The following is a 57,671-nucleotide window of genomic DNA, read 5'->3' as shown; positions in this document are numbered from 1 at the left end:
GCTCGTGCTCTTTACGCGTTTTAGCTAACCACCACAAAAACGTGTATGGAAGCTTATCGTCGTTATATTGCGAAACAAAATTTCTTTCAGGCTCGTCTGGAACTACCGTTTCGATTTCTGGAGCGACTGTAACCACATCTGTGCTTAATTTCTGCTCAAAGGCAAAGAAATCAGTAGCGGCAACACTTTCGATAAAAGAATCATCATCCGCAGGTAAGTCCATTAAATGGCTATCAATACCTGGCAGGTGATTTGGTGTTTCTACGTTTACAGCTTGATTTGTAGATGAATGGACATCATGCGGAAACTCACTTATTTCTTCAAAAACTTCCGGCTCTTCCTGTGTATATTCCGTAACGGCTACACTAATTTCAGCTTCATCTTCCTGTTTTGCCTCGTCAACTGGAACCATATTTAACACATGAAACAATACATGCCCCTGGCTATATAAAGCAGCCTTTGGAATAAATGAAGCATTGGCTTTAGCCAAAAGTAGATGGATAGGTTGTGAATATGGAAATTGCTGAACCATTTCCTGCAACATGGATGCATGCTCTGGCTTAACCTTTCCAGGTTGCACAAGTAAATCTGCCAGTAGCTTTTTGTTATCCATTATCGAGGTTTGCCGCTAAGTTAAAAAAATGTAGACGGGTTTTGAAAATTTTGTCTTTTAGAATCCTGCTTTTTACCACTGTGCAAATGCACGGTTAAAAATATCTTCCGATAATTGCTTGTTAATATTTTCGATAGCGCCAGGCAATAACGTTTGAATTGGTGCCCCATTGATTGGAAAATCAAAATATTTAGTAAAGCTTTCTTCAAAACTTTCTTTTTCGTGTTCTTTTATATTGTTCTTATATTTTACCGAAACGGTTATGGTTAACCTATTTGCGCCCGAAGTAGGTGTAGCACTATTTTGAAGCGCAACTGGTTTAATATCATAACCTGTTATTCTGCCTTCAAATGATGCATCACCTTCACCTGTGGGAGAAATAATCAATTTGGTCTGATTACGGATGCGGCTTTTTAACGATTCGGTAATCTGGTTACTTAATGTTGGCACCACTAATGGCGCATTGTTTTCAAATACACGGACAACCACTGTTTTTAATCCTGTTGTTGATGCTCCACTGAATTTATAAGAGCAGGCGCTCAGTATTGAAGCAACAAGGATTAAAGCAAATATTTTTATTTTCATCAGTTGTATAATTATTAATTATTGCTCATTGTTTTTATTGGCATTTTTCACTTGCATTTATTTTCTCAATGGTGTTCAAGAGAACGCTTCGCTTAGTTAATGAGCTCGCAAAAACTCGGTTTGTTTTTAAAGGCGATGAACTTATAAATTTAATTCTTTAATTTTTCTGTACAGGGTACGCTCTGAAATGCCCAATTCTTGCGCAGCAAACTTACGCTTGCCCTTGTGTTTTTTTAATGCTTTTTTAATCAGGTCTGATTCTTTATCCACTAGCGACAAAGATTCTTCTACCTCCTCTGCCTCGTGCGCAAAATAATCAGCATTGTTATTGTTGTTAATGTTATTATTGCTTGGCGTAGGCTGCTGAATGGTAAAGGCATGCTCTTGTCCTGCTGGCAATTCTACATCACGGTACAGCTGATTGATATACTGTGGGTTATCTGCCAAAACAGTAGCAGTATTTCCACCGTGCTGAATAATTTCGGCAACTAGTTTTTTAAGCTCAACCATATCCTTTTTCATGTCAAAAAGCACCTTGTACAAAATATCTCTTTCTGTAAAATCTTCTTTCGACTGTGCGTTAATCGCCATTGGCAAATTACTTCCAGCTTCGTTCGGAATATAGTTTAAAATGGCCTGTCCGCTTACATTTCGGTCTTTCTCTAATACACAGATCTGCTCGGCAATATTTTTTAACTGGCGAACATTACCCGGCCAGCTGTAATTGGTTAAGATCTGAATGGCATCTGGTTCGAGGTGTAATGCCGGACTACGGTATTTATCGCTAAAATCGGCGGCGAATTTTCTGAATAATAAATAAATATCTTCTTTACGCTCCTGCAAAGCCGGAATACGCAATGGAACGGTATTTAACCTATAATATAAATCTTCGCGGAATTTTCCGTTCTTAACACGGTTATACACATCAACATTAGTGGCTGCAATAATACGAACATCTGTTTTCTGTACTTTAGACGAACCTACACGTAAGTATTCGCCACTTTCTAAAATACGCAGTAAACGTGCCTGTGTACCTAAAGGCAGTTCAGCAACCTCGTCTAAAAAGATAGTTCCGCCGTTTGCTACTTCAAAGTAACCTTTACGAGCTTCGTGTGCCCCCGTAAAAGATCCTTTCTCGTGACCAAACAGTTCAGAATCAATGGTCCCTTCGGGAATAGCCCCACAGTTTACAGCAATAAAAGCACCATGTTTACGGGCACTCATCTGATGGATAATTTGTGAGAACACCTCTTTACCACTACCACTTTCGCCTGTTATTAACACCGACATATCAGTTGGTGCTACCTGGCTCGCAATATCTATGGCACGATTAAGTAAAGGCGAATTACCAATAATACCGAAACGCTGTTTAATATTTTGTGTATCCATTCTTTAGATTTGAGTATTGAGATTTGAGATATTAGACCTTACGCTCCTTACCTTCTCCCCCCACCTTTTTAAACTATTTTACCAATTAACGTAGCCGATGTACATTTCTCGATAAATACATTTGCATACTGACCAGGTTTAACACCTTCAATAGCCGGAAAAATGGCCATCGCTCCGCTATCTCCTCTTCCGCAATAATCGAGATCAGATTTTTTAGAAGTACCTTCAATCAAAACCCGAACGGTTTTACCCACCCATTCTTGCAAACGCATTAACGAATGTGCCTGTTGTTTAGCCAAAATCTCAGCCAAACGGCGTTTTTTTACTTCTTCAGGAATATCATCTTCCAGTTTACGGGCAGCTAAAGTGCCTGGTCTTTCAGAATAAGTGAAGTTATAAGCAAAATCATACTGCACATAATCCATCATGCTCAGGGTTTCTTGGTGCTCTTCTTCCGTTTCCGTACAGAAACCAGCAATAATATCGGTAGAAATTGCACAACCAGGAATAATGTTACGGATGGCATCAATACGATTGATATACCATTCGCGGGTGTAAGTCCTGTTCATTAACTCCAATATGCGGGTATTACCTGATTGAACTGGCAGGTGGATATAGTTACAGATGTTATCGTATTTGGCAATGGTATGTAAAACCTCGTCGGTAATATCTTTTGGATGCGAAGTAGAGAAACGTACCCTTAAATCTGGACTAACCAATGCCGTTTGCTCCAAAAGCTGCGCAAAGTTAACCGTTTCTGTTCCATCTTCCGACGTCCAGGTGTACGAATCTACGTTTTGGCCTAAAAGCGTAACCTCACGGTAACCAGCCTCAAATAAGCCTTTCGCTTCTTCTATAATAGAATGGGCATCGCGGCTTCGCTCACGGCCGCGGGTAAAAGGAACAACACAGAAAGAACACATGTTATTACAACCACGGGTAATGGAAATAAAAGCAGTTATTCCGTTGCTGTTTAACCGAACGGGACTGATATCAGCATAAGTTTCCTCGCGGGATAATAAAACATTAACTGCTTTATGTCCGCTTTCTACCTGCTCAATTAAGTTAGGCAGATCGCGGTAGGCATCGGGGCCCACCACAACATCAACCAAACGTTCTTCTTCTAAAAATTTAGATTTTAACCGCTCTGCCATGCAGCCCAAAACCCCAACAATTAATTTCGGGTTACGGCGTTTTTCGACACCGAACTGCGATAATCGGTTTCTAACCCTGGTTTCTGCGTTTTCGCGGATAGAGCAGGTATTAATGAAGATTACATCCGCCTGGTGATAATCACCTGTGGTTTCAAATCCAGTTTCCGATAAAATAGAGGCAACAATTTCACTATCAGCGAAATTCATTGCACAACCGTAACTTTCGATATATAATTTACGGGCATCAGCTTTAACTGGTGTATCTAAAATTAAAGCTTCACCTTGCCTAGCCTCATCGTGTGTTTTATCCTGTACTTGTAAATCAATCATTATTTAAAAACATTTTGGGGATTGCAAAAATACATAAATAAAATTAAAAGTGACAAATTGACATATTTTGTTTAAATGTTTACAGTACGATTATGATAAGGCAGTTAGCAGCCCCAATTAATCCATATTTTATATGGTTGAATAAAAAGTTTTTTGGAAATATACAGTTCAGTGGAGGACTGCAGCCCCGCTATCCCTACTGCCGTTAGAAAACCTGTGAAACAAGCAAACAGACTATAAGTAAATAAAAACAGATGCTTAAATCGGCATTCGTACTATCGAGTTTAGATTACAGCTGTTCTTGCTACTATGAGGGTTTTCCATGCTACCGTCCTAACCCATCTAGCCCTTGGCGAAGCGGTACCCTGCAGGCAGGAGGTGCGACGGCCGAAAGCGTACAAGCGTAGCAAAGGAACAAACGGTGTTTCTTGTACTGCACCTGCGCTCCAAAAAACTATTTTATTAAAATATAATGTAACCAGAGGCATATAACAATACTTCTTAAGTTGGATAAAAAGGTTTTGGAAATGTAGGCTTCGGTCCCTATAGGGGACTGTAGCCCCGCCCCCGCTTCTGCCCCAATTGAAAAAATTGTGGCATCCCGCTATGGTCGGGTTTAGGTTACAACTGTCTTTACTGCTATGAGTGGTTTCTGTGCCAGCAGCCTAAGCCATCTAGCCCTAGGCGAAGCGGTACCCTGCAGGCCCGGAGGTACGACGGCCGAAGCGTACAAGTGCAGCAAAGGAACAAACGGTGTTGCTTATACTGCCCTTGCGCTCGAAAAAATTAATAATTCCTTTTTATAAAATAAGTCAGGATGTTTTTGGAAATGTAGGGTTCTGTGTCAATGGCAGGCTGCAGCCCCGCCCCCGCTTCTGCCCCAATTGAAAAAATTGTGGCATCCCGCTACGGTCGGGTTTAGGTTACATCTGTTCTTGCTACTATGAGTGGTTTCCATGCCACCGCCCTAACCCATCTAGCTCTAGGCGAAGCGGTACCCTACAGGCCTGGAGGTACGATGGCCGAAGCGTACAAGCGAAGCAAAGGAGCAAACACTGTTACTTTCACTGCCCCTGCGCTCCAAAAACATTTTAACAATATCTCCTCTTTGGCCTTTCTCCTTTAGTCTTTTAGCTTTCTATCAAAAAACCTTTCGCACTCCTATCTGTTACATACGGATAAGCCATAATAAATGACAGCGCAGAATAAAAATAAAATTTGGGCCTGGATAGGAAGCATATTCGGCATTTTAATTTTAATTGTTGCATTTGGTGCTATGTTTTTAAGCGCCCGATGGAAACCTATACTGACCGAAAAAATTAAAGCTAGTGTTTACAATGGCTCCCATCATTTATACCGCATAGATTTTAAAAGCATTAACTTAAACGTAATTACCGGCAGCCTAGCCCTACGTGATGTTACACTAACACCCGATACGGCTGTTTTTGATAGCTTAAAGAAAAAACAATTGGCTCCTGCCCATACTTTCGAGCTTAAATTAAAGAAATTACAGATTAGCCGTGTTGGAATATTAACGGCCTACTTTAGAAAACGGATAGATGTAAATGAAATCATTTTACAAAAGCCATCTATCAACATGATTTTTAACAAAGTAAGCAGGAAACCAGATAGCATAAAAGATGAAAAATCGCTTTACGAACAGATTTCGAAAACTTTTAAATCGGTACACATAAAAAGCATCAAAATTGTAGATGCAGATTTCGATTATATCAACAAAACCGCAGCAAAAAAAGTCAAAAAATCAATCAAACACCTCGATATTAACATTAATGATTTCTTGTTGGATTCGCTTTCGGGCAACGATCCAACAAGGTTTTACTATACGAAAGATGCATCTTTTCAGATTGCTGGTTATAAATCGGTAACGAAAGATAAAATGTACGCCATGAAAATTGATACCATTAGCGGCTCTACTGCATCAAAAAAAATAACAGCAAAAGGGTTTAAGCTTACACCATTGTACGATGAACTTACTTTTGCAAGAAAATACAAGATCCAGAAAGACCGGTATAACTTAAGCTTTGATCAAATAGAATTTAACGGCGTCGATTTTATGGGTTTAAACACCGACCAGAAACTGCATGCAAAATCGCTAAGGATTGGACCTGCCAATGTAGAAGTTTTTATGAGCCGCGAATCGCCACCGCCACCTGGCTTTGATAAGGGCCAAAATTATCCGCATATAGCCTTAAAAAGGTTAAACATGCCTACCCTGATTGATACAGTAAAACTGAGAAACATTAATGTTAAATATGCTGAGTTTAACCCTGCAAGTAAAAAAATTGGATCGGTTGACTTTAAAGCGCTAACCGGAAACATTTTAAATGTAACCAATGATAGTTTACAACTGAGCAAAAAGAACCATGCCCTGGCAGATTTAAACACGCTTTTAATGGGTACCGGAAAACTGAATGTAAAAATCGATTTCAATCTTACCGATAATAATGGTGCATTTACCTACAGTGGGAATCTGGGGAAATTTGATCTAAAAAACTTAAACCCACTATCTAAAGCCCTGGGTTTAATAGAGATTGAAAGTGGCGAAGTGCAACATATCGATTTCAGTGCAAACGGAAACTTAAGATCTGCATCGGGCAAGATGAATATGTTGTACACAAGCCTGAAAATAAAGCTCTTATCAGACAATATTGATGGAGAGGGGACCAAGAAAAAAGGGTTTTTGTCTTTTTTGGCCAATACCATATTAGTTAAAGATGAAAACCCGCAAAAAGGCGAAGCGCCAAGAACAGCAAGCATGACTAATACCAGGATTAATTCGGCCTCCTTTTTTAACCTGATGTGGAAAACCGTTTTTGTGGGCATAAAGGATATTGTAGGCCTTGGCGTGGTACCTGAAAAGAATCCGGTAAAACAGCAAAAAGTAATTGCAAAAAAAATAAGGGAACAAAAACGGGCAGACAGAAAAGCAGCACGAAAAGCCCGGATAGAAAAAAACTGATTCTACATTTTTCAAATATATGTTTATAACCGTATATTGCTAATAAAACCACAACCTCTCATTGTTTAATGCCTGATACCAAAAGATACCGTTATAAAGCTTTTAAATGGATTGCGTGTATATTACTCGGTGTTTTTATCGTACTTGCAGGTATAGCTTGGTTGTTAAATGTAAAATCTCGTCCTATTTTAACCGACAGGATCAAAACACTGCTCTACAAATCAACCGATAGTTTATATACCATTAGTTTTACCAAGGTATCTACCAACGTTTTTACAGGCAATGCTACTTTGCAGAATGTAAAAATAATGCCCGATACCAATCGGTTTAAGCAACTTATAGCCTTAAAAAGGGCACCAAACAATTTATATACCGTTTCTTTAAAAAAACTGGTGGTTAAGCGCTTCCACCCGTTAACCTTGTACCGCGAAAAAAAACTGCAATTAGAGGAAATCATATTCGATAAACCTGAGGTAACGATGGTTAATAAACAGTTCGATTTTAATGAAGGGCGTGCACCCAGGCCCATTAAATCGCCTTACGATATCATCTCCAAAAACCTGAAAGAGTTTAGCATTAAAACCATCCGTTTTAAGGATGTAAGTTTTAAGTATGTGAATAAAAATGTTCCTAATTCTGTGCCTTTCGATATTGACGACCTTAATATTACGTTAACCGATTTGCTGGTTGATTCTACCTCTGCTGATGATCCTAAAAGATTTTATTTACTTAAGGATATTGTGGTCAATCTGAATAACTATGTATACCACACTCCAGACAAGATGTACGATATCCAATTAGATAAGCTGGATTTCAGGGCAACAACAGGTAAGTTAAGGATTAACAGTTTTGCTTTGGTACCCCTACATGATGAGATGAACTTTGGCAAAGTTGCCGGGTATGCGAAAGAACGTTTCGACATCAAGATGCACAACATTATGCTTAATGGGATTGATTTGCCATTATACATCAGCAAACAAGAACTTTGGGCAAAGGAAATGGCCATTACCAATGGTTTCATTTCGGTATTTAACCACAATGGCCTCCTTAAAAAATCGCAGGAAAGCAAAATTGGAAAGTTCCCCCATCAGCTTTTGCAGCTTGTTCGTGCGCCTATTCTGGTCCAGAAAATACAGCTGAAAGATGTAAATGTTAACTATTCGGTTTTCAACAGAGAAAGTAATCAAAGAGGACGGATCAGTTTTGAAAACACCTCCGGAATTATAAAAAATGCTACCAACCTTAATAATATTAAGGCCATAAACCCGATCATGGAGGTTAATCTGAATACTTATTTATTTGGTCAGGGAAAGCTAGATGTGAACTTTATATTCGACCTTACCGCTAAAGATGGCGCATTTTCTTACAATGGAGTTTTACACAATTTTAATGCGCGGGTTTTAAATCAGATTACTAAACCACTTGGCCTGGTGCGCATTAACCGCGGGAATGTAGATAAATTGAAGTTTAATTTTAAAGCGAACGATTTAGGCGCAAAAGGAACGGTAGCATTCTCCTACTACGACCTTTCTGTTGCGCTGATGAAAAACGACCCAGAAAAAGATCACCTGGTTACCCGCGGTTTTCTTTCTTTCTTAGCAAATGCCTTAATCATTAAATCAGAAAACCCAGGCGCAGATGGAAAACTGGTACCTGTAGCCGTTAATTACAGCAGGCCGGCAAATACCTCTTTCTTCAACATGATCTGGAAGAGCCTTTTTACAGGCATAAAATATAGTATTGGCATTACCGAAGAAAAGCAGAATAAAGTACGTGAACATATTGCAAAGTTTAAGGCCATGCGGGCCAATCATTTACAAAGAAAACAGAGGCGGCTAGAACGCCGGATAAAGCGTGAACGGGAACAAAATGAAAAGCGATAACATATTGTAACCTTTTCTTATCTTTATTCTCTAAACCTTAAACTAAAATTATGATTATTGCCCTCGTTGTTATCGGATTTATATTTCTTATCGGGATTTTCTTTTACAACTCCCTCATCGGGAAGAAAAACCAGGTAACAAATGCCTTCTCTGCCATTGATGTAATGCTTAAAAAGCGGTTCGACCTTATCCCAAATCTTGTTGAAGTGGTAAAACAGTACACTACTTATGAACAGGGAACCTTAACCAAAATAGTTGAACTGAGAGCTAAAGCAGGTTCACCAAATATTAGCAATGCAGAAAAAGCAGATTTAGATGCGCAATTGGGCAATAGTGTGAAAGGTTTAATGGTCAACATCGAAAATTACCCCGATTTAAAAGCCAATACTAATTTTATTAACCTGCAAACCACCTGGACCGAGAGCGAAGAACAGATTGCGGCTGCTAGAAGAACCTATAATGCCTCCGTAACCGATTACAATAATTCGATTATGATGTTCCCAGGCAGTTTATTTGCCGGAATGTTAAATTTCCAAGCTATTGCCGTTTTAGAAACCGCAGCTGAAGAGCGTAAAAACATTAGCGCAAAAGAACTCTTTAACAATTAATGTCGTTCGATATTGCAAATAATGTAGCCTTGCAACAAGTTTTGGCTACAATGGAGATAGAACGCAAAAGAATTGCCGCTACCCAAACCAAAGGCTATATTTTTATTGCCGCTGGCATTCTACTTTGTATTCTAGGCTTCTTCCTCGGCTTTCCTATTCCTGGTGTAATTGGTGGTTTAATACCTCTTATTTACGGCAGTGTTTTGTTATTTAAAATCAACGATTCTTTAACAGCTTACCAAAGTGCTTACAAAACCAATGTAATTGGTGCTGCCCTTAAATTTTTAGACGAAAGTTTAGCGATTAATCCTTACCAGGGGATCGAAGCTTCGGAGTTTATGTACACACAGTTGTTTAGCAATGAGCCCGATCGTTATAAAACAGAGGACCTGGTAACTGGATGTGCTGATAAAACCCGGTTTTACTTTGCTGAGGTGCATGCTGAATACAAAACAGTAACCCAAACCAAAAACGGAACCCGAACAGAGTGGCACGACATTTTTAAGGGCATCCTCTTTGCTGCCGATTTTAACAAGAAATTTAATCGCGTAACCATTGTCAGACCAAAAGATTTCGGAGCAGCCTTTGGTGCATGGTTTTCTAAAAACCTGTTCTCTTTTAGCGGTAATGATGTTATCCAATTGGAGAATGTAGAATTTGATAAGACTTTTGTGACTTATGGCTCAGATCAGGTAGAATCTAGATATATCCTTACACCTGCCATGATGGAACGCATACTAAACCTCAATCATCAAACCAAGTATAATATCAGTCTATCCTTTATCGAATCGAGGATGTACATCGCTTTCCCTTTGAATCGGAATTATTTTGAGGCGCCCGTTTTTAAATCATTGCTAAGTCCAGAAACAGTAAATGAAGATATCTCTACCATAAAATTTATGTATGATATTGTTAAGGAATTGGATCTGAATACAAGGATTTGGGGAAAGGAATAAGGCGTTTAACCGCAAAGGGCGCTGCGTTTTTTCGCGGAGTTGGCAAAGGATATATAAAAAGCTATTGCTTAGCGTCCTTCGATTTATCTTTGCGCGCTTTGCGGTTAAATAGCGCCTAACTCAAATGTTTTTTTACAATTTCTTCAAGCGCGGCAATATCAAAAGGTTTCGATAGATAACTATCGGCACCAGCTTCATCGGCCAGTGAAGATATATCATTATTTGCCGAGAAATAAATTACTGGAATATGTTTTAAATCAGGATGGCTTTTTAATGCTTTAGTAGCCTGTATACCTCCCAAATCGGGTAGCCAATTATCCATAAAAATTAAGTCAGGCATATACGCTGCAACCTGCTCTTCTATGTTGTTGGCATTTTCTGATGTTTTTATCTCATACCCTGCATCTTCCAAAATAAATGTACAGAGATCAAGGATATCCCTATTATCATCAAAAACAAATACTTTTTTTGTAACTATCATATTAACCTCCGAAAAGCAATCAACCATTTAACTTATTTATATAATTAGCCATATCATAGCTATCCAATATTATATGCGGTTCGACATTCAGAACCGCCTGTTGCGGCATATACGGCATTATGGCCGTACGTGGATTCTGTATAACTACCCTACCGCTATAATTGTTTACACTTTTTAACCCTTCTACTCCATCGGCATTAGATCCTGAAAGCAAAATACAAACTAATTTTTCTTTAAAAACCTCAGCTGCTGACTGAAAGGTAACATCAATTGATGGTCGGGAATAATTTACTTTTTCAGAATAATCCAAAGATATACTTTGGTCTTCCTCTATCAGCATATGATAATCAGCAGGTGCGATAAAAACTTTGCCTGCGTTTAAAAATTCCTTTTCTTCTGCTTCGCTAACTGTCAATGTAGTGCGCGATTTTAATAAATCGGTTAAAAGAGATTGATTACTTGCCTTACGGTGAACCACTAACACAATAGGGAAACTAATATCGTTCCTTAGGGCTGGAAAAATTTCGAGCAATACATCTAAACTACCAGCCGAGCCGCCAATAATTAATGCACCACACGATATAGAATCTACAGTTTCCGCCATATTTTCTCCATTTTAACCCTTTTATATTCTTTGGCTTTTGGCCAGAACTCTAAACTTTCTTTACTTCCTAGGGCAAGATAGCCTAATTTCTCGATGCTACTATCAAATAGGTTAAATACTTTATGCTGTAAATCTTTATCAAAATAAATTAATACGTTTCTACATAAAATTAGCTGAAACTCGTTAAAAGAATGATCGGAAACCAGATTATGCGTAGAAAAGATCATCTTACTGTTTAAGCCTTCATCAAATTTTGCCAAAGAGTAGTTCGCTGTGTAATAAGAAGAAAAATCTTTTAAACCACCCGATTGCAGGTAATTTTCGGAATACTGCTTTAAATAATTTAAGGGGAACATGCCTTTTTTTGCTTTATCTAAAACCGATGGATTAATATCTGTGGCATAAATAAGCGATTTATTGAGCAAATTAAGTTCTTTTAAAACAATGGCAAGCGAATAAGCCTCTTCTCCGGTAGAGCAGCCCGCCACCCAAATCCGGATAAACGGATAAGTGCCCAGCACAGGAAGTACGTCATTCCGCAACGATTTATAAAAAGAAGGATCGCGGAACATTTCGGTAACATTAACCGTAATTTCCTCTAAAAACCGCTTAAAATATTGCTTATCTGTTTTAATTGCGTAGCGAAATTCTGCAAAACTCACAAAATTATCCAGTCCATAAAGGCGTATAATCCTTCTTTTTATCGATGCGTGAGAGTATTCCAGAAAATCATAACCATGAGTTTCTAGAACATCATTTAACAGGATTTCTACCTGTTCATTATCTATCGCATCACTTATCACCTGCTATTTTGTAAAATTTTCTATTTGCACTAATAACTCATCAACATTTATCGGCTTTGAAATATAGCCCGATGCTCCTGCGCTTAAACAACGCTCCCTATCTCCAACCATAGCCTGGGCGGTTACCGCTAACACAGGTATATCCTGCATTCTCGCCGATTTCTTCATTACTGCAATAGCTTGATAACCGTCCATGTCTGGCATCATCATATCCATTAAAACAATGGCAACATTATCGTGCTTTTCTAGAATAGAAAAACCGTCTTTGGCACTTAAAGCAGATAAACAATCAAAACCTTTGGCCTTTAAAACAGCTTTTAAAGCAAAAATGTTTCGGTTATCATCATCAATTATGAGAATTAATTTTTGAGGCATAAAATAAAAAATGGTTTATGATTTATGGTGATTTTCGTACAACCATACTCTTAATAACGATATCAGTTGATCCATATCTACGGGTTTGCTAATGTAATCAGACGCACCTGCAGCAATGCACTTTTCGCGGTCGCCCATCATGGCTTTTGCAGTAACGGCTAAAATGGGCAGGTTTCGATATTTAATATCCTGCCTGATGGCTGTTGTAGTTTCGTAACCGTCTAATTCCGGCATCATCATATCCATTAAAACAACATCAATTCCTGGGTTTTCATTTAGTAATTTAAGTGCCTCTTTACCATCGGTTGCTGCTATAACTTTCATCTGGTGCTGCTCTAGCATTTTGGTTAAGGAGAAGATGTTACGCACATCATCATCTGCTACCAGAACGGTTTTTCCAACCAATACATCCTGCAATTCGGAAAACTTTTTAGGTGTTTTTATCTTTTCCTTACTTTTTTCTTCTACCAAGTGAAGAAACAAGCCTGCTTCATCCAAAATACGCTGATAAGAATGTGCCGTTTTTACAACGATAGAATCAGCATATTGTTTGATCCGATTCTCTTCTCCTTTTGAAAGGTTTTTACCTGTGAAAATAATGATTGGTAAATTTTCTAAGCCGGGCGTTTTCTTTACCACCTCCAGCGTATCGTAAGCATGCTTGTCAGGAATGCCCATATCCAAGATCACACAATTAACCTCTGGCTTATGTAAGGCAGAAACACTTTCTTTTACCTGGTTAACAATTTCTGTCTGGATGTTAAAATTGCTTAAAAAGTAGCTTAATGCTTTGGCATGTTGCTCATTTTCTTCAACAATGAGTACTTTTTTAGGATGACGGCTTAAGGCATGCTCCAGTTTCGAAAATATCTCCTGCATGTGCTCAAAGGCAAAAGGCTTATTTATAAAGTCTACTGCACCTTTTAATAAACTTTCTTTCTTAACCTGTAGGGAAGACATGATGTGTACCGGAATGGGGCGCGTTGATGGATCCGATTTCAACTCTTCCATTACCTGCCAGCCATCTTTAACCGGCAATTGGATATCAAGTAAAATGGCAAGTGGTTTAAAGGTTTTCGCCATTTCTATACCTGCATCGCCACGAACGGCAACCAAACCTTTATAATTTCTTTTCCTGGTAAAATCTAAAAGTGTTTTAGCAAAAGGAGTATCATCTTCAACAATTAAAATCACCTTATCATCAGGCTGAATATTATCTCGGTCATCTTCAACCTCTTGTGGAATATTATCTACGGTTAAATGGCTCACTTTTTTTACTGGTGCTTCCAAGGCGATTATCGGTTGGTCTACACTTGGCACAATACCATCAAAACCTTTATTTCTATCAATGGGTAAAGTGAGCGTAAAAATACTCCCTTCGCCTTCTGTACTTTTTAAATCAATATATCCGCCCAATAGTTTGGCCAGCTCTCTACTAATTGAAAGCCCAAGGCCTGTACCACCAAATTTACGGCGCGTAGAGCCATCTGCCTGCTGAAAAGCTTCGAATACCATGCCCTGCTTTTCGGGCGCTATACCTACTCCCGTATCGGTAACCTTAAATACCAACGCGCCTAACTTTTCATTTTTATTAATATTTAAGGTTACAGCACCTGCGGCAGTAAATTTAATGGCATTTGACAGCAGGTTTTTAATGATCTGCTCCAAGCGCATTTTATCGGTATGAAAAAACTCTGGAACTTCTGGCGATTTTTCGATAACAAAGTTTAGGTTCTTCTCTTTAGCTAAAGGATTAAACAGCGAACGCATGTTGAAAATAACCTCGTCAACCTTAATATTTGTTCTATCGAGTTCCATTTTGCCAGCTTCGATTTTAGAAAGGTCTAAAATTTCGTCAATTAAGCTTAAAAGGCCCTGGCCTGAGCTTTGAATAACCTCTGCATATTCCTGATGCTCCCGATCCATAGCCTCATTTTCGGCCATTAACCTCGACAACAACAATATCGAGTTGAGCGGTGTTCTTAACTCGTGCGACATATTGGCCAAAAATTCTGACTTATACCTTGTACTCAATTCTAAAGCCTCAGCCTTTTGCTGAATCTCTATATTACGTTCTTCTATCAGTTCATTTTTTTCTTCCAATAAGCTGCTTCTTTCCTCCAGCTCCTGGTTACTTTGCAACAGTTCTTCTTGCTGTACGCGTAATTCTTCTTCACTGGCCTGCAGTTTTTGTGCCTGCGCTTCAAGCTCCGCATTTAAACCCTCCAACTCACTGTGCTGAACCTGCAACTCTTCTGATTGTGCCTGGGTTTCTTCTAACAGCTGCTGTAGCTTTTGCCTGTTCTGCGCCCCTAATAAGGCGGTGCCCACATCAGATGAAACCAAGTTTAAAAAGTGCAATTGCAGATCGCTGTATTTACCAATGGTACCTAGTTCTAAACCGCCTATTGAAATTTCATTTCTAATTATTGGTAACACAATTACCTGTGCTGGTTTAATATTCCCCGTAGCATGTGTAATGGTTAGCTCGTTCTGCGGAACATCATCCAATAATATTGGCTTACCTGATTTAACCGCCTGGCCAATTAAGCCCTGCCCAAGTTCTATGGTTTGGAGTAGATTTTGTCCTCGTAAAGCATATTGCCCTTTTAAATGCAGATATCCATCATCTTTAAATAAATAAATGGCACCTACCTGGCTCTTAGTGTAATTAGCCAAAAACGCTATAATATCTTCTGCCAGATGGAAAACATCTTTTTCGCCAACCATTTTCACGTTTAGGTTAGCTACTCCGGTTTGCAACCATTCATTCTCTGCTAAAGTATCAAAAGATTTTTTCAATGATAATGACATTGTATTTAGCGAATCAGAAAGTTCTCCAATATCATCCGCGGTTTGACTATCGAGTTTTACACCATAATTACCACTAGAAATTTGATAGGCAATTTCTTTAATGGCAATTATACGTTTCTCCATCTCGGTTTTTTTATCTTCAATTTCTTGCTGAAGTTTAACACGTTCATCAAAATCAATTGATACCCTCCGGTAAAAAAACAAAGTAATCAGAATGGCAAGGAGCGCCGCAATTAAAATCAGGATCGGGGTATAAGATGTAAGCTTATTTAATTCGTTGGTTCTTTCTTCAAGTAATCTTTTCTCTTCAACTACCATTTTACTTACAATTTCCCTAGCCTCATCCATATAAAGCTTGCCCTGAAACAAAACAGTTGGATCAATAACACCGCCTAAAGTTTTAATCTCTATGGTCGATTTAATGATATCCATTCTTTTAAAAAGAATATTTTTAAGTGCTGCTACATTTTTTTGCTGAACACTATTATCCTTGGTATCGAGCTCAACTTTTTTTAGAATCAAAGCGGCCGAATCGTTGGCGCCATAATAAGGTGTTAAAAACACCTTGTTCCCTGTTAATAAAAAACCCCGCTGACCAGTTTCGGCATCCTTTAAATAGGATATAATGTTCTCAGCATTTAATATCACCTCATCACTTTTTTTTACCAGTTCGGTACTTTTAATAAGATTGCCAATACTGATGTAAGAGGCCAGCGAACTGATAAATAGAATAATTAGCGATAAGCCAAGGCCTAAACGTAAATTATTTTTAAGAGTTGTTTTCATTAATATGGATTAAGGATAATTAGATTTGATTTTTAAGGATTTCTTCTTCTGTTGTAGGAATAATAAAATAAAATTCAGACCCCTCATCTGGCACACTGTTTACGCCTATTGTGCCTCCGTGGCGGTTAATGATTTCTGAACAGATATATAAGCCAATGCCCAGGCCATTAAACCGATTACTGTTTTCTTCTACCCGATAAAATTTATCGAAAATTTTGTGCTGCTGCTCTTTTGAAATACCTATACCAAAATCTTTCACAGCCAGATAAAGTTTTTCATCTTTAATATGCGTGGTTACATTAACCTGGTTGGTACCTGGGGCATATTTAATGGCGTTGGTGATAAAATTGATGACGACTTGTTCTAAACGCATTTCATCACCAAATATCATGTCGTCTGTTTTACCTAGCTTACTGATTTTAAAATCGGGATTAGATTGCTGTAACATCTCGATCGCATTGTTTACCATATTATCAGCATAAAAGCTTTTCATGTTAAACTTCATCTTTCCGCTTTCGATTTTCGAGATATCGAGCAAATCGACAATTAACTCGTTTAGTTTTTCGAGTTGGATGCTGGCTTTTTCGAGGTGGTTCTGAGCCATTGCTTTATCATCTCTATTAAGGCTGCGCTGCAACAGCTGAATATACCCTTTTACACTTGTTAAGGGTGTTTTAAGCTCATGGCTGGCAATACTGATAAATTCGTCTTTTTTATGCTCGGCCTGTTTCCTGAATTCGATTTCTTCGAGCAATTTTTCCTGCACCTCGTTAAGCTTTCTATTCTGCTCATAAATGCGATAAAATGTTTTTATTTTTAGAAGCAGCACATTAATATCAACGGGCTTGGTGATATAATCCAATCCACCGCTAAGGTATCCTTTTGTAATAAATTTTAACTCGGTATTTACAGCAGAAAGAAATATAATGGCAGTATCTTTTGCCTTACTAAAACCCGAAATGGTTTCGGCTACCTCAAAGCCATCCATATCTGGCATTTGTACATCGAGAATAATCAGGACGTAGTTATTTTTTAAAACTTTTTTCAGCGCTTCTTCTCCAGATGATGCGGTATCAACCTCAAAATTGTGTGCTTGGAGTACTTTCTGTAACGAGATCAGGTTTTCTGGCCTGTCATCAACTATAAGGATCATTTTTATTAAAACAAATAAGAAGCAGGGATAATTACGATTGGTGCTGAGATAAAAACCTCATTAAATGTAAGTAAACAATGTGCTTTTAAAAAAGTTTTTATTTTTTATAAATTACTTGAATTAAAGGTATCGCCCTGTCTAATATCTCCAGTTTCAAAGCCTTTTTTAAACCAATACATACGCTGGGCAGAGGTACCGTGGGTAAAAGAATCGGGTTGAACATCGCCTGTAGCCTGTTTTTGCAATTTATCATCGCCAATGGCATTTGCAGCAGTTAATGCTTCTTCTATATCACCTTCATCCAATTTAAAATCTTTAAGGTTTTGTGCATTATGCGCCCAAAGTCCTGCAAAAAAATCGGCTTGTAGCTCTAATTTTACTGACAAGCGGTTATATTCTTTTTCACTAACCTGGCCACGTGCCTGATCTAGCTTTTCTGAGATTCCCAATAAATTTTGAACATGATGGCCAACCTCATGTGCAATTACATAAGCCTGGGCAAAATCTCCAGCAGCACCGAAACGGTTTTTTAAATCGTCATAAAATGACAAATCGATATAGACTTTATGGTCGCCCGGGCAATAAAACGGCCCAACATTGGCGCTTGCATTCCCACATGCCGTTTGCACTGCTTCCCTAAATAGTCTGAGTTTAGGATATTCATACTGCTTGCCCATAGCTTGAAATTCTTTATCCCAAACTTGCTCCGTAGATTCTAGAACGCCCGCCACAAACTGGGCCTGTGGGTCGTTAGCTGGTACGCCTTGTTTTACTTCCTCCGTACCTGTAGTAGCCGGAATCTGGCTAACCAAACCCGTTAAATCTTTACCAAAAATTAAACCCAGCACTACGATTATTATACCTACCCCCCCACCGAGGATGGTTTTTCCGCCACCACCGCTTCTGCCGTCTTCTACATTATTACTGCCTTTACCAAACCATTGCATAATCTATTTTTTTGTTTAATGAATAACCTTAATTCCGACACAATTGTTATACTAAAGTATAAATTATTTTTATTGATTTATCCATTCTCATTTTTGGCAAAAAAAAGAAGCCAAGTTTAAAACTTGACTTCTCGGTATTGTCTTCTCGTATTCCCTGAAGGATATACTAGTTATTAAAAACAGCAATTGCTTTTGCTATCCTTGCTTTAGTTTCTGCTATGCCCAACAATACAGCAATATCGAAAACACCCGGACCAAATTTACCGCCTACCAGCATAATGCGAAATGGCAACATCAATTCGCCTGGTTTAAAGCCTTTTTCTTCGGCTAAGGCTTTAAAAGCTGCTTCAGCAGTACCCGCATCAGTTAATGTTAAACTATCAGCAAAAGCATTAAAGAAATCAGCTTTTTCTACTGTCCATTTTGGTTTTACCGAGTTTATATCATACTCTGCCGGTGAATTAAAAAAGTAACTGCTCTGTGCCACAAAATCAGGCAATAATGTACAGCGATCTTTAATTAAATCGATAATTGTACCTAGAAACACTTGATCCTTAACTTCAATTCCTGCTTTTTCGAGCTCGGCTTTAACTGCCAAATGTAAACGGTCAAATGAAGAGTGTTTAATCCATTCGTGATTATACCATTTTGCCTTTTCAAAATCGAATTTAGCCCCTGCCTTACTAATTCTTTCTATCGAGAATTTTTCTTCCAGTTCTTTTAACGAGAATAACTCCTGGTCAGTACCATCATTCCAGCCTAAAAGGGCCAGCATATTGATAAAAGCTTCGGGCATAAACCCCATTTCTTTAAAACCCTTGGTTATATCTCCGGTTTTAGGATCGGTCCAGTTCATCGCATAAACCGGGAAACCTAATCGGTCGCCATCACGTTTACTTAATTTTCCATGTCCATCTGGCTTTAAGATTAAAGGTAAGTGTGCCCATGCAGGCATCTCTGCTTCCCAGCCTAAATACTTCCAAAGTAAAATATGAACAGGTGCAGAAGGCAACCACTCTTCTCCCCTAAAAGCATGACTAATTTCCATTGCCTTATCGTCAACCACAACGGCTAAATGGTAGGTTGGCATTCCATCAGCCTTTAATAATACTTTATCATCAACCAACGAGGTTTCGAAACTTACATCGCCGCGGATTAAATCGTTAAAATGCACAATTTCATCGGCTGGTACTTTAATGCGGATAACATGTGGTGTTTGGGTCGCCAATAACTCTTCAACTTCGCTAACGGTAAGGGTTAAAGAGTTGCGCATCTGCATACGCGTAGCCTGCCCATATTGAAAATTTGGAATTTCTTTACGCTTGGCATCCAATTCTTCTGGTGTATCGAAAGCGTAATAAGCATAACCATCACTAATTAACTGTTCGGCAAATTTACGATAACTTGCTTTGCGTTCGCTTTGACGATACGGACCATAAGCACCTGGGTTATTAGGGCTTTCATCTGGCGTAATACCGCACCAATCTAAACAGTTCACAATATATTGTTCTGCGCCTTCTACAAAGCGGTTTTGATCGGTATCTTCTACGCGAAGTACAAAAGTTCCATTATTTCTTTTCGCAAACAAATAATTGAACAAGGCAGTGCGCACACCACCTAAATGCAAACCTCCGGTTGGGCTTGGGGCAAATCTTACTCTAACTTTTTTATCCATGATTGAATTGTTGAGCGGTTGGCGCTGGGCTGAAGGCGCGATGAACGCCTATTGCCATACGCAAAGCGCAAGACGCCACAAAGATATGTTTTTCATCCATTTTATAGCGTTTTCATCTGCGATGAAGCTATTATGCTTTCAAAATGATTGCTGTAAGGTTTTTGAAAAAGCATAATGGTTTTGTGTTTTTTTCGTTTTGTTATTGTAATTTGGCTAGCTAAAGCATGAACCCCTATCAAAAGAAGCGCCGCTGGAAGTTTTTCCTTCTCATTTTTGCCATCTTAATTGGCATTGCTTCAGTATTTTACACCGATTCTTTTGTAAAAAAAATGGAGCGCGAAGAGGCCGACCAGTTTCACCTTTGGGTAAAAATCCAGGAACGGGCCATGTTTCTTTATGACAATGATGATTATCGTGATATAGTAGAAACCGTAAGGAAAAATACAAAAACTCCTGTAATCATGACAGATTCGGCCGGAATGATTACCTCTTTTAACGGCCTCGACAGTACAAAAACCAATTACCCCATTTCTGATGCCAAATTAACTTACGATAGCCTTTATTTTGTGCGTCAGTTAAGGCAGATGAAAGCACAGCATCCACCAGATGAAATGAATTTTTTGGGCAAAAAATTTAAAGCTTACTATCGCGACTCTTTCATTTTAACGCAGCTGAGGTATTTTCCTTATATCCAAATGGGTGTTATTTTCCTTTTCCTGTTAACGGCCTATGCTGCATTTAGTTCGGCCCGGCGGGATGAGCAGGATCACGTTTGGGTGGGTTTAGCTAAAGAAACAGCACACCAGCTGGGAACACCAATATCATCGCTCATGGCCTGGACGGAGTTAATGAAATCTAAGTTCGATGCAGAAGATGATCCGCTGATTGCCGAGATGGAGAACGATATTAAACGCCTGGAAATTATTACCGACCGTTTCTCGAAGATCGGTTCTAAACCTATACTCGAAGATCATACCGTTTACATTGTAATCAGTGATTTTATCCGCTATTTTAAAGTGCGAACATCAGACAAGGTTAAATTTAACATTACCGGCGATGAGCAGGTAAGGGCGATGTTAAACGTTCCATTATTTGATTGGGTGATTGAAAATCTTTTAAAAAATGCGGCAAACGCGATTGAAAACGAAGGCTCTATTTCCATCAATATCATAGAAAATTTAGCCAAAGAGCAGGTTTTTATTGATGTTAGCGATACCGGAAAGGGCATTCCAAGATCTAAGTTCGACGCGGTTTTTCAACCTGGCTACACCACCCGTAAACGCGGCTGGGGCTTGGGTTTATCGCTTACCAAACGGATTGTAGAAAATTACCACAGTGGAGAAATTTTTGTAAAAGACTCTGAACTCGGTAAAGGCACAACTTTTAGAATAATATTAAAAAGCAGTTTAAAATATGAACCGACCACAGCCTAACGAATATCCAACTTGGGGCGAAACCTATATCAGTAAAGTTGATAGAGATATTTTCGAAATATTAAACGATCAGATTCAAAGTCTTCCTGCCCTGTTTAGGGCGAATGCCGATAAAGCTGATTATGCCTATGCCGAAGGTAAGTGGACACTAAAAGAAATGCTGGGCCATATTATTGATGCTGAACGTGTTTTTGCTTTTCGGATTACCTGTTTTGCCCGAAAAGAACAGCAACCTTTACCAGGTTTCGAGGAAGATGACTATGTACTGAACGCCCGCTTTGCTGAACGCGATCTGGAAGATCTGATTGAGGAATTCATCGCGCTGCGTAAAGCCAATTTATACCTTTTTAAATCTTTAAATGAAGAAGAATTAAACAGAAAAGGTATTGCTTCGGGCAGAGAAATTAATGTAAAATCTATTTTATTTATTGTAGGTGGCCATATTATTCACCATGTTTCCATTTTAAAAGAACGTTATCATGTGGTTTAAAAATTTTACTGTTGATGAGCTGAACAACCGTCCAAAAAATCATCTTGGAGCACTACTCGATATCCGTTTTACCGAAATTGGTGAAGATTTTATTATCGGAACCATGCCTGTTGATGAGCGCACACACCAACCCGCTGGGATTTTACACGGCGGCGCCTCGGTGGTTTTGGCAGAAACACTGGGTAGTATTGCTTCTTATATGTGTATCGACCCAGAGAAATATGTTGCTGTGGGTTTAGAAGTAAACGCCAACCATTTACGGCCAGTAAAAAGCGGTTTGGTAAAAGGCATCTGCAAACCCTTACATATTGGAGCAAAAACCCATGTTTGGGAAATTAAAATTTACGACGAACGTGGAAAGATGAACTGCATTAGCCGTTTAACCGTAGCGATTATTAATAAACCACAGTAAAAACAACCCGGCTTTATTTAGTTGGTTTTTGCAGGTTTCGTGATAGCAAGTTTTGCAATATTCCGGATAAGCTCGGTTGGCGAATTGCAGTCGCAGTTACTTAAGCCAACTACATAAATATCTTCGCTGGGAATGTAAACGCCCATGGTTTTAAATCCAAATATACTGCCACCATGCTCTCTGGTTGCTATTCCATCTATATCTTTAAGGTGCCAGCCATAGCCGTAGCTTAACATTTTGCCGTTATTTAATTTATACGACGAAAACATTTTCTTTGTTTCACTGGCATTGAGCAGTTTATTTTGATTTAAAGCATTCTGCCACTTCAACAAATCAGCCACAGTAGACATTAATGAACCAGAAGAAAAAGGAACGCTAAAACTGATTGCCGTTTTATTTACATAAGTATTTTCTTTTTTCTGGTATCCGTAAGCCCTTTGGTTTATCACCCGCCTGTCGCTGGCATAATAAGAATGGCTCATACCAACCTGATCAAAAATATACTTTTTAATAAAATCCTCGTAACGCTCACCTGAAACCAGTTCTATAAGATAACCCAATAGCACATAGCCTGAGTTATTGTATTCGAACCGCTCTCCAGGAGCAAAATCGACAGGTTCATTTTTGAAAAAGTCGACCATCATTTTAGGTGTCATTTCCTTTTGAGCGATGCTGCCAAGCGATTTTATTTGGGTAAAATCTTTAATGCCCGAAGTATGCGTAAGGAGCTGGTGTATGGTTATTTTATCGCCAGCCGGGTAATCGGTTATATATTTGGAAATAGGATCAGTTACACTCAGCTTGCCCCCCTGCTCCAGCATCAGTACCGCAACAGCCGTAAACTGTTTCGTCATTGAGCCTAGTTGGAAAACATTTTCGGGAGTCAGGTTTACCCCAAGTTCCAGATTGGCCTTTCCAAAAGCTTTTTGGTAAATCATTTTTCCTCTTTGGGCAATCATAAATACACCCCCGGGGCCTTCCTTATCTTTTAATACTGTGGTAATTAAACTATCTACCCTATTGTTTAGCTTTTGCGCCCTTGCCGGAACAGCGTATACTAAACTACAGATTAAAACAAGGAAAAACCCCAGGGCATAAATACGTTTTGGGTTCATTGGTTAATGATTAATACTTTTATCCTTTTTCGTTATCCAACCATTTCTTTTCTACCAGATAAGAAACGATTAAACCCAATCCACCGAAAATTCCTATGCAACCAAAGTAAACGGCTACTGACTGCCCTTCTTCGCTATGCGTCATATCATTGCCGAATACTCCCCTAACGGTAAAGAGTGCTACCAGCAAGCCAATTCCTAAACCAACCAACAGCAAACCGAACTTTAAACTTAAAAACGGTTTTGGTGTGGCCTTATGCACCCCCGGATCGATTCCTCTTTCGATCATTGCCATTTTCTCTTTGTTAGATAGATAGCGGATTCCGAATACCATTGCGAATGCGCCTAAAAAAAGCGAGATTGGAACTAATATACCTTCCATGATTATAATTTTTTAATTTGTAAATATTCTATTGCTTAAATTGAACCGTGTTCTGTGTATTATGACTACATGCTTTTTAATCAGGTTACACCCTTGCTAAAAAAAATCGATAGCTTTATAAAACATTCAAAATTTCATTGTACAATCAGTTAAAAAATATAGAAATCTTTAAGCCGCTCAGCAATGAAGCTTTAGAAAGGCTGGCTGCTGTTTCCAAACAGGTAGAACATCGGAAAGGAACGATTTTGATCTATGCCGATAAAATTGAACCTTATTTCTATATCCTCGAAAGTGGTATTGCCAGAGCCTATTCTGACGGCGAAAACCAGCAAATAACCTTTTGGTTCGGACAAAGTGGTTCCGTTCTTTTCTCTTTTAACAGCTATATTAATAACAGCCCTGGGTACGAGAACATTGAGCTATTGGAAAACTGCCGTTTAATTCAAATTAGGCTGGCTGATCTTTTTTCGCTTTACGAGCAACATTTAGAAATTGCCAACTGGGGTAGAAAAATTGCAGAACAGGAGCTAATTGCTACTGAAAGAAGATTAATAGACCGGGCTTTTAAAGGGGCGACAGAGCGTTATCAGGATTTCGTAAATCAATCTCCCGAGCTGATTAAAAGAGTAGCCTTAAAACATATTGCTTCTTACCTCGGTGTAACACAGGTTACCTTGAGCCGAATAAGGGCTGCTCATAAATAAAATCATTTTTTAACATTTGTAAAATGCTGCCCGATAAATGTGCCTTAAATTTGCAGAAACACATTTATTATGAACTGGATTATCTTAATTATAGCGGGCCTTTTCGAGGTTGGCTTCACTACCTGCCTTAAATTATCGAACAATTTTTCGAACATAAAATGGAGTACCGCTTTTTTTGTCTGCATTGTTTTAAGTTTCTTATTGCTAAATAAAGCAACCCAAACTTTACCCATGGGAACTGCTTATGCCGTCTGGACAGGTATCGGTGCTGTAGGAACGGTAATTATCGGGATTTTTTACTTTAATGAACCCGCAACCTTTTGGCGGATATTTTTTATCTGCACACTTATCGGGTCAATTGCAGGACTAAAGTTTTTCGCCTCACATTAGTGGATAACTTGCGAAATTTATAAGACCAATAGCGCAAGCAAAACTTCGCAGGTTTCGCCAGGGCCTGATACATGCTTTTTTGGGTTTGCAAGGCACCAAAACTTTGTGCGTAAACCTGATGGCAGCGGCAGCCCCGAAGCATGAGGGCTATAGCGAACAGCAGGACTACAGCCCGCCATAAAAAACTGCCCTTTCATTTCCAAAAAACAAATGTTTAGATTAATTTATCTTTTTTGGATCGCAATGCCTATGCAAGAAAAGAACGGAGTTCCCGTGTTGTGCTTATACGCTTCGGCTTCGTTCCTCAGCCCACAGGGTACCACTTCACCCGGGGCTAAATGGCTAAAACAGTGTTTTATTTTTTTGGCCAAGACGCAGCAACCCTATTTATAAACCCGATTGCAATGAAAAGCCCACAGCGAAGCGAGGACTTGTAATGGAAAGCGGGACTGAACACCCCGATGAAAAACCGCGCTTTCATTTCCAAACAACAAATGTTAGATTAACTTATCTTTTTTGGAGCGCAATGCTTATGCAAGAAAAGAACGGAGTTCCCGTGTTGCGCTTATACGCTTCGGCTTCGTTCCTCAGCCTACAGGGTACCGCTTCACCCGGGGCTAAATGGCCAAAACAGCATTTCATTTTAAGGCTGCAGGGTGCACGCACGCTGTTCGTAAACCTGATGGCAGCGGCAGCCCCGAAGCATGAGGGCTACAGCGAACAGCAGGACTGCAATCTCCAATGAAAACCGCCCTTTCATTTCCAAAAAACTAAACTATTAGCATAATCCGTATCGTTATTGATAAATAATAAATTCCTTTAATTATGTTTCACGTGTAACCTACTTATCTTTAATGTAGTCTTATTGCTAAACATGGAGCAAAAACCTACAGATTTAGAGCTGATCCAGAAGGTATTGAACGGCGAAACCGATCAGTATTCCTTATTGGTAAAACGCCATCAGCGGTTTGTGTTTACGCTTGCTTTAAGGTTTTCGAAAAACAGGGAAGATGCCGAAGAAATTGCACAGGATTGCTTTGTAAAAGCATATAAAGCATTGGGCACTTTTAAACAGACGGCCAAATTTAGTACCTGGCTGTACACTATTACCTATACTACGGCCATGACTTTTTTAAGGAAAAACCGCTTAGATACCACATCTATTCATGATGAAGGTACTGTTTTACAGCTCGAAAATCAGACTTCTGGCTTTAACGCTAACGGCTATGAGAAGCAAGACAGCCATACTTTTTTAAATATTGCCATTACCCAGCTTTTACCAGATGATGCGGCTATTATTACCCTATTTTATAAAGGCGAACAGAGTTTAGAAGAAATTGGCGAAGCATTGCACATGGAGCCCAACACGATAAAAGTTAAGTTGCACAGGGCTAGACAAAGACTTAAAGAAAAATTACAATATTTGTTAAAAGATGAAGTAAAGGAGTTACTATGAACACAATAGAACAACAGCTTTGGGACTATATTGATGGGAATTTGGACGATTCTTCAAAAAAAGCCATCGAAGAAAAAATTGAATCGGATGCTGAGATTAAATCGCAGTATGAGGAACTGTTAAAGCTTAATTTCGTTTTTAATGAAATCGATCTTGATGAACCTTCCATGTCTTTCAACAGGAATGTAATGGAAAGTGTGGCCACAGTACCCGCGCCGGTTGCCATGAAAACACGGGTTGATAAAAAGATTATCTATTGCATTGGAGGTTTTTTCGTAATCTCATTACTAGCCTTATTTGGCTATGTGCTTTACCATTCGGACCTAAATATGCCTAAATTCGACTTTAATGTTAACCTGAACTATAATTTAGATCAATACATTACTCCTACTGTACTATATAGCTTCTTATTTATCGACCTGGTGATCGGATTGATATTTCTTGATCAGTTTTTGAGGAAAAGGATAAATAAACATTAAAACCTAGCTTGTATATGCCCGCAGATTAAGCTGATTTATACAGATTTATTTTGACCTCTGTGTTTTCTGCGAAATCTGCGGGAAACTTTTAACCCAGTTTTTTAAGGATCTCCAATCCTTCTGGCCACTCCCCGAAACCTGCATCGGCATTAATATGGCCAGCACTACCAATATTAATAAATTCGCTTCCCCAATTTTTGGCAAAAAACTCAGCCCTTTCTATAGTTACCCATTCATCATCTGTACTGGCCACAACAATTGTTTTAAAGTTTAACTTATCCAAAGGCACATGATCGAAACCAACTGTTGCAAATGTATAACGTGGCGCTTCCAAATCGCTTGGCGCAACCAATAAGGCCCCTTTAATTATCCTTTGGTATTGTTTTGCCCAGTTAACTATTGCAGTACAACCTAGGCTATGGCCAATTAAAACTACATCGTTAAGATTATAACCGATAAAAGCATTATCTATATTTTCGATCCAATCTTTACTTGCCGGTAAATCCCACTCCTGTTGATCGATGCGGATAAAATTGTCTCCTGATTTTTCGAAGTGCGTTTGCCAATGGTCTGGACCAGAATTGCCCAAACCCGGAATGATAAAATAATAAGCCATGATCTGTGAGGTAGAAAAAGAAAATAAAAAAAGGCCGCCATCGCAAGAAAGCAGCCTTCTCTGTAAATATGATAAATAAATTAAATTACTTTCACATTAACGGCATTTAAGCCTTTTTTACCGTTAGCAACTTCGTACTGAACTTTGTCGTTTTCACGGATTTCGTCGATAAGACCTGTTGAATGAACAAAAATTTCGCTATCGCCATTCGCAGGGATGATAAAGCCAAAACCTTTAGTTACATTGAAGAATTTTACTGTGCCTTCTTGCATTGTATTAAATATTAAAATTAAGTATGCAAGGTAAGTTTTAATTTTTAAAATCAAAATAAATTTTAACATTTTTTTAACGTTAAAATTTTGTAAATAGCAGATTACTAAGGCTTTTTAATTGCCTTCCCAATTATTGTCAGGGTAATTTCGCTATTGTGCGGAATCCCTAATGTCGTTCCAGGAGCTACATCAAAAAGGTTTCTAACATAGATATCAGCAATTCCCTGAGCCACCTTTTTTTTAGCTTCAGCATTCTCAGGAAGCACGTTATAAACCGTTTTTACGTGTATCCCTCCCTGAAAATCGACAACCGCCGCAACCTGGTAAGCAAAATCTTTATAAGCCCGGTCTATCCTGATAATATACTGTGGAAACATATAATCATAAGCCTCGGTTCTGTTATTTGTCCGGTCTACCGTACTGATTTTTTCGACCCTTGCAATTTTGCTCTTAGGAATAAACTGAACTGGGTTTGTAGCGGCAAAAGCACTATCGCTATTGAGGTTAACCTTGGCCGAACGTTTTTCGATAAAAGCGGTATCGGCTTTGGTGGGTTTTTGCAGATCGGCAGCCTTGGCTTTCAATTTATTTTTAATGTAATCCTGTGCATAAAAGGTCATGTTTACATCCGAGCGTATATCGGCGGCAATTACCTTTCCGTCTACCTGTATACGTTGAAAAACCAGACTATCTTTACTGATGTGCTTTACCTTAAAAAATTCTGCAGCGAAATTATATACGTTTCCATGATCATATTGCATGTAAAACTTCTGCATCTTCTTTTTCTGCGGGCTCCAGGCCATCATGGTGTCTTCTTTAGCCACTTCAATAATCCAAGATGGTTTTTGCATAAAACCTTCCGCATTAAAAGAAAGTCCATTTTTAAAGCGTCGTTTTACCTCTTGATAGCGAATGCCTTTTACAGGCTCGAAAGTAAAATCACGTAACGTTGGATCGCTGGTTTTAGAGCCAAACTTACACGACGAAAGCCACAGCATAAAAAAGAAAAAGTATAAGGTGTTTTTAAACATTGCAATAAAAAATATGCCCCTAAAATAAGTAATTATCTAAAAAGGCCTTTAAGTTTTAAGTAAAATGCGCCCGAACTGCCATAATTTAAACTTGCAGGGTATTTTCCAATAAAAGTTTCCTGCCTTACGCAACGATCAATCATGAGGGTCATGAAAGCTTCCGCTACAAGGAGCAACCTTTCATGAGTATCATGAAAACCCGCTGCAGTGTGCAGCACCAAATCATGAGGGTCATGAAAGTTCGCCGCGCACTGCAGCAGCAAATCATTTAAACCAAGCGCAACGCTTATTTTTTCTTCACCAATATTACATTGGCTATCTTGCGTTGCCCCTCGTGATCCCACTTTTTATTATCGGTAGGATAATTAATTACGCCATTACCGCCCATGCCATTTACCCATAGCGTAGTTGAACCACCACCATCAAAGTTAATGGCACTGGCACAGCCTAACCAACGCATTAATTTGGTTAGTTCGAACAAACTCATGCCTGCAGAGTTTTCGTTCCTTCCATCAACGGTTAATAAAATCACGCGCCCGTTTGGTTTTATGCCCAGGCAGGTACGCGGATGGCGTAAGCGGCTAAAACCGGCAGTATCCAACGTTTCATCAACATGGTTCAAAATTAATAAAGGGCCGTTTAACAAAACATTTTCAGCGGTCAGTTTGGTTTCCCAATCGGTTGTTCCATCCCACTTTTTGATCGAAATTTTTCCCTTCTCAATTACAACCGCAGCTTCCTGATGCCTTGCCCGATTTCCATTCTTATCCAAACGGTTAGTATTAATGGTTTTTCCATTAACGCGAACAAAATCTACCGAACCTCCGTTTTTCACATCGAAAAAATTGCCATTTATTGCAGCAATTGCTGTATCGCGTAACCCGAAATTACTGGTAGTAATCAGTTCTTTCGCTTCTGCACCAATAGCAAAAACGGCCTTTCGACCGGTATTTTTTATTTCTAAAAATGAAATATTTTCATTTGCAGCGAAAAGATTTTTCTGATCAAAGTGATGCTGAAATAAAACCACCTGCCTGGCAATTCTATTTTTATGCCATTTGGTTTTTACGATGGTTAATGAATCTATACTTTGGCCAAAAGCAGATAAACCGTATGTGAATAAGGTAGCGACAAACAATAATCTTTTAAACATAATGGCTGTTTTAATCATAAAATTAGAAAACTGCTGCGTGTTTAGCTTAAAGCATCAAGAATTATACAAACGTAGTCAATAAAAAACCCCGCAGGTTTTCAAAACCTGCGGGGTTGCTAGCGCGAGCGATCAATTGGATGATCCACACTGTTTTTTAATTTTGAATGATTGAATGGGTGTATCGCTATTCAATCATTCTCTAATTCGCTCACTAATTATTTCTTCGGATCTAAAATATCTTTAATTCTGATGTTTAAATCTTCGTAATGCGCTTTGGTAATGGCATCGCCTGCTGCTGCCCTGGCTTTTGTAGTAGCTAATAAGGTTTTCAGCTCTGCTCTAACCAATGGCCTGATATCAGATAAACCAACATTAATTGGTGTTAAACCATAACTTGCTGCATAATCTGCAGGAAATCCAACCGGAAGTTCGTTTTCTTTAGTCATTAGATCCTGTAAACGGTCTACATAAGCGCGTTGTAAATTACGTTTAAATGCATCTGCTCTTCCTGCAACAAAAACCGATGACCTTAAATCAGTAAATAACTCGGGCAAAGTATATGCTTTTGCTGTGCCGTTTTTTGTTTCGTTATCTAACAAACGTGCAATACGGGATGCCGATAATAGGTTCCCCAAAGTATTTGTTTGAACACCTTTAATCCGGTTTAAAAGCACTCCGTTATCGAATTTACTTAGTTGATCGTTACTGATTAACCAAAGTGGCGTAGTAAATAATTGTTGATTGAAGAAAGCAACAGCTTCTTTTTGTTTCGCCTTAGGCAAATAAGCGTAAACTGGTCCTTTTTGATCGTAGGTTTTAAAATTTTCGCTTAATCCACCAACGTTTGTGGCCACATGCCCCATATAACGGTTAAACTGGCCAACAATTTCGGTGTAGATTTCTTTTAAATCGCTGTAATCTTTTCCTTTTTGATAAGTCCATTTTTCTACGTTTGGAAGGATACGTTTTAAATTAGCAATACCATAAGTACTTGCTTTCATCGCATTGTCGCCTAAATCTTCGCTCTGCAAACGAGGATCTAATGATGTTCCCTGACGGCCATAGAAATATAAAGGATTACCCGCATTTTTTAATGTCCACTGATCTAAAATCTCTTTTTCCTGTTCTGCAGTTTTATTTCCAGGAATCCAAGAATATCCCCATTTCACTACCCATTTATCGTATTCTCCAATTTGCGGGTGAAGCTTGGTTACCCCATCGCCAGGTTGAGCGATGTAGTTAAAACGGGCATAATCCATAATAGATGGTGCGGTACCATGTTTATCTGTAAACGCTTTTGAACGTAACGAATCAACCGGATAAGCATAGCTTGAGCCAAAATTATGCGGTAAGCCTAAAGTATGGCCAATTTCGTGTGAAGAAACAAAACGGATCAATTCGCCCATTTGTGCATCGGTAAATTTAGCTTTACGCACTTCAGGATTAATGGCTGCTGTTTGTACAAAATACCAGTTACGCAATAGATTCATTACATTATGGTACCAGCCAATATGCGTTTCTAAAATTTGTCCGGTACGGGGATCGCTGATATGCGGGCCGTAAGCATTTGCAATATCTGAAGCAAAATAACGAACAACCGAATATCTAGAATCTTCTACACTAAACTGAGGATCTTGTTGTGGTGTTGGCGCTTCTTTACCTATAATGGCATTTTTAAAACCAGCAGCTTCGAACGCTACCTGCCAATCGTTAATTCCCTGAATCAAAAACGGCACCCATTTTTTTGGTGTCGCAGGGTCGATATAAATTACAATAGGTTTAACCGGTTCTACTAATTCGCCACGTTTATAGGCATTTGTATCTTTCGGAACTAAATTCCAGCGGTGAATATAGGCTGTACGCTCTGCCTTTTGTGCATTGCTTCCATAATCGATTTGAGATTGACCAAAAAAACCAACTCTGCTATCCATTATTCTGGCTTTTACAGGAGTTTTTGGCAATAATAACATCGACGTATTGAATTCGAAAGTAACCGCTCCATTACTATTATCTGTTGGAGATTCTGCTGCACGGTAGGTTTTAGCCGTTTTTACTTCAACATTAATAGGGAAAGTTTTTACCGTATCGATATAAGAACGTGTTGCATCGTACATGGTAACTTTATAGGCTTTACGGATTTGATCGGTAGCGCCGATTGCCATTACATCGCCATTATAAAAATCGGTAACATCAATCACAACCCCTGTTGTATCTTTATTATAAGCCTTAATTTCAAAGCTGGCTAAAATCTGTGCAAGATTGGAGTTTTGTACCGATTCGTACATATCGCTGTTCGGATCGGCCTTAGTTGAATAACTTGGTACGCGGATGTAAACCTGCTTGCCTCTGCGTTCCCATTTCCAAACCTGTTCGTTTAATTCTTCACCACCATACTGCTGGTTGCCAACTTTTACGCCCGCGGGTACTTTTGCCAGTCGCGTAACCACAAGCATTTCGCGGTTAATCATCGAATCTGGTATTTCAAAATACCATTTATCGTCTACTTTGTGTGTTTTGAATAAGCCGTTTGTTGTTCTGGCTTTTGCGGTAATTACTTCAGAGAATGGTTTAATTCCTTCTTTTTTGGGTGCTGCTGCCGGGGCTGAAGTTGGAGCTGCAGGAGTAGCCCCTTTTGTTGTTTTAGATTTTTTCTGGGCATATGCCGAACCTGATCCAGCTACACCAAGTGCTACGATACCTGCGAGGGCAAGTACCTTAAAGTTTTTCTTCATGTGTATATAAAAGTTAGTTTGCTTGGCAATAAGAGGTTAAAGTTAAAGGCTTGTTACAGCACAATTCATTTGTAACTGGAAAATTACGCTTATTAGATCCTCTTTTCAAGGCGTACCACTTTAAAATAGACTTGATTATCCCTAAAAATTTCAAAGATTATATTTCTATCTGCTTTCGATTTAAACATCTCGGTGAGGTCGTTTAAAGAATAGGCATCGATGTTTTTAAAGTTTACGGCAATAATTTCATCATCAGGGCACAAACCTGCTTTTTCTGCCGGGCTATTTTCATCTATTTCTCCAATCATAACTCTTTTATACTCTTTCTGATCGAGATAAATCACCATCCCCACCATATCGTGTTCGAAAGGGGTTTTACTTAATCCATTGGGTTTAACATAAATAAAGCCATCCTGGTAGTTAAACTGGATATTAAATTTCCGAAGTAAATCGGCACCTAAATTACCGTTCCGTTTTGATAAATCGATCTTATCTGCAATACTCTTAAAATTAGGGAATCCGGCAACAACGTCTTTAAAAATATAACCTCCAACATTAAGTTTATCTACACGCCCAATATACCCTTTAATCTGCCCGCTAAGACTCATTCCTAAATTAGCTTTGATTTTTTTTTCTGGCAGTGGGAATTCGGTTCCTCTTAACATTTCGAGCGACAAAGCGTGACTGGCTCCGGTATCCATTAAAAATCGTGCTTCAATGGGTTTGCTGCCAGGAACATCAACCGTAGCTGAAATATATGGTTTCTGGTTCTCTATTTCAATGGGTATTTTTTTCCCGCGGTATTTAACCATAGCGTCGTGATCGTAAATAATCAGCCTATTTTCACTATACCTTATATCAACAATAAAGCTGTTAAAAAAGCTAAAACCCAATAAGCCATAAATTTTCAGCCCTAAATGCCCCGACAGGTTAAAGAGATCTTCTTTTAAGATTGCCGTAGGTATATGTTCAATGCTTGCACTACCTACTTTAACATCGAGGCTTTGAGAAACATAAGCCTCGACGGTTTCGATGCCCAGGCCAGAGACCGTAATTTTACGGAGCATGCTAAAATTCAACGAATCGATAATAGATGGATCTGTAATAATCATGGGCCCAACTCCGGTGTCAAGAACAAAATCATATGGCCCTTTTCCATTTACATATACCGGAATAACCATTAGGTTTTTGATACACTTAAAAGGAATAGACTGTTTTTGGCGATTCCTTTTAAAAAGGAACTCTTGCCCAAACCCAGAAAAAGCAAGAAATATAAATCCCATGCAAATTGTCAGTTTACGTAAACAGATTATTACACCGGGGTTATACTTGGTTAACATTAAACTAAATTTAATAAATTAGTTGATAATTATGTCCCTAAATTTAGAACATGTTTCCCTTAAAAAATCATAATTTTATTTTTCTCGCATTTGTACTATCTATTTGTTTATTAATAAGTTGCTCAACCAATAAAATCATTTCAAAAAAAGTAGCTAAAGAATTTAAAAATTCGCAGGTGATTAAGCAATATCAGGTTGGCTTTGCGCTATATAACCCGACAGATAAAAAAATGATCTTTCAGAAAGATGCCGATAAGTATTTTACCCCTGCATCTAATACCAAACTTTATACTTTTTTTGCGAGCTTAAAAATGCTGCCAGATTTAATGCCTGCTTTAAGGTATATTGAGCGGAATGATTCATTGATTTTTTGGGGAACCGGAGATCCGGCTTTTTTACAATTTGCAGTAAAAGACAAATCGGCTTACAACTTTCTCCTCTCATCAAACAAAAAGCTGTTCTTTTCTGCAGGGCGATATTCGGGCAATTTCTTTGGCGATGGCTGGTCGTGGGATGATTACGATTATTATTATCAGCCAGAAATTACCGAAATGCCAATTATGGATAACATGGTTACTTCCACTTACGCCGGTTTAAATAAAATTAATATTGAACCAAAGGTTTTTGCCCCCTGTTTCGAAATAGATTCTACAAAGAAAACGGGCGGCTTTCAGGTAAGCAGAGATTTTTTAAGCAACCGCTTTCATTATCCGGCAGTTGCGGTAAAGCCAGGCTACAATCAGCAAAACCCATATAAAACCAGTGCACAGGTTACCGTCGAAATATTAACAGATACTTTACACAAACCTGTTGGCATAATAAATCTAAAAATACCATCAGATGCTAAGACATTACCTGGTGCAAAGCGCGATTCGGTTTTAAAGCATATGATGCTGCCCAGCGACAATTTTATTGCCGAGCATTTGTTGTTGGTTTGCTCCAACCAGATTGGCGATACACTAAGTACAACAAAAGCGATTGATTACATTACGAAAAATTACCTTTCTTTTCTACCTGATAAAGTAAAATGGGTTGACGGATCTGGCTTGTCCCGTCAGAATTTATTTACTCCCCGTGATAATGTATACCTCCTTGATTCTATTTACAGATTGGTAAACAACCCGGAAAAGCTTTTTAATCTATTACCTGCAGGTGGTAAAAGTGGCACTTTAAAAAATGCCTACCCCAAAACCGACAAACCTTTTGTTTTCGGAAAAACAGGTTCGCTAGGGGGGGTTCATAATCAAAGTGGATATGTACGCACAAAAAAGGGTAAAACATATATTTATTCTTTCATGAACAACAGCTTTATAAAACCAACTGCCGAGGTACGTGCAGAAATGGTGAGGATAATCACTTATATACACGATAATTTTTAAACGTATGCGGCATTAAAAAACACCTAACCTATGAAAAAAATCTACCTATTGATTGGCATTTCTACCCTGCTTATCATATCATCTTGTAAGAAAAACGATCCCATAACAGTTCCTACTGAACCTCCTATGCCTACTACGCCATATGTGCCCGACAACAGTTTTAAAGTTATAAGCTATTTTCCCAGTTACCGTGATCCTGCCGGTGTTGCAGACTCGAAATTCAAAATGATTACACACCTCTTTTATGCCTTTCTAAATCCCAATACAGATGGAAGTTTAGTGGCATTAGCACAACCTGGCCGATTTACAACCCTAATGCAAAAAGCGAGGGCAAATGGCGTAAAAACAGGTATTTCGATATCTGGCACGAAAAGTATTTTTGTAACCATGGCAGCATCTGCAACAGCCAGAAACCTGTTTGTAAAAAATGTACTAACTTTTGTTAAAACAAATAATCTTGATGGCGTAGATATGGACTGGGAATATCCAAGTACCAGCGACGGATCGGCAGACAATTATGTGTTGTTAATGAAGGAACTTTCTGATTCGCTGCACAAACACCATAAATTTTTAAGCGCAGCTATAACCCCGGGTGTATACGCAGGCAGTATTCGTGATGGATTAAAATCAGAAGTTTTCCCTGCTGTAGATTTCTTTAATATTATGGTTTATGATGGCATTGGTTGGGATAAAAATGAGCCTTTTCAACATGCATCGTACAATATGGCCGTTGCCAGTTTAAATTATTGGTTAGGCACGCGCGGTATGCCAAAGGAAAAAGCCGTTTTAGGCATCCCGGCTTATGGTAAAAACGCCAATAATTCGGCGAAGGCTTATCGCGATTTTGTAACCGCGGGTGCTGATGTAAGTTTAGATAATGCATTAATTGATGGCGTTCAATTTTACTTTAATGGAACAGTAACAACCAGGAAAAAAGCTAAACTGGCTAAAGATATGGCAAATGGAATCATGTTCTGGGAATTTTACCATGATGACAATGGCGATAAATCTATCATCCGTGCTGCAAATGATGAGCTTGGCAGAAACTACAATTAATATGAAGCTTAACTTTAAATCGATTGATCAACCCTTTTCTAACAAAATAAATATTGAGGGAAGCACCTATTTATATTTTGGGGGAACAGCCTATTTGGGCATTCCTCAAGATCAGGATTTCATTAATCTATATATCGAAGGGATTAAAAAATTCGGGTTAAACAACGGAACAAGTCGCACCAACAACATCCAATTAGGTATTTACGATGATGCCGAAAAAGTAGCAGCAGCTCGGTATGGAGCAGAAGCGGCCCTGATTACTTCGAGCGGCTATTTAGCTGCGCAGCTTACTGTTAAAGCTTTAGACAGATTGGGCAAAGTAATTTATGCTCCTACAGCACATCCATCCCTCTGGCTAGCAGAAAATCAAACCAGAAATTTAATACCGTTTAAAGCATGGGAACGGGAAACCATTGAAAGGATAAATGCATCCGAAGAAAAAACCTGGGTTTTGATCAGCAATTCGATGAACAATCTTATACCCGAAATTTATAATTTCGACTTTGTAAAAGAAATCAGCAGGGATAAAAATATAATCCTTGTTGTTGATGATTCGCATGGAATAGGCGTAAACAACAATGGCATGGGAGCCATTATTAATCTTCCCAAACAAGAAAACATCGAAAATGTGGTGCTTGCTTCTATGGCAAAAGCCTTAGGCGTAGATGCTGGTATTGTTTTGGCTTCAAATAAAATTATCCATCTGCTTAAAAACACAAATACTTTTATTGGTGCCTCCCCATCAACTGCAGCTGGCCTTTATGCGTTTATGCATGCAGAAGAAATATATAGCAAAGCTTTAAATAAACTAAAGGAAAATATGTTGATGTTTGAAACGGCATTAGATCTTTCCTGGAAATACGAATGGGGTTTTCCTGTTTATCTGCTGGGTGATGTAAATTTCTCACAACATCTTTTACAAAAGCAGGTCCTGATTTCGTCTTTTCCTTATCCGAATCCTACCGACGAAACCTTAAACCGTATAGTGCTTTCTGCCTGGCATGAAAAAGAAGATATTGAAAAATTAATCGCCGCTATAAATTTTTAACCTTTTCTTATCCAATTAATTTTCGAATATTTATGACATGAAAAAACTGTTCGTATTACTTTCGTTAACGCTACTCTTTGCCAATATAGTTTTTGCACAAACCACTAGTGTTTGGATTGTTAGACATGCAGAGAAAGATAAATCGAACCCACAGGATACCAACCCCAACCTTTCTGATGAAGGAAGAATTCGTGCAGGAGATTTAGCAACCTACCTAAAAAAGGTAAAGTTTGATGTTGCTTTTGCCACTCCAACAAAAAGAACACATCAAACATTAGATTCATTGGTGATTCCGAAGGTGATTGATTATAAAGACATCAAATCACTTGTAGATAGTATTAAAACCAATTATGTCGGCAAAACCGTTATTGTAGCGGGCCATTCTAACACCGTGCTGGAGATTATTGAAGCCCTTGGTGGCAAAAAGCCTAAAGATGAATTAACTGATGATGATTACGATTATATTTTTGAGCTATCAGTAAAGGAAGATAAGGCCAGGGTAAAAATGGAACAATACGGGAGGCCGCATCATTTGTAGTTTGTAATGTCAGGTGTTACCAACTGACAATTGTTAAACTAAATATCAACAGATGGCAACATCTTACACTACGGATATATAGCCTAATAAAAATAATTGGCCTCAGGTTAATAGGAAATGATTGGTTCTGCGCATTTGGCTTTTTCAGCCCCGCTTTTGGTTCGAGCTCCGATGAAGGATCGGAAGCTCTTCCCGACAATCGGGTTTATTTAACTCAGGTCGGTGCACTGAAAACAAACTGTTGTTAACTAAACCAGACAGGAGCGAGCACGAGTGCAACGAAGTAAAGCGGATGGCAGGACTACAGCATCCATGAAATGCTGCCCCTTCATTTCCTAAAAACTAGAATGATTTATACCAACAACCTGAACTCAACGATTTGCTCTTTGCAATAACTAATGATCAAGATATGCATCACACCCAATGGACTTATTGACGAATGAACCAATAAACCCCTAAAGCTTCTCGAAGGGAATATCCATTAAATCGTACTTTTTCCACCCCGAGAAATCGTAGTGCCACCATTCATTTTCTAGCACATTCATCTGATACTTACCCATTATAGCGATCAGAAAATCGCGGTTTTTTTTTGCCTCTGGCGATACATTTTTGTATTTCGCCGCGGCCGCAGCCAAAAAACTATCGTAAGGAGTTGGCATTGTTATTTCTTTGCCCGTTTTCAGATCAATCAAGGTTAAATCTACCGCACAGCCCCTGTTATGCTTAGACCCTTTCGATGGGTTAGCTACAAAATTTTTATCACTGGCTTTTTTATAAAATTCAACAGTAACAGCATAAGGCCGATAACCATCAAATATTTTTAAACCATAGCCTTTTTTATTTAATTCCTTTTGAATTTTTTTTAACGATTCTACTACTGGCTTTCGGGCAAAAGCCCTTGCCTGTTTATACATCACCTGCTGCATAAAATTATTATTGGTAGCATAGCGGATATCTAATTTGATATTGGGAATGGCTTTTTTAATTTCAACCAATTCGTTATTCGGATCTGTTTTTACTGATGCCAGATATTGATTATAGGAACCCACCACCACCAGTTTTTTTATCGTGGAAGGCTTATTTTGAGAAAAACCCGAAAGAGAGATAATGAGAAAAAATATCAATAAATTGAATTTCATAAACGTCTATATTTAGATTGCTTCGTCGTTCCTCCTCGCAATGACGGATTATGCCCTACTGATTCGAAACGACCAATAATTCAAGATCCTTAAATGGCAGATTAAACATATCGGCCAGATCTTTATTGGTACAGTTACCTTGATAAATATAAAGTGCTTCACGAATGCCCGGATTATTCCAAACCATATTCATTAAACCTCCGAATTCACCGATATCCAATAAAATTGGAGCAAAAATGTTCGTCAAAGCGTAAGATGCTGTTCTTGGCACACGCGAAGCAATATTTGGCACACAATAGTGGATTACATCGTATTTTCTGAATACGGGATTGGTATGATTGGTCACCTCAGAAGTTTCAAAACAGCCCCCTTGATCAATGCTTACATCAATTACCACTGAGTGTGGTTTCATCCGGGCAACCGTTTCTTCCATTACTATGCATGGACTACGCCCGTGGGTAGCCCTAATAGCGCCTATTACGACATCGCAGGTTACAATGGCTTTATTTAAAACAATAGGTTGCATTACCGAGGTAAACACCCTACTGCCCAAATTATTCTGCAAGCGGCGTAAGCGGTAAATAGAACTATCGAAAACTTTAACCTCGGCACCCAGCGCCAAAGCTGTTCGCGCAGCATATTCGCCTACTGTTCCAGCACCCAAAATAACGATTTCTGTTGGTGGAACACCAGTAAAGCCTCCTAACATTAATCCCTTACCACCTGTTACATTGCTCAAATATTCTGCAGCAATTAAAATAGAGGTCGATCCTACTATTTCACTCATGGCACGTACCACGCTAAGTACATTACCTTCGTCGCGAAGATTCTCAAAACATAACGCATTAATTTTTTTATGCATCAATGCTTTTAGATAATCCTGCTTTAGCGTTCCGGTCTGTAAAGAAGAAATAAGCGTTTGCCCTTTATGCATCAAATCAATCTCTTCCAGCGTTGGTGGTGCAATTTTTACCAGGATATCTGCTTCGAAAACCTCTTTTTTGTTATAGGTTATTTTAGCACCTTGTTCGGCATATTCTGTATCGGTAAAATTTGCTCCCGTGCCGGCACCACTTTCCAGTACTACGCGGTGACCATTGTTTACCAACAAGGCAACAGAAAGCGGTGTTAAGGCAATTCTATTTTCCTGGAAAGAAATTTCCTTGGGTATTCCTATGTATAGGCTGTTTTTTTTATTTCTGGTTTCTAACTTTGCCTCTTGGGTTTGTAATAAACCCTGACGAGCTATATCGGCCATTCCTTCGCGTAATCCTGTAGCCATGTTGAATTAAAATTTTGATAGTTTTAGGTTGTTCAAGGTAAGGAAAATCTGTTAATTTATTGATAACTAATTGTTATACCTTGGAAAATCTGAATAATCTGCGGTTTTCATCCAACACATTAATCTCAATTTTAATAAGTTTTTCGGGTAACAATTCTTCCACTCGCTCTGGCCATTCTATTAAACAAACACCACCACCATAAAAATACTCTTCATAACCCAAATCATAAGCTTCGTGAATATCCTTTATTCTATAAAAATCGAAATGGAACACCGGACCATTAGGACTTTCATATTCATTAACGATAGAATAAGTGGGACTCGAAACCACATCATCAACACCTAAATGTTTACAGAATTTTTTAATGAAGGTTGTTTTTCCTGCGCCCATATCACCCTCAAAAATGAAGACTTTTTGGCCACCGGCAAAGTCTGAAAGCTGTTGTGCTACAGAAGGTAAATCGGCTAAACTGTTAACTTCGATATCCATTTTAAAAAAATAAAGGCAAAAGTAATACATAATTGCATTGCTTTTGCCTGATTATTTTGCGATTTGTGAGTCTGAACCTGCCGAAGACCTTACCATCGTGACAGATCCTGAAATAAACTCAGGAGGACGTCTTATTAAAAACGACTGGGCTCAAATCTAATATCTCAATTCTCTTTTGTTACCTCGGTGAATATGTTACCACTGGAATAATCATTTCTTCTAATGATATTCCCCCATGCTGGAAGGTTTCGTTATAATAATTCACAAACTGATTGTAGTTGTTTGGGTAAACGAAATAACTATCCTCTCTTGCAAAGATATAACTGCTGCTGATGTTGATTTTAGGCAGCAAAGCATCATGAGGGTTTTTAATCAGAAACACATCTTTTGCATTAAAATTAAGGTTTCTACCTTGTTTGTATCTTAAATTGGTGTTTGTGCTCCTATCGCCAATTACTTTAACCGGTTTCTTCACACGGATGGTCCCATGATCAGTTGTAATAATCACTTTTACCTTTTTCTGAGAGATTTTTTTCAGTAAGTCCCAAAGCGGCGAATGCTCAAACCAAGATAAAGTTAACGAACGGTAAGCAGCATCATCATTAGCCAACTCGCGGATCATCTGCATATCCGTGCGGGCATGGCTTAACATATCAACAAAATTGAATACAATCGCATTGAAATCGTTCTGTAACAAATTATTCGTCTGGTCTACCAAATCCTTTCCTTGTTCGAAAGTTAAGATTTTGTTATAGCTGAACTTACAATCTTTTCTGATGTTACGTTTAATATTATCGGTCAAAAAAGCCTCTTCGTGCATATTTTTCCCACCTTCATCATCATCGTTCTGCCAAAGCTGTGGGAAACGTTTCTCCATATCTAAAGGCATCATTCCCGAAAAAATGGCGTTACGGGCATATTGTGTGGCCGTGGGTAAAATACTGGTGTACATATCCTCCTCATCAATTCTGAAATATTCAGAAATTAAGGGATTGATGATTTTCCACTGATCGTACCTTAAATTATCAATAAGGATAAAAAAGACAGGTGTTGTCTCGTTAATATGTGGAAAAGCCTTTTTCTTTAACAACTCGTTGGAAAGCAACGGGGCTTTATCTTTTTCTTTAATCCACCCTAAATAATGTTCTTCAACAAATTTAGAAAACTGCGTATTGGCTTCTTGTTTTTGCATGGTTAAAATTTCATGCATCTGCGGATCGTCTAATTTTTCTAACTCAAGCTCCCAAAAAACGATCTTTTTATAGACATCAACCCACTCCTCATAATTCAGCCTATCTCCTAAGGTCATGCCTAAACGGCGAAAATCCTGTTGATAAGCCATAGAAGTTTTCTCGCTCACCAGGCGTTTGTTATCAATCAGTTTTTTAATGGTTAGCAAAACCTGTTTCGGGTTTACTGGTTTAATGAGGTAATCGTCAATCTTGCTGCCAATGGCATCCTCCATCAAATTTTCTTCTTCGCTTTTGGTGATCAGCACAACAGGAACATCTGGATTAAGGTTTTTAATGGCAGATAGTGTTTCGATCCCACTCATGCCTGGCATATTTTCATCCAAAAAAACCAGATCAAAATGGGCTTTTCCAAATGCTTCCAGCGCATCGTTTCCATTGGTAAATGTGGTTACATTATAACCTTTATCATTTAGTAATAATATATGAGGTTTTAATAAGTCGATTTCATCATCGGCCCATAATATTTTAGTTTCTTGCATGTTATTGTAAAAATAGGTAAGTATTGCCTTTTAATTTTGGCAGGTAAATCAAACTGTAAATAAAAATAGCAATTTTTGTACCGTATCTATCTATTTAACTATTTTTAACGATTGAACAAGAAGAAAATAATAAATGACCCGGTATACGGTTTCATCAGCATTCCGTCCGAATTAGTTTACGATGTGATCTCACATCCTTATTTCCAGCGTTTGCGTTACATCAAACAGCTTGGGATGACTCATTTGGTTTATCCTGGTGCTTTACATACACGTTTCCACCATGCATTAGGTGCCATGCATTTAATGAGTTTGGCCATCAATCTTTTAAGGAGTAAAGGTCATACCATAACCGATGGCGAAGAAGAATCCGCCATTTTGGCCATTTTATTGCACGATATCGGCCATGGTCCTTTTTCGCATGCGTTAGAACATTCTTTGGTAAGTGAAATTAGGCATGAAGATATTTCGGCAAAACTGATGCACGATCTGAATGCACATTTCGATGGACGTTTAACCCATGCCATTGAGATTTTTAACGGCACCTACCCTAAAAAATTTCTGCATCAATTGATTTCTGGTCAGTTAGATCTCGATAGAATGGATTATTTAAACCGCGATAGCTTTTTTACGGGTGTTAGCGAAGGCGTAATTAGTTTCGATCGGATTATTAAGATGTTTAACGTTTACGATGATGATCTGGTAATTGAGGAGAAGGGTATTTATTCTATTGAGAAATTTTTAATTGCCCGGAGACTAATGTACTGGCAGGTTTATTTGCACAAAACTGTTATTTCTGGCGAGATGATTTTGGTAAAATTATTAGAGCGTGCAAAAGAATTATCGGCTGCTGGAGCCGATTTATTTGCTTCACCATCATTAAATTATTTTTTGAAAAACGATATTAATGAGGGTAATTTCTTTTATCAGCACGAAAATCTCGAGCATTTTACCAACCTCGACGATCAGGATATTTATGCAGCCGTTAAGGTTTGGACCAAACATGATGATAAAATTTTGTCTACTTTATGTAAAATGCTTACTTCCAGAAATCTCTATAAAGTAGAAATGGGTAACGAAATGGCTAATCGCGACCGTGTAAACTTTTTGCAGGATGCCGCTGTTAATTTATTAGAAATCAAACCGGAAGAGGCCCGATATTTCGTTTTTACCGATTCTATTCAAAACCGCGCCTATAATGCAGGTGTTGGAAATATTAAGATTTTGATGAAAAATAACGATATTGTTGATATTGCAAAGGCCTCTGATTTGTCTAATCTGGAGTCGCTGCAAAAAACTGTAGAAAAATATATCCTCTGTTACCCCAGAGGGATTTAAGGTTATTTAACAAAATATTTAACTTTTGGTGCCGTTTTAAGTCTTATTATTGTGTAAAATATACACCCTTTAACCCGAGCAGGTTTTTTTGTTCATATCAATTTAACATATACCTTTGTACGATGCAATTTACTGCCACGCAGATAAGTCAGTTTCTAAACGGTTCCATTGATGGTAACCCTGATGTAGCCGTTACCGAACTTTCTAAAATAGAAGACGGGAAGGAAGGCTCTTTGTCTTTTCTTTCGAACCCTAAGTACGAAAACTTTTTGTATTCTACTCAGGCGTCAGTTGTTATCGTATCAAAGGATTTCACTCCTACACAACCGTATACCAGTACATTAATACGTGTAGAAAATCCATACAGCGCTTTTACAATCTTATTAGATAAATATAACGAAGCCGTTAATGCCCAAACCACACAATCTGGAATTGATAAACTGGCATTCGTTCACCCAACAGCAAAAATTGGCAAGAATGTGTTTATAGATGCTTTTGCATATATTGCTGAGCATGTAGAAATTGCCGATGGCTGTAAAATAAATTCGCAAACCTTTATCGGTGCAAATTCTAAAGTTGGCAATAACAGCACCTTTTTTCCTGGTGTAAAAATTTATCACAATTCGATAATCGGCAGCAGAGTTGTTATTCATTCCAATACCGTTATCGGAAGCGATGGCTTTGGTTTTGCCCCACAAAAAGACGGCACTTACAATAAAATCCCTCAGATTGGAAATGTTATCATAGAAGACGATGTAGAAATTGGCGCAAATACAACCGTAGATCGTGCAACAATGGGATCAACAATTGTAAAGAAAGGTGCAAAAATCGATAATCTGATCCAAATTGCGCACAATGTAGAGATTGGCGAAAACACCGTTTTAGCCGCTCAATCAGGTATATCAGGAAGTACAAAAATTGGCCCTAACAGTGTTGTTGGCGGTCAGGTTGGTATAGCAGGGCACTTAACCTTAGCAAAAGGTACGCAGATTGGCGCACAGGCCGGCATTAATTTTAATATTACAGAAGAAAATAAACAATGGCATGGTAGTCCGGCGCAACCACTGCGCAACTGGATGCGTGCCTCAGTAATTTTCAAACATCTTCCAGATGTAGAAAAAAGAATAAATGCGCTCGAAGAGGAATTGAAAAAGCTTACAGCTGAACTGGAAAAGAATACAATACACAATGAACGTTAGACAAAAAACGATTAAACAAGAAATATCAGCATCTGGTGTTGGTTTACACACAGGCGCTAATGTTACTTTAACATTTTGCCCGGCCCCCGAAAATCATGGCTTTAAATTTCAGCGTATTGATTTAGATGGCCACCCCATTATTGAAGCCGATGCAGATAACGTTACCGATACCTCACGAGGCACCACGCTTACCCAAAATGGTGCTAGTGTAAGTACTGTAGAACATGTAATGGCATCGCTGGTTGGTATGGATCTGGATAACGTTCTCATTAAATTAGACGGCCCAGAAACGCCAATCATGGACGGAAGCTCCATCCAGTTTGTTGATTTACTGGAAGAAGTAGGTACAGTTGAGCAAAATGCAGATCGCGAGTATTTCACCATTCCGCATAACATTACCTATACAGAAGAAGATAGAAAAGTGGAAATTGTGGCCATGCCGTTAGACGACTATCGTTTTACGTGTATGATCGATTATAACTCTCCTGTTCTGGGCAGCCAACACGCAGGCATTAATACCATTGCAGAGTTTAAGAAAGAAATTGCTTCTTGCCGTACTTTCTGTTTCCTTCACGAACTGGAATACCAGTTATCGCACAATTTAATTAAAGGCGGCGATTTAAATAACGCCATTGTAATTGTAGATAAAGAGGTTACGAAGGATGAATTAAGCCACCTGGCTAAATTATTTAACCGTAAGGACATTGATGTTGCCCCACAGGGGATTTTGAACAACATGGAACTGCGTTATCAAAACGAGCCAGCCCGTCATAAATTATTAGATATGATTGGCGACTTGGCTTTGGTAGGCATGCACTTAAAAGGCCATATTATGGCTGCCCGCCCTGGCCACGCTGCAAACGTTGCCTTTGCAAAAAAGATTAAAGCAGCCATCAAAAAAGAGAAAAACAAAAAAATACAAAAGGTATACGATCCAAATGCAAAACCATTATTTGATGTAGTTAAAATAATGGAGATTTTGCCACACCGTCAGCCATTTTTATTTGTTGATAAGATATTGGAACTCTCTAAAAACCATGTGGTAGGCGTTAAAAACGTAACCATGAACGAAGAGTTTTTTAAAGGCCACTTTCCTGGGGCACCGGTATTTCCGGGTGTATTGCAGATTGAGGCTATGGCACAGGTTGGCGGAATCCTTGTCCTGTGTACGGTTCCCGATCCTGAAAATTACCTTACTTATTTCCTAAAAATAGATAACGTACGCTTTAGAGCCCAGGTTCTTCCTGGCGATACTATTGTTTTCCGTTGCGATTTACTTGAACCCATCAGAAGGGGCATTGCCCAGATGAAAGGTGTGGGTATGGTTGGCGAAAAAATCGTTGTCGAAGCCGAAATGATGGCTCAAATTTCAAAAGTTAAACAAGCAGAACCCGCTCAATAATGATACAACCCTTAGCATATATACATCCTCAGGCAAAAATTGCCGAAAACGTGGTAATTGAACCTTTTGTAGTGATACATAAAGATGTTGTGATTGGAGAGGGAACGTGGATCGGATCGAACGTTACCATTATGGATGGTGCACGTATTGGTAAAAACTGCCGCATCTTTCCTGGTGCAGTGATTTCTGGCGAACCTCAGGATTTAAAATTTGCCGGTGAGGTAACCACTGCAGAAATTGGCGACAATACAACTATCCGCGAATGTGTAACCATTAACCGGGGCACCAAAGATAAATGGAAAACGGTTATCGGCAGTAATTGTCTTATCCAGGCCTATTCGCACATTGCACACGATTGCGAGGTTGGAAACAACTGTATTTTCTCTAACAGCACCACTTTAGCTGGTCACATTACCATTGGTAACAATGTTGTTCTGGCTGGCTTGGTTGCCATACACCAGTTTGTTAAAGTAGGTTCTTATGCCTTTGTAACTGGAGGTTCATTGGTACGTAAAGATGTTCCACCTTATGTTAAAGCGGCTCGGGAGCCACTTTCTTATGCAGGCATTAACTCCGTAGGCTTGCGCAGAAGAGGTTTTACCAATGAGCAGATTGATGAGATTCAAGAAATTTATCGCGTACTTTTTGTAAAGCACAACAACGTAACCAAAGCTTTAGACATGATTGAAGCCGAATTTAAACCTACTGAAATACGTGATGAAATTGTAGATTTTATCCGTAATTCTAACCGCGGGGTAATGAAAGGTTTTGGCATGGGGAGCTAAGCGAAAAGCTTAAAGCAAAACAAATATTCATGAGTGATTTAACGCTGATCAGAACCGATTCAGACCATACCGATTTTAGAACATTGGTTGCCTTGCTCGATCAGGATTTAGCGATTAGAGATGGTGACGACCATGCTTTTTATGCCCAGTTTAACAAGGTTGATGCCATCAGAGAAGTGATTGTGGCCTATCAAAATGGAGCCGCTGTTGGCTGTGGCGCCATAAAGTCTTTTTCAACAGCAGCAGCTGAAGTTAAAAGAATGTTTGTACATCCAGATTATCGGAAGCAGGGCATAGCTGCTAAAGTTTTGAATGAATTAGAAAGCTGGGCTACTGAACTGGGTTTTACTGTATGTGTATTAGAAACGGGTAAAAAACAACCAGAGGCCATTGCGCTTTACCAAAAAGTGGGTTACAACCTTACACCCAACTACGGACAATATATTGGCGTTGAAAACAGCGTTTGCATGTCTAAACCCCTTAACGCTAACCCCTAAACGCCTAGCAAAAATGAATATCTCTTTAAATAACGTTGGCAGAAGGTTTAATAAGGAGTGGATTTTCAGGAATTTAAGTGCTGAATTTTCTTCTGGAAATAGTTATGCAGTATTAGGTCCCAATGGCTCTGGTAAATCAACATTATTGAGCGTGCTAACTGGCAGTTTATCTCCTTCTGAGGGAGCAATCTCATTCTCAGATACAAAAGATATCCCGGTAGAGAACATCTATAAATATATCAGTTTGGCTGCACCATACCTCGAATTGGTTGAAACTTTCACCTTAATGGAGATTATTGACTTCCACTTTAAGTTCAAAAATTTTGCCCCGGGTCTTGATGCCAAAAAGCTGATCGGAATTTTAGGACTGGAAAAAGCAACAAACAAAGAAATTAAATACTTTTCATCAGGAATGAAGCAAAGAACCAAACTGGCTTTGGCCTGCTGCACCGATACGCCGATTTTATTTTTAGATGAACCAACGAGTAATTTAGACGTTCAGGGAATAAGTTGGTACCGCGAACTGATCGAAAATTTCGGAAAAGGGCGTTTAACGATAATTGGCTCTAATCAGATTCAGGAGTATGATTTCTGCACAAATCAAATACAAATATCTGATTACAAGTAAGTTAACAAAAAACATCACCTCTTACGAAACGTCTGTTTTGTCATACATTTGTATTAAAAACAATTTTTTTAAAAAATATTTTGTAATTCACAAATTATACCTACCTTTGCACCACCAAAAAGAGAAACAATTATTTAATTTATCTCTCTAAGTAAAAGATCATATTTTCCGTATTTAGGAATTAAAATATATAGCCCGTAAAAGGCAAAGAATTTTTCATAGTTTAGTTTGAGGTTTAGGTTGATTATGCCTTTGGAGTGGTTCCCAAAGGCATTTCTTTTATACGGGTATTTTTTCTTCCCAGAATCAAACCCGCAAGGTTTTGATCGATCGATTTTAAGGATTACATTCCTTTTTTTAACTTTGGCATTCAAAAATTGACAAAACAATATTTCATTATCAAATGGCAAAGGCATCAGAAGTAAAAAGCGGAAACGTACTTCGTTTTAACGGAGAGTTGGTAAGTGTTGAAGAGTACATCCACCGTACCCCAGGAAATTTAAGGGCTTTTTATCAGGCCCGTATGCGCAATGTAAAAACCGGAAAAATTGTAGAATACCGTTTCCGGACCGATGAGGAGGTGACCATCTGCCGTGTAGAAACCAACGACTATCAATATCTTTATGAAGATGGCGATTATTTAGTGGTAATGGACAACAACACTTTTGAACAGTACAATATCCCCAAGCTGCTTTTCGGAAACTCTATTAAGTTTTTAAAAGAGGGCATGAATGTAACGATCGCTTTTGAAAGTGATGAACCGATTGTTGCCCAGCTTCCCAATAGCGTAGAGCTGGAAATTACCTACTCTGAACCCGCTGTAAAAGGCGATACCTCTACCAGTGCACAAAAATATGCAACTGTAGAAACCGGCGCCGAAATTAGGGTTCCTTTGTTTATTAACCAAGGAGATAAGGTTAAGGTTGATACTAAAACCGGCGAATATATGGAAAGGGTAAAATAGTATAACCGGGGTTCTAAATCTCCTTAAACCCTATGCCTTATACCCTAAACCTTTATAGGTTTTTATCAAAATAATTTTACCTTTGCCGTCACGAAAAACTGAAATATAAATCCAATTTAGGATAACACAATATGGCAAAAGCATCAGAAATCAAAACAGGTAACATTCTTCGTGTAAACAACGAGCTGGTTACTGTTGACGAATGGAATCATCGTACACCTGGTAAAGGTGGTGCATTTTACACCGGTAAATTCCGTAACATTAAAACAGGTAGAATTGTAGAAGCCCGTATGAATACAGACGAGGCTGTTGAAATTTGCCGTGTAGAAACCAACGATTACCAATACCTTTATGAAGATGGCAACTACCTGGTAGTAATGGACAACAACTCTTACGAGCAATTTAATGTTGAAAAAACCTTATTCGGTTCTGCAATTAAATTCTTAAAAGAAGGTATGAACATTATTGTTTCTATGGAAAGCGACGAGGCTATTATGGCACAATTACCCAACTTTGCCGAATTTGAAATTACGTACTCGGAACCGGCTGTTAAAGGTGATACTTCTACAAACGCTTTAAAAGCAGCAACATTAGAAAATGGCGTTGAAGTTAAAGTACCGATGTTTGTTAACCAGGGCGATAAAATTAAAATTGACACCCGTACAGGCGATTACGTTGAGCGTGTAAAATAATTAACTCAATATTTTAAAAGCCTCTAAAATTAACTTTTTAGAGGCTTTTTTATTTTCTCAAGACCTATAAGGTTTCAGAAACCTTATAGGTCTGTAAAATATTTACCTTTGTTAATATGTTAAAAGCAGAAATCAGAAAGCAAGTGCTAAAGGAAAGATTATTGCTGAGCGACTCAGAATACAAAATCCTATGTGAAGCGCTCTTAAATGAGTTTAAATCGATCGATTTTAGCCAAATTAAAACCCTGCACATCTTTTTGCCCATCACCGAAAAAAAAGAGCCCAACACTTTTCTACTGATCGAATGGCTTAATAAAAATCACCCAGAAATTAAAATCATTGTACCTAAAGCCGATTTTGAAACGGCTTTAATGAGCAATCACGAATATTTAGGAATAGACGACTTAAAGAAAAATCTTTATAACATCCTGGAACCACAAAAAGGAAGCTTGCATGAGGGCGAGATTAACATGGTATTGATTCCACTATTAGCTTTCGATAAACAAGGTTACCGGGTGGGTTATGGCAAGGGCTTTTACGATCGTTTTTTACAGGATATAAATGCTCAAAAAATAGGCTTATCTTTGTACCCTGCTATTGAAAAAATCGATGATGTAAATGAACACGACATCAGGTTAGATTTTTGCATTACGCCAACAGAAATTATAAAATTTTAAGCATGCCACAGGAAATCGTTATCAAAACCGAAAAACAATACGAAGACAATATGATTGCGGTATTCGAATTACAGGAAAAGGAAGAATTAACCGCCGAAGACCTCAAACAGATTGAATTAATGTTACAGGCCGGAGAAAAATACGAAGCAGAGCATTTGTAAATTTTTCTTACACAATCGTCACCCTGAACTTGTTTCAGGGTCTATCTAAAATCAACTTAGTTAAAGATGCTGAACTAAATTCAGCATAACGATCTTTGGTTAGGAAATATATGCCTTAACAAAATCACTCACCAAATAAGCTACTAATTTCGATGTTAGCCTGCTCACCCTCCCATCAAGCATTCGTGTGGCACCTTCACTAATATGCAAATAAGAAAACTTCTTAGCACTGGTTAAAATCAGTTTTCTGATATCGTTAACGGCAAACCCTGATGGAGTTTCTGCACTCGAAAGCACATTTTGAATGCAATCCAAATCAATTTCCAAACCCGCAGCTGGTCCTATTTCATTCATCAAGTTAGTAAAATCAATTCCAGTTAAAATATCATCAAAAAATACAGCCTTAAGCTTGGGGTTGATATCTATTTGACTTAAAATAGCTTCATTATTATAGTTTTGATGCAAGCCATACATGCAATAGTTGTCGAGATAATTTTCTTTTAATGCATAAGAAAATCCGTTTCCACTATGCCTACCTTCCAGTTCTCTTAAATCAGCATGCGCATCAACATTCAAAACAGTTATTGGTTTCTTGTGCGCTAAAGAAGTACCCTTAATTATTGGGTAGGCATTATTGTGCCCGCCCCCAATTACTATAGGTATTTTACCAGCAGTTACAATTTTCTCAATTACTGGATAAACCAGGTCATCAATCTGCATTACTTTGTTTCTTAAACCCTTTAGGGAAGAATCTTCGGGCTCATCAATTTCGAAATGGCCTAAAACCAAAACCTCCCCACCATTTAAAAAGCGGTTGCTTTGGATATTTAAAAAAGCCATTAAACTTGGCTTCCAAGTAGATGCAGCACCTGCAATACCCGCATTGGCGCGCACCCCTATGTCTTCTGGGATACCCAAAAGCACAAATTTCGCATTTGCGCCTTCCAGTTCATCCCAAGAGGATAAAACTGCAACTCTTTCGCCAAGTTTGGTTTCCCCATCGCGGAGGATAATCAGATGATCGATGTCGCCCTGCGAATATATTTTAAGGTTATCCATTATAAATTTCACCGTTTAAAATAATAGTTTCTATTTGCGATTCGCCAAAGCTATATGGCAAATAGGCAATTGAAGGCATTGGCTTGGTTATAAATAGATTTGCTTTTTTACCAACGGCAATGCTTCCATAATCATCACTCATTTCCATTGCCGCCGCACCGTTTAATGTTGCAGCATTTATCGCCTGCTCAGGTACCATCTTCATTTTAATGCATCCAAGCGACACCACAAAATTCATGTTTCCCGAGGGTGTTGAACCAGGATTATAATCGGTAGCCAAAGCAACGGGTAAATCGGCTTTAATAAAGCTTTTGGCATCAGCAAAAGGAATACCTAGGTAAAACGAACAAGAAGGGAGTAATGTTACAATGGCATCAGCATTTCTTAATGTCTGGATAGTTTCCTCATTGCTTTCTTCGAGATGATCAACCGAAACGGCTTTGTTCTGTACAGAAACTTCTACGGCTCCTGAAACAGAAAGCTGATTAGCATGTACTTTTGGTTTCAGCCCATACTTTGCCCCCGCTTTTAATACCTGATCGGTTTCTTCGATAGAGAAAAATCCTTTTTCGCAAAAAACATCAATATAGTCAGCCAGTTTTTCTGCTGCTATTTGAGGTAGCATTTCATTAATAATTAAATCGATGTAACCCCGGTGGTTGTTTTTAAACTCAGCCGGATAAGCATGCGCAGCTAAAAAAGTTGCTTTTATCGGAATTGGAAACTGATCTTTCAATCTGCGGATGACCCTGAGCATTTTTATTTCGCTCTCTGTGGTTAATCCATATCCGCTTTTAATTTCAACCGCACCAGTTCCATGAAGGATCATCTGATTTAATCGCACAGATGCGCTTTTAAACAATTCGTCTTCTGAGGCTTTTTGGAGCTTATTAGCAGAGTTTAGAATCCCACCTCCTGCAGCGGCAATCTCTTCATAGCTTTTGCCTTGAATTTTCATGGCAAATTCTTCCTCGCGTGGAGCAGCAAAAACAATGTGTGTATGACTATCGCACCATGAAGGAAAAATATATCTGCCTTCTGCCGAGATTTGAGATGGTAGACTTGAAACAAGAGATGGGATTGAATCCATTTCGCCGAAATCTTTAATCAGGCCATCTTCAATTAAAAGCCAGGCATTTTCGAGAATAGGCAACAAATCTAATTCGCTGCCACGAAGCACTAATTTATCTTTTGGATGTAGGCCTACGAGCCCCTTTATGTTTGTAATTAGCATTTATCGGATGGTTAATATTCAAACTGTATAAACTGGTTAATTGAGCATTGGGTACAGTTAACCGATTTAAACAATTAACTTTTAACCAAATTTAATCTATCTCTAAAAGCACAGGGCAATGATCTGAATGTATCGCATCTGGCAAAATTCTAACATTTTTCAAGCGGTTTTCCATGGGTTTCGTAGCTAAATGGTAATCGATCCGCCAACCCAGATTCTTTCCTCTCGAGCCAGCCCGATAACTCCACCAGGTATAATGATGTGGGTCTTTGTTAAAATGACGGAAGGTATCAATAAAACCGTTATCCAAAAATAGCTGCATCCACTCCCGTTCTTCGGGTAAAAAGCCTGATGAATTAGCATTCGATTTAGGGTTATGAATATCGATGGCTGTATGGCAGATATTGTAATCGCCACTTACAACTAAATTTGGGATCTCTTTGCGCAGTTCACCAATATACACATCAAAAAAACGCATAAATTCATACTTTTTAATCTGCCGCTCATCTCCGCTTGAGCCAGATGGCATATAGAGGCTCATTAAAGAAAAATCATTAAAATCGGCCCTTAAAATCCTACCCTCTTTATCTATCCACTCTTCACCGCAGCCAAATTCGATGTGGTTAGGTTTAATTTTGGTTAGGATTGCTACTCCACTATATCCTTTTTTTTCAGCAGGAAACCAATAATGATGATAACCGAGTTGTTCAATCAGGGCAATAATTTCCGGAATCTGCAATGGCAGGGCTTTTACTTCCTGCAGGCAAACCATATCAGCATCTGTAGCCTGAAGCCAGCCAAAAAAATTTTTGGTACTCGCCGCCCTAATCCCATTAACATTATAGGAAATAATCTTCATTCAGTAATTTCAATTGTTGTGGGCGGTAAATTTAGAAATTAATTGAATAAATGCTTAGTAATTGTAATTCAATTAATGTGACATACTCAGAACCTTTTTTTAGAGATAAGTCCAAGCGGTTGTCACCCTGAATTTATTTCAGGGTCTTTATAGTACGAAGATGCTGAAATAAATTCAGCATGACGAGCGCGTCAGGAAGAAGTGCTAAAACTAAGAGCCCATAATCATTTTATCTTTCAAAGATCCCTGCAACAACTGCTTCTCTAACTTTTTCGCTGCTCTTCTTTTCAAAATCGTAACTTCCATTTTCACATCCTGTTTTGGCCGATTGTTTTTATCGGTTGCCAAAGCAGCTATCTTATCAACCATATCCAAGCCAACCACAATTTCGCCATAAACAGTATAGTTTCGATCCAAATGAGGTGTACCTCCTATCGTTTTATATACCACTCGCTGCCATTCAGGGATTTTAAATTTCAAGCGCTTTTCTTCTACATTATCCAATTGCTGGTCAGTAAAAACTTTTCCCTGCACCAGGTAAAACTGGCTACCACTCGATGCTTTGGCCGGATTTACATCATCGCCTTCTCTGGCCGCAGCCAAAACACCTTTTTTGTGAAATAAGCTATCATTAAATTCTGCTGGGATGGTATATTTTGGTCCACCCTCGCCCAACAGCGAATCTGGTTTGGCATTTTTAGAATCTGGATCACCACCCTGAATCATAAAATCTTTAATCACCCGGTGAAATAAAACACCGTTGTAATAGCCCGATCGGACTAATTTCAAAAAGTTATCGCGGTGTAAAGGGGTTTGATTATATAGCCTAACGATGCATTCCCCGAATTCTGTTTTAATCCGTACATATTGATTTTTGGGCTTTGCAGCAAAAGCCGAAAGTATAGAAAAGGTGCAGAGGAATAATAATATTTTCTTCATTTAACTGGTGTTTAAGGCTAAAGTAAGCTAAAAAATGAAATTCAATAAATAATTGCTGGCATTATTCGATTTTTTTTCCTTTACCTTTGTATTAATGAGGTTAAAACAAAAAATAGCACTTTCTTTGGCTGTATTATATGCAGTTAGTGTTATGGGTTTGGCTTTAAGTCTCCATTTTTGTGGGGGCAAACTAGAAAACGTTAAACTTTTTAGCAACGAGGTTTCCTGCAAATTTTGCAAAGAAATTCCAGCCGAGAAGAAAGATGATGGCTGTTGTAAAAACACCCAGGTAACGGTAAAAGTTAAAGATAGTCACCAGATTGAGGCCCAGGTACAAATGCCAAAGCTCTTTTTTATTCAGCTTTTTCTTCATCCACCAGTTTTAGCTTTTTTATCCGACATTAGCCCCAAATTTTTCAGTAAAATTTCGAATAAAGCTCCGCCACTCTCTTCGCGGATTGCCCTTCATATTTTCAATTGTATTTTTAGGAATTAGGATTTTAAACATCAGCTCGTCAATGCATCTTTTTTTGCATTTCGACAGGCTCAATGTGACATTTTTCTTAAACTCTAATTCAAAAAAATCATGAAAGCAATAAAAATATTCAGCATCATTATGCTATTCTTCGCCGCTAATGTTTCGGCACAACAAATATCTTCAGCAGATTTACAGGTAACAGGCTTAACCTGCTCTATGTGCTCTAATGCAACACAAAAGTCGTTAGAAACCTTAAACTTTATCAGCAGTGTAAAACCCGATTTAAACAAAAATATCTTTGTTCTAACATTTAAAAAGGATGCCAATATCAATCTTGATTTGGTGCGCAAAAAAGTTCAGGATGCTGGTTTTTCGGTTGGTGGCTTAACCGCAAATTTCAATTTTAACCAGGTAAAAATAGACGATAAAGGGCAGGCAGTTGTTGATGGCAATGTGTACCGCTTTGTAAACGCAAAAAGCAAAACACTTAATGGAACTGTAAAAGCCAGTATTGTAGATAAAAATTTCATTTCAGGCGCTGCATTTAAAAAGCAGGCCGCAACAGCTAATTCTGATGCTTATGCGAGTGGTACTGGCGTAGTTAATGGAAAAAAAACACGTATTTACCATTTAGTTCTTTCTTAAGATGAAAAGGGTATTCGTATTGGCGTTGATGCTTATCGGCGCCTATACAAATGGTTTTGCACAAGAACTATATGTATTTACCGAACCTGCCAGTAATATGCCAACCAAATCAATTGGAGTAAGAATTACGAATGAAGGCATGTTCAATAATCCTGGTTTTGTAAGTAGAACTATTCCGGAAGTAATGATTGGTTTTAATAAAAACCTGATGATGCATGCGCAAGGTTTTATGTCTGATATGGACGGCAGATACCGGTTAGAGGGTGGAAGTTTGTATGCGAAATATCGGTTTTTATCGTTAGATGAAGCACAAAGCCATTTTAGAGCATCGGCATTTGGAAGGATTAGTACCAGCAGAAGGCCAACATATAGCCGTGATATTAACCTTGAGGGCGACAACAGTGGTATGCAGGGCGGATTGATTTTTACCCAGTTGCTGCACAAACTGGCACTATCATCAACCTTAGGCTACGCACATGCTTTCGAAAATTATGACAGACAGATTGCGGGAATGCCTCAACCGAAGAACATGTTCTCGTACAGCTTATCGTCGGGTTATTTGGTTCTACCCGTGGTTTACAAAGATTATAAGCAGCCAAACTTTAACGTATATTTAGAATTACTGGGTAAAACCGATCCAAGTAGCGGCCAATCTTACTTGGATATCGCTCCTGCTATACAGATGATTTTAAACAGTACAACCCGTATCGATTTAGGCTACCGCTTTCAAGCAGCCGGAAATATGGACAACCGATACACCAAAAATATGTATCTGCTTAGGGCAGAATTTAATTTCTTTAACGTTTTAAAATAAACAGTACAAAAACCATTTACAACAGATGAAAAAAATATTAGGAATAGTTGCCATTATGACAATCGCAACAACAGCTTTCACCTACGCCCAAGGCAAAACAGATGTAGCCTTAAATCAGGTCTTAACAGCATATTATGACGTAAAAAATGCACTGGCAACCGATAAAAAGGACATCGCTATAGAAAAAGTAAAAGTTTTATCAGCAAAGGTAAATGCAGTAAACCACAAAGATTTACCAGCAGACCAACATAAAACATTTATGGAGCAAGCAGCTATCATTAAAAGCAAAGCAGCACAACTTGCAGGCTCTAATGATATTAAAACACAGAGAAAAGCTTTTGAAGGAATTTCTTATGCCATGATTAAAACCTTAAGAGGTCTAAAATTTAATAGTAAGACCGTTTACATTCAACATTGCCCAATGGCTAAGGCGAGCTGGTTAAACGAAAAAGAAAACATCGAAAACCCATATTATGGAAGCATGATGTTCGATTGTGG

57 protein-coding genes (2 of these 57 only partly in view) are annotated in these 57,671 nt (G+C 38.5%); 29 read left to right on the top strand and 28 right to left on the bottom strand.

Annotated features, from left to right (window positions below):
* The 4 genes from FHT21_RS17190 to miaB form a co-directional block, all read right to left on the bottom strand.
* On the bottom strand, positions 1-613 hold the 5' portion of the coding sequence (locus FHT21_RS17190; protein WP_167295992.1) for a hypothetical protein. 446 nt of this gene lie to the left of the window's left edge; only the first 613 of its 1,059 coding nucleotides appear in the window; the start codon lies at positions 611-613; the stop codon falls past the left edge of the window.
* A gap of 72 nt (positions 614-685) precedes the next feature.
* Complete coding sequence (locus FHT21_RS17185) at positions 686-1,198, bottom strand: LptE family protein (RefSeq protein WP_167295991.1); 513 nt, start codon at positions 1,196-1,198, stop codon at positions 686-688.
* Positions 1,199-1,339: 141 nt separating this feature from the next.
* Positions 1,340-2,587, bottom strand: coding sequence for a sigma 54-interacting transcriptional regulator (locus tag FHT21_RS17180; RefSeq protein WP_167295990.1), 1,248 nt, complete (start codon positions 2,585-2,587; stop codon positions 1,340-1,342).
* Positions 2,588-2,655: 68 nt separating this feature from the next.
* Entirely contained in the window at positions 2,656-4,071 is a 1,416-nt protein-coding gene (miaB, locus tag FHT21_RS17175) for a tRNA (N6-isopentenyl adenosine(37)-C2)-methylthiotransferase MiaB (RefSeq protein ID WP_167295989.1), read from the bottom strand.
* Between the two features lie 1,192 nt (positions 4,072-5,263).
* Here miaB and FHT21_RS17170 point away from each other — a divergent pair.
* The 4 genes from FHT21_RS17170 (at position 5,264) to FHT21_RS17155 (ending at position 10,498) form a co-directional block, all read left to right on the top strand.
* Positions 5,264-7,051 carry a hypothetical protein gene (locus FHT21_RS17170; protein WP_167295988.1) on the top strand — a complete coding sequence of 596 codons (1,788 nt, stop codon included), beginning with the start codon at positions 5,264-5,266 and terminating at the stop codon, positions 7,049-7,051.
* Positions 7,052-7,119: 68 nt separating this feature from the next.
* The gene (locus FHT21_RS17165) at positions 7,120-8,934 is read left to right on the top strand and encodes a hypothetical protein (protein WP_167295987.1); all 1,815 of its coding nucleotides are present in this window, start codon (positions 7,120-7,122) and stop codon (positions 8,932-8,934) included.
* 50 nt (positions 8,935-8,984) lie between these two features.
* Positions 8,985-9,542, top strand: coding sequence for a LemA family protein (locus tag FHT21_RS17160; protein WP_167295986.1), 558 nt, complete (start codon positions 8,985-8,987; stop codon positions 9,540-9,542).
* Positions 9,542-10,498, top strand: a complete 957-nt coding sequence (locus FHT21_RS17155; protein WP_167295985.1) for a DUF3137 domain-containing protein — start codon at positions 9,542-9,544, stop codon at positions 10,496-10,498. The genes FHT21_RS17160 and FHT21_RS17155 overlap by 1 nt, the downstream gene beginning before the upstream one ends.
* A 115-nt stretch (positions 10,499-10,613) precedes the next feature.
* On the opposite strand, the gene FHT21_RS17150 is transcribed toward FHT21_RS17155, so the two are convergent.
* From FHT21_RS17150 to gltX, 8 genes are all read right to left on the bottom strand, one after another.
* Positions 10,614-10,979: a response regulator gene (locus FHT21_RS17150; RefSeq protein ID WP_190327084.1), complete on the bottom strand. Its 366-nt coding sequence runs from the start codon at positions 10,977-10,979 to the stop codon at positions 10,614-10,616.
* 19 nt (positions 10,980-10,998) lie between these two features.
* Positions 10,999-11,583, bottom strand: coding sequence for a chemotaxis protein CheB (locus FHT21_RS17145; protein ID WP_167295984.1), 585 nt, complete (start codon positions 11,581-11,583; stop codon positions 10,999-11,001).
* Positions 11,568-12,386 carry a protein-glutamate O-methyltransferase CheR gene (locus FHT21_RS17140; RefSeq protein ID WP_167295983.1) on the bottom strand — a complete coding sequence of 273 codons (819 nt, stop codon included), beginning with the start codon at positions 12,384-12,386 and terminating at the stop codon, positions 11,568-11,570. The genes FHT21_RS17145 and FHT21_RS17140 overlap by 16 nt, the downstream gene beginning before the upstream one ends.
* Positions 12,387-12,389: 3 nt before the next feature.
* Positions 12,390-12,761 (bottom strand): response regulator, encoded by a 372-nt coding sequence (locus tag FHT21_RS17135; protein ID WP_167295982.1) that lies wholly within the window; start codon positions 12,759-12,761, stop codon positions 12,390-12,392.
* 15 nt (positions 12,762-12,776) lie between these two features.
* Positions 12,777-16,361, bottom strand: coding sequence for a response regulator (locus FHT21_RS17130; RefSeq protein WP_167295981.1), 3,585 nt, complete (start codon positions 16,359-16,361; stop codon positions 12,777-12,779).
* A 19-nt stretch (positions 16,362-16,380) separates the two neighbouring features.
* Positions 16,381-17,514, bottom strand: a complete 1,134-nt coding sequence (locus FHT21_RS17125; protein WP_167295980.1) for a hybrid sensor histidine kinase/response regulator — start codon at positions 17,512-17,514, stop codon at positions 16,381-16,383.
* Positions 17,515-17,618: 104 nt separating this feature from the next.
* Entirely contained in the window at positions 17,619-18,461 is an 843-nt protein-coding gene (locus FHT21_RS17120) for a neutral zinc metallopeptidase (protein WP_167295979.1), read from the bottom strand.
* 166 nt (positions 18,462-18,627) lie between these two features.
* A complete protein-coding gene (gltX, locus tag FHT21_RS17115) occupies positions 18,628-20,136 on the bottom strand; it encodes a glutamate--tRNA ligase (protein WP_167295978.1) in 1,509 nt (502 codons plus the stop codon).
* 224 nt (positions 20,137-20,360) lie between these two features.
* On the opposite strand from gltX, the gene FHT21_RS17110 reads away from it, so the two are divergent.
* From FHT21_RS17110 to FHT21_RS17100, 3 genes are read left to right on the top strand one after another with little or no spacing between them, the layout of a single operon-like run.
* Positions 20,361-21,569 carry a HAMP domain-containing sensor histidine kinase gene (locus FHT21_RS17110; RefSeq protein WP_167295977.1) on the top strand — a complete coding sequence of 403 codons (1,209 nt, stop codon included), beginning with the start codon at positions 20,361-20,363 and terminating at the stop codon, positions 21,567-21,569.
* A complete protein-coding gene (locus tag FHT21_RS17105) occupies positions 21,550-22,059 on the top strand; it encodes a DinB family protein (protein WP_167295976.1) in 510 nt (169 codons plus the stop codon). Before FHT21_RS17110 ends, FHT21_RS17105 begins: the two co-directional genes overlap by 20 nt.
* On the top strand, positions 22,049-22,471 hold the full coding sequence (locus FHT21_RS17100) for a hotdog fold thioesterase (RefSeq protein ID WP_167295975.1): 423 nt from the start codon (positions 22,049-22,051) through the stop codon (positions 22,469-22,471). Before FHT21_RS17105 ends, FHT21_RS17100 begins: the two co-directional genes overlap by 11 nt.
* A 17-nt stretch (positions 22,472-22,488) precedes the next feature.
* Here FHT21_RS17100 and FHT21_RS17095 read toward each other — a convergent pair whose 3' ends face one another.
* Both FHT21_RS17095 and FHT21_RS17090 read right to left on the bottom strand, forming a co-directional pair.
* Positions 22,489-23,586 (bottom strand): serine hydrolase domain-containing protein, encoded by a 1,098-nt coding sequence (locus FHT21_RS17095; RefSeq protein WP_167295974.1) that lies wholly within the window; start codon positions 23,584-23,586, stop codon positions 22,489-22,491.
* Between the two features lie 19 nt (positions 23,587-23,605).
* Positions 23,606-23,968, bottom strand: coding sequence for a DUF6249 domain-containing protein (locus FHT21_RS17090; RefSeq protein ID WP_167295973.1), 363 nt, complete (start codon positions 23,966-23,968; stop codon positions 23,606-23,608).
* A 137-nt stretch (positions 23,969-24,105) separates the two neighbouring features.
* On the opposite strand from FHT21_RS17090, the gene FHT21_RS17085 reads away from it, so the two are divergent.
* From FHT21_RS17085 to FHT21_RS17070, 4 genes are all read left to right on the top strand, one after another.
* Complete coding sequence (locus FHT21_RS17085; protein WP_167295972.1) at positions 24,106-24,672, top strand: Crp/Fnr family transcriptional regulator; 567 nt, start codon at positions 24,106-24,108, stop codon at positions 24,670-24,672.
* A 69-nt stretch (positions 24,673-24,741) separates the two neighbouring features.
* Positions 24,742-25,062, top strand: coding sequence for a multidrug efflux SMR transporter (locus tag FHT21_RS17080; RefSeq protein WP_167295971.1), 321 nt, complete (start codon positions 24,742-24,744; stop codon positions 25,060-25,062).
* Positions 25,063-25,936: 874 nt separating this feature from the next.
* A complete protein-coding gene (locus tag FHT21_RS17075) occupies positions 25,937-26,518 on the top strand; it encodes a sigma-70 family RNA polymerase sigma factor (RefSeq protein ID WP_167295970.1) in 582 nt (193 codons plus the stop codon).
* Positions 26,515-26,997: a hypothetical protein gene (locus FHT21_RS17070; RefSeq protein WP_167295969.1), complete on the top strand. Its 483-nt coding sequence runs from the start codon at positions 26,515-26,517 to the stop codon at positions 26,995-26,997. The genes FHT21_RS17075 and FHT21_RS17070 overlap by 4 nt, the downstream gene beginning before the upstream one ends.
* A gap of 88 nt (positions 26,998-27,085) precedes the next feature.
* Here the strand turns inward: FHT21_RS17070 and FHT21_RS17065 are convergent, their stop codons facing one another.
* The 6 genes from FHT21_RS17065 to FHT21_RS17040 all read right to left on the bottom strand — a co-directional run bounded on the left by FHT21_RS17065 (position 27,086) and on the right by FHT21_RS17040 (position 33,982).
* Positions 27,086-27,613, bottom strand: a complete 528-nt coding sequence (locus FHT21_RS17065) for an alpha/beta fold hydrolase (RefSeq protein ID WP_167295968.1) — start codon at positions 27,611-27,613, stop codon at positions 27,086-27,088.
* Positions 27,614-27,693: 80 nt separating this feature from the next.
* The gene (locus tag FHT21_RS17060; RefSeq protein ID WP_010599196.1) at positions 27,694-27,885 is read right to left on the bottom strand and encodes a cold-shock protein; all 192 of its coding nucleotides are present in this window, start codon (positions 27,883-27,885) and stop codon (positions 27,694-27,696) included.
* A gap of 104 nt (positions 27,886-27,989) precedes the next feature.
* Positions 27,990-28,883, bottom strand: coding sequence for a hypothetical protein (locus tag FHT21_RS17055; protein ID WP_223833454.1), 894 nt, complete (start codon positions 28,881-28,883; stop codon positions 27,990-27,992).
* Between the two features lie 319 nt (positions 28,884-29,202).
* A complete protein-coding gene (locus FHT21_RS17050; protein ID WP_167295966.1) occupies positions 29,203-30,069 on the bottom strand; it encodes a phosphodiester glycosidase family protein in 867 nt (288 codons plus the stop codon).
* Positions 30,070-30,284: 215 nt separating this feature from the next.
* Positions 30,285-32,801 (bottom strand): zinc-dependent metalloprotease, encoded by a 2,517-nt coding sequence (locus FHT21_RS17045; RefSeq protein ID WP_167295965.1) that lies wholly within the window; start codon positions 32,799-32,801, stop codon positions 30,285-30,287.
* A 92-nt stretch (positions 32,802-32,893) separates the two neighbouring features.
* The gene (locus FHT21_RS17040) at positions 32,894-33,982 is read right to left on the bottom strand and encodes an aspartyl protease family protein (protein ID WP_167295964.1); all 1,089 of its coding nucleotides are present in this window, start codon (positions 33,980-33,982) and stop codon (positions 32,894-32,896) included.
* Between the two features lie 209 nt (positions 33,983-34,191).
* On the opposite strand from FHT21_RS17040, the gene FHT21_RS17035 reads away from it, so the two are divergent.
* Genes FHT21_RS17035 through FHT21_RS17020 form a run of 4 tightly spaced genes read left to right on the top strand, consistent with a single transcriptional unit; the run spans position 34,192 to position 38,162 of the window.
* Positions 34,192-35,520: a D-alanyl-D-alanine carboxypeptidase gene (locus tag FHT21_RS17035; protein WP_167295963.1), complete on the top strand. Its 1,329-nt coding sequence runs from the start codon at positions 34,192-34,194 to the stop codon at positions 35,518-35,520.
* Positions 35,521-35,550: 30 nt separating this feature from the next.
* Positions 35,551-36,576: a glycosyl hydrolase family 18 protein gene (locus tag FHT21_RS17030; RefSeq protein WP_167295962.1), complete on the top strand. Its 1,026-nt coding sequence runs from the start codon at positions 35,551-35,553 to the stop codon at positions 36,574-36,576.
* Positions 36,518-37,624, top strand: a complete 1,107-nt coding sequence (locus tag FHT21_RS17025; RefSeq protein WP_243854040.1) for an aminotransferase class I/II-fold pyridoxal phosphate-dependent enzyme — start codon at positions 36,518-36,520, stop codon at positions 37,622-37,624. The genes FHT21_RS17030 and FHT21_RS17025 overlap by 59 nt, the downstream gene beginning before the upstream one ends.
* A gap of 37 nt (positions 37,625-37,661) precedes the next feature.
* On the top strand, positions 37,662-38,162 hold the full coding sequence (locus FHT21_RS17020; RefSeq protein ID WP_167295961.1) for a phosphoglycerate mutase family protein: 501 nt from the start codon (positions 37,662-37,664) through the stop codon (positions 38,160-38,162).
* 455 nt (positions 38,163-38,617) lie between these two features.
* Here the strand turns inward: FHT21_RS17020 and FHT21_RS17015 are convergent, their stop codons facing one another.
* From FHT21_RS17015 to FHT21_RS17000, 4 genes are all read right to left on the bottom strand, one after another.
* Entirely contained in the window at positions 38,618-39,301 is a 684-nt protein-coding gene (locus FHT21_RS17015) for a M15 family metallopeptidase (RefSeq protein WP_167295960.1), read from the bottom strand.
* A 55-nt stretch (positions 39,302-39,356) separates the two neighbouring features.
* Positions 39,357-40,583 (bottom strand): alanine dehydrogenase, encoded by a 1,227-nt coding sequence (locus FHT21_RS17010; RefSeq protein WP_167295959.1) that lies wholly within the window; start codon positions 40,581-40,583, stop codon positions 39,357-39,359.
* Positions 40,584-40,656: 73 nt separating this feature from the next.
* Positions 40,657-41,073 (bottom strand): tRNA (adenosine(37)-N6)-threonylcarbamoyltransferase complex ATPase subunit type 1 TsaE, encoded by a 417-nt coding sequence (gene tsaE / locus FHT21_RS17005; protein WP_167295958.1) that lies wholly within the window; start codon positions 41,071-41,073, stop codon positions 40,657-40,659.
* 178 nt (positions 41,074-41,251) lie between these two features.
* Positions 41,252-42,805 carry a PglZ domain-containing protein gene (locus FHT21_RS17000; RefSeq protein WP_167295957.1) on the bottom strand — a complete coding sequence of 518 codons (1,554 nt, stop codon included), beginning with the start codon at positions 42,803-42,805 and terminating at the stop codon, positions 41,252-41,254.
* Positions 42,806-42,916: 111 nt separating this feature from the next.
* On the opposite strand from FHT21_RS17000, the gene FHT21_RS16995 reads away from it, so the two are divergent.
* The 10 genes from FHT21_RS16995 to FHT21_RS16950 all read left to right on the top strand — a co-directional run bounded on the left by FHT21_RS16995 (position 42,917) and on the right by FHT21_RS16950 (position 51,145).
* The gene (locus tag FHT21_RS16995; RefSeq protein WP_167295956.1) at positions 42,917-44,140 is read left to right on the top strand and encodes an HD domain-containing protein; all 1,224 of its coding nucleotides are present in this window, start codon (positions 42,917-42,919) and stop codon (positions 44,138-44,140) included.
* Positions 44,141-44,262: 122 nt separating this feature from the next.
* Entirely contained in the window at positions 44,263-45,339 is a 1,077-nt protein-coding gene (lpxD, locus tag FHT21_RS16990; RefSeq protein WP_167295955.1) for a UDP-3-O-(3-hydroxymyristoyl)glucosamine N-acyltransferase, read from the top strand.
* Positions 45,329-46,741: a bifunctional UDP-3-O-[3-hydroxymyristoyl] N-acetylglucosamine deacetylase/3-hydroxyacyl-ACP dehydratase gene (locus FHT21_RS16985; protein WP_113950099.1), complete on the top strand. Its 1,413-nt coding sequence runs from the start codon at positions 45,329-45,331 to the stop codon at positions 46,739-46,741. Before lpxD ends, FHT21_RS16985 begins: the two co-directional genes overlap by 11 nt.
* The gene (gene lpxA / locus FHT21_RS16980; protein ID WP_010599175.1) at positions 46,741-47,526 is read left to right on the top strand and encodes an acyl-ACP--UDP-N-acetylglucosamine O-acyltransferase; all 786 of its coding nucleotides are present in this window, start codon (positions 46,741-46,743) and stop codon (positions 47,524-47,526) included. The genes FHT21_RS16985 and lpxA overlap by 1 nt, the downstream gene beginning before the upstream one ends.
* Positions 47,527-47,555: 29 nt before the next feature.
* A complete protein-coding gene (locus FHT21_RS16975) occupies positions 47,556-48,023 on the top strand; it encodes a GNAT family N-acetyltransferase (RefSeq protein ID WP_167295954.1) in 468 nt (155 codons plus the stop codon).
* Between the two features lie 13 nt (positions 48,024-48,036).
* Positions 48,037-48,651: an ABC transporter ATP-binding protein gene (locus tag FHT21_RS16970; protein WP_167295953.1), complete on the top strand. Its 615-nt coding sequence runs from the start codon at positions 48,037-48,039 to the stop codon at positions 48,649-48,651.
* 403 nt (positions 48,652-49,054) lie between these two features.
* Complete coding sequence (gene efp / locus FHT21_RS16965; protein ID WP_055904075.1) at positions 49,055-49,615, top strand: elongation factor P; 561 nt, start codon at positions 49,055-49,057, stop codon at positions 49,613-49,615.
* A 131-nt stretch (positions 49,616-49,746) separates the two neighbouring features.
* The gene (gene efp / locus FHT21_RS16960; protein ID WP_124558901.1) at positions 49,747-50,307 is read left to right on the top strand and encodes an elongation factor P; all 561 of its coding nucleotides are present in this window, start codon (positions 49,747-49,749) and stop codon (positions 50,305-50,307) included.
* Positions 50,308-50,423: 116 nt separating this feature from the next.
* Positions 50,424-50,984, top strand: coding sequence for a 5-formyltetrahydrofolate cyclo-ligase (locus FHT21_RS16955; protein ID WP_167295952.1), 561 nt, complete (start codon positions 50,424-50,426; stop codon positions 50,982-50,984).
* 2 nt (positions 50,985-50,986) lie between these two features.
* Complete coding sequence (locus FHT21_RS16950; protein ID WP_157257919.1) at positions 50,987-51,145, top strand: hypothetical protein; 159 nt, start codon at positions 50,987-50,989, stop codon at positions 51,143-51,145.
* A gap of 99 nt (positions 51,146-51,244) precedes the next feature.
* Here the strand turns inward: FHT21_RS16950 and FHT21_RS16945 are convergent, their stop codons facing one another.
* The 4 genes from FHT21_RS16945 to FHT21_RS16930 form a co-directional block, all read right to left on the bottom strand.
* A complete protein-coding gene (locus FHT21_RS16945; RefSeq protein WP_167295951.1) occupies positions 51,245-52,204 on the bottom strand; it encodes a formimidoylglutamase in 960 nt (319 codons plus the stop codon).
* Positions 52,197-53,438 carry an imidazolonepropionase gene (hutI, locus tag FHT21_RS16940; RefSeq protein WP_167295950.1) on the bottom strand — a complete coding sequence of 414 codons (1,242 nt, stop codon included), beginning with the start codon at positions 53,436-53,438 and terminating at the stop codon, positions 52,197-52,199. Before hutI ends, FHT21_RS16945 begins: the two co-directional genes overlap by 8 nt.
* A 91-nt stretch (positions 53,439-53,529) precedes the next feature.
* Positions 53,530-54,297 carry an exodeoxyribonuclease III gene (locus FHT21_RS16935; protein WP_167295949.1) on the bottom strand — a complete coding sequence of 256 codons (768 nt, stop codon included), beginning with the start codon at positions 54,295-54,297 and terminating at the stop codon, positions 53,530-53,532.
* A 210-nt stretch (positions 54,298-54,507) separates the two neighbouring features.
* On the bottom strand, positions 54,508-55,236 hold the full coding sequence (locus FHT21_RS16930; protein WP_167295948.1) for a peptidylprolyl isomerase: 729 nt from the start codon (positions 55,234-55,236) through the stop codon (positions 54,508-54,510).
* 94 nt (positions 55,237-55,330) lie between these two features.
* Here FHT21_RS16930 and FHT21_RS16925 point away from each other — a divergent pair, with 94 nt between their 5' ends.
* The 4 genes from FHT21_RS16925 to FHT21_RS16910 form a co-directional block, all read left to right on the top strand.
* Complete coding sequence (locus FHT21_RS16925; RefSeq protein ID WP_167295947.1) at positions 55,331-55,732, top strand: hypothetical protein; 402 nt, start codon at positions 55,331-55,333, stop codon at positions 55,730-55,732.
* A gap of 90 nt (positions 55,733-55,822) precedes the next feature.
* The gene (locus FHT21_RS16920; protein ID WP_167295946.1) at positions 55,823-56,359 is read left to right on the top strand and encodes a heavy-metal-associated domain-containing protein; all 537 of its coding nucleotides are present in this window, start codon (positions 55,823-55,825) and stop codon (positions 56,357-56,359) included.
* Between the two features lies 1 nt (position 56,360).
* Positions 56,361-57,173, top strand: coding sequence for a transporter (locus FHT21_RS16915; RefSeq protein ID WP_167295945.1), 813 nt, complete (start codon positions 56,361-56,363; stop codon positions 57,171-57,173).
* Positions 57,174-57,198: 25 nt separating this feature from the next.
* Positions 57,199-57,671 carry the 5' portion of a DUF3347 domain-containing protein gene (locus FHT21_RS16910; protein WP_167295944.1) on the top strand. The gene runs 31 nt beyond the window's last position, so only the first 473 of its 504 coding nucleotides appear in the window; the start codon lies at positions 57,199-57,201; its stop codon lies off the right edge, out of view.

Source organism: Pedobacter sp. SG908, from assembly GCF_011759615.1.
Classification (GTDB): Bacteria; Bacteroidota; Bacteroidia; order Sphingobacteriales; family Sphingobacteriaceae; genus Pedobacter; species Pedobacter riviphilus.
The sequence above is the reverse complement of the archived record's forward strand: the minus strand, read 5'-3'. Positions and strand labels throughout refer to the sequence as shown.

What these genes read in the sequence shown, in the direction of transcription:
- FHT21_RS17185 (WP_167295991.1), bottom strand. Translation starts at nt 1,198, where the DNA reads ATGAAAATAAAAATATTTGCTTTAATCCTTGTTGCTTCAATACTGAGC.
- FHT21_RS17180 (WP_167295990.1), bottom strand. Translation starts at nt 2,587, where the DNA reads ATGGATACACAAAATATTAAACAGCGTTTCGGTATTATTGGTAATTCG.
- miaB (WP_167295989.1), bottom strand. Translation starts at nt 4,071, where the DNA reads ATGATTGATTTACAAGTACAGGATAAAACACACGATGAGGCTAGGCAA.
- FHT21_RS17170 (WP_167295988.1), top strand. Translation starts at nt 5,264, where the DNA reads ATGACAGCGCAGAATAAAAATAAAATTTGGGCCTGGATAGGAAGCATA.
- FHT21_RS17165 (WP_167295987.1), top strand. Translation starts at nt 7,120, where the DNA reads ATGCCTGATACCAAAAGATACCGTTATAAAGCTTTTAAATGGATTGCG.
- FHT21_RS17160 (WP_167295986.1), top strand. Translation starts at nt 8,985, where the DNA reads ATGATTATTGCCCTCGTTGTTATCGGATTTATATTTCTTATCGGGATT.
- FHT21_RS17155 (WP_167295985.1), top strand. Translation starts at nt 9,542, where the DNA reads ATGTCGTTCGATATTGCAAATAATGTAGCCTTGCAACAAGTTTTGGCT.
- FHT21_RS17150 (WP_190327084.1), bottom strand. Translation starts at nt 10,979, where the DNA reads ATGATAGTTACAAAAAAAGTATTTGTTTTTGATGATAATAGGGATATC.
- FHT21_RS17145 (WP_167295984.1), bottom strand. Translation starts at nt 11,583, where the DNA reads ATGGCGGAAACTGTAGATTCTATATCGTGTGGTGCATTAATTATTGGC.
- FHT21_RS17135 (WP_167295982.1), bottom strand. Translation starts at nt 12,761, where the DNA reads ATGCCTCAAAAATTAATTCTCATAATTGATGATGATAACCGAAACATT.
- FHT21_RS17130 (WP_167295981.1), bottom strand. Translation starts at nt 16,361, where the DNA reads ATGAAAACAACTCTTAAAAATAATTTACGTTTAGGCCTTGGCTTATCG.
- FHT21_RS17125 (WP_167295980.1), bottom strand. Translation starts at nt 17,514, where the DNA reads ATGATCCTTATAGTTGATGACAGGCCAGAAAACCTGATCTCGTTACAG.
- FHT21_RS17120 (WP_167295979.1), bottom strand. Translation starts at nt 18,461, where the DNA reads ATGCAATGGTTTGGTAAAGGCAGTAATAATGTAGAAGACGGCAGAAGC.
- gltX (WP_167295978.1), bottom strand. Translation starts at nt 20,136, where the DNA reads ATGGATAAAAAAGTTAGAGTAAGATTTGCCCCAAGCCCAACCGGAGGT.
- FHT21_RS17110 (WP_167295977.1), top strand. Translation starts at nt 20,361, where the DNA reads ATGAACCCCTATCAAAAGAAGCGCCGCTGGAAGTTTTTCCTTCTCATT.
- FHT21_RS17105 (WP_167295976.1), top strand. Translation starts at nt 21,550, where the DNA reads ATGAACCGACCACAGCCTAACGAATATCCAACTTGGGGCGAAACCTAT.
- FHT21_RS17100 (WP_167295975.1), top strand. Translation starts at nt 22,049, where the DNA reads ATGTGGTTTAAAAATTTTACTGTTGATGAGCTGAACAACCGTCCAAAA.
- FHT21_RS17095 (WP_167295974.1), bottom strand. Translation starts at nt 23,586, where the DNA reads ATGAACCCAAAACGTATTTATGCCCTGGGGTTTTTCCTTGTTTTAATC.
- FHT21_RS17090 (WP_167295973.1), bottom strand. Translation starts at nt 23,968, where the DNA reads ATGGAAGGTATATTAGTTCCAATCTCGCTTTTTTTAGGCGCATTCGCA.
- FHT21_RS17080 (WP_167295971.1), top strand. Translation starts at nt 24,742, where the DNA reads ATGAACTGGATTATCTTAATTATAGCGGGCCTTTTCGAGGTTGGCTTC.
- FHT21_RS17075 (WP_167295970.1), top strand. Translation starts at nt 25,937, where the DNA reads ATGGAGCAAAAACCTACAGATTTAGAGCTGATCCAGAAGGTATTGAAC.
- FHT21_RS17070 (WP_167295969.1), top strand. Translation starts at nt 26,515, where the DNA reads ATGAACACAATAGAACAACAGCTTTGGGACTATATTGATGGGAATTTG.
- FHT21_RS17065 (WP_167295968.1), bottom strand. Translation starts at nt 27,613, where the DNA reads ATGGCTTATTATTTTATCATTCCGGGTTTGGGCAATTCTGGTCCAGAC.
- FHT21_RS17060 (WP_010599196.1), bottom strand. Translation starts at nt 27,885, where the DNA reads ATGCAAGAAGGCACAGTAAAATTCTTCAATGTAACTAAAGGTTTTGGC.
- FHT21_RS17055 (WP_223833454.1), bottom strand. Translation starts at nt 28,883, where the DNA reads ATGCTGTGGCTTTCGTCGTGTAAGTTTGGCTCTAAAACCAGCGATCCA.
- FHT21_RS17050 (WP_167295966.1), bottom strand. Translation starts at nt 30,069, where the DNA reads ATGTTTAAAAGATTATTGTTTGTCGCTACCTTATTCACATACGGTTTA.
- FHT21_RS17045 (WP_167295965.1), bottom strand. Translation starts at nt 32,801, where the DNA reads ATGAAGAAAAACTTTAAGGTACTTGCCCTCGCAGGTATCGTAGCACTT.
- FHT21_RS17040 (WP_167295964.1), bottom strand. Translation starts at nt 33,982, where the DNA reads ATGGTTATTCCGGTATATGTAAATGGAAAAGGGCCATATGATTTTGTT.
- FHT21_RS17035 (WP_167295963.1), top strand. Translation starts at nt 34,192, where the DNA reads ATGTTTCCCTTAAAAAATCATAATTTTATTTTTCTCGCATTTGTACTA.
- FHT21_RS17030 (WP_167295962.1), top strand. Translation starts at nt 35,551, where the DNA reads ATGAAAAAAATCTACCTATTGATTGGCATTTCTACCCTGCTTATCATA.
- FHT21_RS17025 (WP_243854040.1), top strand. Translation starts at nt 36,518, where the DNA reads ATGGCGATAAATCTATCATCCGTGCTGCAAATGATGAGCTTGGCAGAA.
- FHT21_RS17020 (WP_167295961.1), top strand. Translation starts at nt 37,662, where the DNA reads ATGAAAAAACTGTTCGTATTACTTTCGTTAACGCTACTCTTTGCCAAT.
- FHT21_RS17015 (WP_167295960.1), bottom strand. Translation starts at nt 39,301, where the DNA reads ATGAAATTCAATTTATTGATATTTTTTCTCATTATCTCTCTTTCGGGT.
- FHT21_RS17010 (WP_167295959.1), bottom strand. Translation starts at nt 40,583, where the DNA reads ATGGCTACAGGATTACGCGAAGGAATGGCCGATATAGCTCGTCAGGGT.
- tsaE (WP_167295958.1), bottom strand. Translation starts at nt 41,073, where the DNA reads ATGGATATCGAAGTTAACAGTTTAGCCGATTTACCTTCTGTAGCACAA.
- FHT21_RS17000 (WP_167295957.1), bottom strand. Translation starts at nt 42,805, where the DNA reads ATGCAAGAAACTAAAATATTATGGGCCGATGATGAAATCGACTTATTA.
- lpxD (WP_167295955.1), top strand. Translation starts at nt 44,263, where the DNA reads ATGCAATTTACTGCCACGCAGATAAGTCAGTTTCTAAACGGTTCCATT.
- FHT21_RS16985 (WP_113950099.1), top strand. Translation starts at nt 45,329, where the DNA reads ATGAACGTTAGACAAAAAACGATTAAACAAGAAATATCAGCATCTGGT.
- lpxA (WP_010599175.1), top strand. Translation starts at nt 46,741, where the DNA reads ATGATACAACCCTTAGCATATATACATCCTCAGGCAAAAATTGCCGAA.
- FHT21_RS16975 (WP_167295954.1), top strand. Translation starts at nt 47,556, where the DNA reads ATGAGTGATTTAACGCTGATCAGAACCGATTCAGACCATACCGATTTT.
- FHT21_RS16970 (WP_167295953.1), top strand. Translation starts at nt 48,037, where the DNA reads ATGAATATCTCTTTAAATAACGTTGGCAGAAGGTTTAATAAGGAGTGG.
- efp (WP_055904075.1), top strand. Translation starts at nt 49,055, where the DNA reads ATGGCAAAGGCATCAGAAGTAAAAAGCGGAAACGTACTTCGTTTTAAC.
- efp (WP_124558901.1), top strand. Translation starts at nt 49,747, where the DNA reads ATGGCAAAAGCATCAGAAATCAAAACAGGTAACATTCTTCGTGTAAAC.
- FHT21_RS16955 (WP_167295952.1), top strand. Translation starts at nt 50,424, where the DNA reads ATGTTAAAAGCAGAAATCAGAAAGCAAGTGCTAAAGGAAAGATTATTG.
- FHT21_RS16950 (WP_157257919.1), top strand. Translation starts at nt 50,987, where the DNA reads ATGCCACAGGAAATCGTTATCAAAACCGAAAAACAATACGAAGACAAT.
- FHT21_RS16945 (WP_167295951.1), bottom strand. Translation starts at nt 52,204, where the DNA reads ATGGATAACCTTAAAATATATTCGCAGGGCGACATCGATCATCTGATT.
- hutI (WP_167295950.1), bottom strand. Translation starts at nt 53,438, where the DNA reads ATGCTAATTACAAACATAAAGGGGCTCGTAGGCCTACATCCAAAAGAT.
- FHT21_RS16935 (WP_167295949.1), bottom strand. Translation starts at nt 54,297, where the DNA reads ATGAAGATTATTTCCTATAATGTTAATGGGATTAGGGCGGCGAGTACC.
- FHT21_RS16930 (WP_167295948.1), bottom strand. Translation starts at nt 55,236, where the DNA reads ATGAAGAAAATATTATTATTCCTCTGCACCTTTTCTATACTTTCGGCT.
- FHT21_RS16925 (WP_167295947.1), top strand. Translation starts at nt 55,331, where the DNA reads ATGAGGTTAAAACAAAAAATAGCACTTTCTTTGGCTGTATTATATGCA.
- FHT21_RS16920 (WP_167295946.1), top strand. Translation starts at nt 55,823, where the DNA reads ATGAAAGCAATAAAAATATTCAGCATCATTATGCTATTCTTCGCCGCT.
- FHT21_RS16915 (WP_167295945.1), top strand. Translation starts at nt 56,361, where the DNA reads ATGAAAAGGGTATTCGTATTGGCGTTGATGCTTATCGGCGCCTATACA.